The 55399-nt window shown below is 50.5% G+C and carries 52 protein-coding genes, 1 tRNA gene and 2 rRNA genes (2 of these 55 only partly in view); 40 read left to right on the plus strand and 15 right to left on the minus strand.

Features of this window, described 5'->3' with window-relative positions; genetic code table 11:
• Together DESTI_RS13550 and DESTI_RS13555 are read left to right on the plus strand one after the other, a co-directional pair.
• On the plus strand, positions 1–1493 hold the 3' portion of the coding sequence (locus tag DESTI_RS13550; protein ID WP_014810542.1) for a hypothetical protein. 205 nt of this gene lie to the left of the window's left edge; 1493 of the gene's 1698 nt are visible here — the last part of the coding sequence; the start codon falls outside the window, past its left edge; its stop codon occupies positions 1491–1493.
• Positions 1494–1644: 151 nt separating this feature from the next.
• On the plus strand, positions 1645–2904 hold the full coding sequence (locus tag DESTI_RS13555; protein ID WP_014810543.1) for a glycosyltransferase family 2 protein: 1260 nt from the start codon (positions 1645–1647) through the stop codon (positions 2902–2904).
• A gap of 102 nt (positions 2905–3006) precedes the next feature.
• Here DESTI_RS13555 and DESTI_RS13560 read toward each other — a convergent pair whose 3' ends face one another.
• The 3 genes from DESTI_RS13560 to DESTI_RS13570 form a co-directional block, all read right to left on the minus strand.
• On the minus strand, positions 3007–3495 hold the full coding sequence (locus DESTI_RS13560) for a gamma-glutamylcyclotransferase family protein (protein ID WP_014810544.1): 489 nt from the start codon (positions 3493–3495) through the stop codon (positions 3007–3009).
• A 300-nt stretch (positions 3496–3795) separates the two neighbouring features.
• The gene (locus tag DESTI_RS13565; RefSeq protein WP_014810545.1) at positions 3796–4461 is read right to left on the minus strand and encodes a phenylalanine--tRNA ligase beta subunit-related protein; all 666 of its coding nucleotides are present in this window, start codon (positions 4459–4461) and stop codon (positions 3796–3798) included.
• 324 nt (positions 4462–4785) lie between these two features.
• Positions 4786–5082 carry a hypothetical protein gene (locus tag DESTI_RS13570; RefSeq protein ID WP_041286203.1) on the minus strand — a complete coding sequence of 99 codons (297 nt, stop codon included), beginning with the start codon at positions 5080–5082 and terminating at the stop codon, positions 4786–4788.
• Positions 5083–5412: 330 nt separating this feature from the next.
• On the opposite strand from DESTI_RS13570, the gene tatA reads away from it, so the two are divergent.
• Positions 5413–5610, plus strand: a complete 198-nt coding sequence (gene tatA, locus DESTI_RS13575) for a twin-arginine translocase TatA/TatE family subunit (protein WP_014810547.1) — start codon at positions 5413–5415, stop codon at positions 5608–5610.
• Positions 5611–5758: 148 nt separating this feature from the next.
• Entirely contained in the window at positions 5759–7129 is a 1371-nt protein-coding gene (gene holA / locus DESTI_RS13580; RefSeq protein ID WP_157212164.1) for a DNA polymerase III subunit delta, read from the plus strand.
• 350 nt (positions 7130–7479) lie between these two features.
• On the opposite strand, the gene DESTI_RS13585 is transcribed toward holA, so the two are convergent.
• Positions 7480–8202 carry a hypothetical protein gene (locus tag DESTI_RS13585; protein ID WP_014810549.1) on the minus strand — a complete coding sequence of 241 codons (723 nt, stop codon included), beginning with the start codon at positions 8200–8202 and terminating at the stop codon, positions 7480–7482.
• Between the two features lie 159 nt (positions 8203–8361).
• The gene (locus tag DESTI_RS13590; protein WP_014810550.1) at positions 8362–8931 is read right to left on the minus strand and encodes a hypothetical protein; all 570 of its coding nucleotides are present in this window, start codon (positions 8929–8931) and stop codon (positions 8362–8364) included.
• 401 nt (positions 8932–9332) lie between these two features.
• Here DESTI_RS13590 and DESTI_RS13595 point away from each other — a divergent pair, with 401 nt between their 5' ends.
• Positions 9333–10772: an IS1182 family transposase gene (locus DESTI_RS13595; RefSeq protein WP_014808019.1), complete on the plus strand. Its 1440-nt coding sequence runs from the start codon at positions 9333–9335 to the stop codon at positions 10770–10772.
• 401 nt (positions 10773–11173) lie between these two features.
• Here DESTI_RS13595 and DESTI_RS13600 read toward each other — a convergent pair whose 3' ends face one another.
• The gene (locus DESTI_RS13600; protein WP_014810551.1) at positions 11174–11746 is read right to left on the minus strand and encodes a thioredoxin fold domain-containing protein; all 573 of its coding nucleotides are present in this window, start codon (positions 11744–11746) and stop codon (positions 11174–11176) included.
• 205 nt (positions 11747–11951) lie between these two features.
• Here DESTI_RS13600 and cobS point away from each other — a divergent pair, with 205 nt between their 5' ends.
• From cobS to DESTI_RS13615, 3 genes are all read left to right on the plus strand, one after another.
• Positions 11952–12701: an adenosylcobinamide-GDP ribazoletransferase gene (gene cobS, locus DESTI_RS28895; RefSeq protein ID WP_014810552.1), complete on the plus strand. Its 750-nt coding sequence runs from the start codon at positions 11952–11954 to the stop codon at positions 12699–12701.
• A gap of 5 nt (positions 12702–12706) precedes the next feature.
• Entirely contained in the window at positions 12707–13498 is a 792-nt protein-coding gene (gene cbiR, locus DESTI_RS13610; protein WP_014810553.1) for a cobamide remodeling phosphodiesterase CbiR, read from the plus strand.
• Positions 13499–13535: 37 nt separating this feature from the next.
• Positions 13536–13622: transfer RNA gene (locus DESTI_RS13615), tRNA-Leu, on the plus strand.
• A 246-nt stretch (positions 13623–13868) separates the two neighbouring features.
• Here the strand turns inward: DESTI_RS13615 and DESTI_RS13620 are convergent.
• Both DESTI_RS13620 and galE read right to left on the minus strand, forming a co-directional pair.
• The gene (locus DESTI_RS13620; RefSeq protein ID WP_014810554.1) at positions 13869–14867 is read right to left on the minus strand and encodes an NAD-dependent epimerase/dehydratase family protein; all 999 of its coding nucleotides are present in this window, start codon (positions 14865–14867) and stop codon (positions 13869–13871) included.
• Positions 14868–14884: 17 nt separating this feature from the next.
• Complete coding sequence (gene galE, locus DESTI_RS13625; RefSeq protein WP_014810555.1) at positions 14885–15877, minus strand: UDP-glucose 4-epimerase GalE; 993 nt, start codon at positions 15875–15877, stop codon at positions 14885–14887.
• Positions 15878–16092: 215 nt separating this feature from the next.
• Here galE and eno point away from each other — a divergent pair, with 215 nt between their 5' ends.
• From eno to DESTI_RS13740, 23 genes are all read left to right on the plus strand, one after another.
• Complete coding sequence (gene eno / locus DESTI_RS13630; protein WP_014810556.1) at positions 16093–17364, plus strand: phosphopyruvate hydratase; 1272 nt, start codon at positions 16093–16095, stop codon at positions 17362–17364.
• Positions 17365–17478: 114 nt separating this feature from the next.
• Entirely contained in the window at positions 17479–17850 is a 372-nt protein-coding gene (locus tag DESTI_RS13635; RefSeq protein WP_014810557.1) for a DRTGG domain-containing protein, read from the plus strand.
• A 65-nt stretch (positions 17851–17915) separates the two neighbouring features.
• Positions 17916–18800 (plus strand): CBS domain-containing protein, encoded by an 885-nt coding sequence (locus DESTI_RS13640; protein WP_014810558.1) that lies wholly within the window; start codon positions 17916–17918, stop codon positions 18798–18800.
• 153 nt (positions 18801–18953) lie between these two features.
• On the plus strand, positions 18954–19310 hold the full coding sequence (locus DESTI_RS13645; RefSeq protein WP_014810559.1) for an NADH-quinone oxidoreductase subunit A: 357 nt from the start codon (positions 18954–18956) through the stop codon (positions 19308–19310).
• Positions 19301–19810 carry an NADH-quinone oxidoreductase subunit B gene (locus tag DESTI_RS13650; protein ID WP_014810560.1) on the plus strand — a complete coding sequence of 170 codons (510 nt, stop codon included), beginning with the start codon at positions 19301–19303 and terminating at the stop codon, positions 19808–19810. The genes DESTI_RS13645 and DESTI_RS13650 overlap by 10 nt, the downstream gene beginning before the upstream one ends.
• Positions 19807–20307 carry an NADH-quinone oxidoreductase subunit C gene (locus DESTI_RS13655; RefSeq protein ID WP_014810561.1) on the plus strand — a complete coding sequence of 167 codons (501 nt, stop codon included), beginning with the start codon at positions 19807–19809 and terminating at the stop codon, positions 20305–20307. The genes DESTI_RS13650 and DESTI_RS13655 overlap by 4 nt, the downstream gene beginning before the upstream one ends.
• 23 nt (positions 20308–20330) lie before the next feature.
• The gene (gene nuoD, locus DESTI_RS13660; RefSeq protein WP_014810562.1) at positions 20331–21533 is read left to right on the plus strand and encodes an NADH dehydrogenase (quinone) subunit D; all 1203 of its coding nucleotides are present in this window, start codon (positions 20331–20333) and stop codon (positions 21531–21533) included.
• Positions 21534–21648: 115 nt separating this feature from the next.
• Positions 21649–21996, plus strand: coding sequence for a DRTGG domain-containing protein (locus DESTI_RS13665; protein ID WP_014810563.1), 348 nt, complete (start codon positions 21649–21651; stop codon positions 21994–21996).
• A 154-nt stretch (positions 21997–22150) separates the two neighbouring features.
• Entirely contained in the window at positions 22151–22885 is a 735-nt protein-coding gene (locus tag DESTI_RS13670) for a PHP-associated domain-containing protein (protein ID WP_041286205.1), read from the plus strand.
• 10 nt (positions 22886–22895) lie between these two features.
• A complete protein-coding gene (locus tag DESTI_RS13675) occupies positions 22896–23465 on the plus strand; it encodes an ATP-binding protein (protein ID WP_014810565.1) in 570 nt (189 codons plus the stop codon).
• A gap of 5 nt (positions 23466–23470) precedes the next feature.
• Positions 23471–23986, plus strand: coding sequence for an NADH-quinone oxidoreductase subunit NuoE (gene nuoE / locus DESTI_RS13680; protein WP_014810566.1), 516 nt, complete (start codon positions 23471–23473; stop codon positions 23984–23986).
• Between the two features lie 144 nt (positions 23987–24130).
• Positions 24131–24517 carry a (2Fe-2S) ferredoxin domain-containing protein gene (locus DESTI_RS13685; protein ID WP_014810567.1) on the plus strand — a complete coding sequence of 129 codons (387 nt, stop codon included), beginning with the start codon at positions 24131–24133 and terminating at the stop codon, positions 24515–24517.
• Between the two features lie 66 nt (positions 24518–24583).
• On the plus strand, positions 24584–26380 hold the full coding sequence (locus DESTI_RS13690; RefSeq protein WP_014810568.1) for an NADH-quinone oxidoreductase subunit NuoF: 1797 nt from the start codon (positions 24584–24586) through the stop codon (positions 26378–26380).
• A gap of 68 nt (positions 26381–26448) precedes the next feature.
• Positions 26449–29085 (plus strand): molybdopterin-dependent oxidoreductase, encoded by a 2637-nt coding sequence (locus DESTI_RS13695; protein ID WP_014810569.1) that lies wholly within the window; start codon positions 26449–26451, stop codon positions 29083–29085.
• 22 nt (positions 29086–29107) lie between these two features.
• Positions 29108–30142, plus strand: coding sequence for an NADH-quinone oxidoreductase subunit NuoH (gene nuoH / locus DESTI_RS13700; RefSeq protein WP_014810570.1), 1035 nt, complete (start codon positions 29108–29110; stop codon positions 30140–30142).
• A gap of 38 nt (positions 30143–30180) precedes the next feature.
• Positions 30181–30615, plus strand: coding sequence for an NADH-quinone oxidoreductase subunit NuoI (nuoI, locus tag DESTI_RS13705; protein WP_014810571.1), 435 nt, complete (start codon positions 30181–30183; stop codon positions 30613–30615).
• A 264-nt stretch (positions 30616–30879) separates the two neighbouring features.
• A complete protein-coding gene (locus tag DESTI_RS13710) occupies positions 30880–31389 on the plus strand; it encodes an NADH-quinone oxidoreductase subunit J family protein (RefSeq protein ID WP_083846742.1) in 510 nt (169 codons plus the stop codon).
• A gap of 59 nt (positions 31390–31448) precedes the next feature.
• Entirely contained in the window at positions 31449–31751 is a 303-nt protein-coding gene (gene nuoK / locus DESTI_RS13715; RefSeq protein ID WP_014810573.1) for an NADH-quinone oxidoreductase subunit NuoK, read from the plus strand.
• Between the two features lie 71 nt (positions 31752–31822).
• Positions 31823–33742: an NADH-quinone oxidoreductase subunit L gene (nuoL, locus tag DESTI_RS13720; RefSeq protein WP_014810574.1), complete on the plus strand. Its 1920-nt coding sequence runs from the start codon at positions 31823–31825 to the stop codon at positions 33740–33742.
• A gap of 20 nt (positions 33743–33762) precedes the next feature.
• On the plus strand, positions 33763–35355 hold the full coding sequence (locus tag DESTI_RS13725; protein WP_014810575.1) for an NADH-quinone oxidoreductase subunit M: 1593 nt from the start codon (positions 33763–33765) through the stop codon (positions 35353–35355).
• A 21-nt stretch (positions 35356–35376) separates the two neighbouring features.
• Complete coding sequence (locus DESTI_RS13730; RefSeq protein ID WP_014810576.1) at positions 35377–36822, plus strand: NADH-quinone oxidoreductase subunit N; 1446 nt, start codon at positions 35377–35379, stop codon at positions 36820–36822.
• A 98-nt stretch (positions 36823–36920) separates the two neighbouring features.
• On the plus strand, positions 36921–37730 hold the full coding sequence (locus DESTI_RS13735; RefSeq protein ID WP_014810577.1) for a phosphoribosylformylglycinamidine synthase subunit PurQ: 810 nt from the start codon (positions 36921–36923) through the stop codon (positions 37728–37730).
• Between the two features lie 174 nt (positions 37731–37904).
• Positions 37905–39668 carry a formate--tetrahydrofolate ligase gene (locus tag DESTI_RS13740; protein ID WP_014810578.1) on the plus strand — a complete coding sequence of 588 codons (1764 nt, stop codon included), beginning with the start codon at positions 37905–37907 and terminating at the stop codon, positions 39666–39668.
• Positions 39669–40327: 659 nt separating this feature from the next.
• On the opposite strand, the gene DESTI_RS13745 is transcribed toward DESTI_RS13740, so the two are convergent.
• On the minus strand, positions 40328–40672 hold the full coding sequence (locus DESTI_RS13745) for a hypothetical protein (protein WP_014810579.1): 345 nt from the start codon (positions 40670–40672) through the stop codon (positions 40328–40330).
• A gap of 187 nt (positions 40673–40859) precedes the next feature.
• Positions 40860–41633, minus strand: coding sequence for a type III pantothenate kinase (locus tag DESTI_RS13750; RefSeq protein WP_014810580.1), 774 nt, complete (start codon positions 41631–41633; stop codon positions 40860–40862).
• A gap of 233 nt (positions 41634–41866) precedes the next feature.
• Here DESTI_RS13750 and DESTI_RS13755 point away from each other — a divergent pair, with 233 nt between their 5' ends.
• From DESTI_RS13755 to DESTI_RS13775, 5 genes are all read left to right on the plus strand, one after another.
• Positions 41867–42931, plus strand: coding sequence for a histone deacetylase family protein (locus tag DESTI_RS13755; RefSeq protein ID WP_014810581.1), 1065 nt, complete (start codon positions 41867–41869; stop codon positions 42929–42931).
• A 94-nt stretch (positions 42932–43025) separates the two neighbouring features.
• Entirely contained in the window at positions 43026–44003 is a 978-nt protein-coding gene (gene truB / locus DESTI_RS13760) for a tRNA pseudouridine(55) synthase TruB (RefSeq protein WP_014810582.1), read from the plus strand.
• A 151-nt stretch (positions 44004–44154) separates the two neighbouring features.
• A complete protein-coding gene (locus DESTI_RS28900; protein WP_014810583.1) occupies positions 44155–45030 on the plus strand; it encodes a type 1 glutamine amidotransferase in 876 nt (291 codons plus the stop codon).
• Positions 45031–45047: 17 nt separating this feature from the next.
• A complete protein-coding gene (locus DESTI_RS13770) occupies positions 45048–45476 on the plus strand; it encodes a PaaI family thioesterase (protein ID WP_014810584.1) in 429 nt (142 codons plus the stop codon).
• Between the two features lie 9 nt (positions 45477–45485).
• The gene (locus DESTI_RS13775; RefSeq protein WP_014810585.1) at positions 45486–46937 is read left to right on the plus strand and encodes a sigma-54-dependent transcriptional regulator; all 1452 of its coding nucleotides are present in this window, start codon (positions 45486–45488) and stop codon (positions 46935–46937) included.
• A 251-nt stretch (positions 46938–47188) separates the two neighbouring features.
• On the opposite strand, the gene DESTI_RS13780 is transcribed toward DESTI_RS13775, so the two are convergent.
• Together DESTI_RS13780 and DESTI_RS13785 are read right to left on the minus strand one after the other, a co-directional pair.
• A complete protein-coding gene (locus DESTI_RS13780; RefSeq protein WP_014810586.1) occupies positions 47189–47704 on the minus strand; it encodes a GNAT family N-acetyltransferase in 516 nt (171 codons plus the stop codon).
• 10 nt (positions 47705–47714) lie between these two features.
• Positions 47715–48404, minus strand: coding sequence for a lipid-binding SYLF domain-containing protein (locus DESTI_RS13785; RefSeq protein ID WP_014810587.1), 690 nt, complete (start codon positions 48402–48404; stop codon positions 47715–47717).
• Positions 48405–48825: 421 nt separating this feature from the next.
• On the opposite strand from DESTI_RS13785, the gene DESTI_RS13795 reads away from it, so the two are divergent.
• The 4 genes from DESTI_RS13795 (at position 48826) to DESTI_RS13810 (ending at position 54275) form a co-directional block, all read left to right on the plus strand.
• The gene (locus tag DESTI_RS13795; RefSeq protein WP_014810588.1) at positions 48826–49809 is read left to right on the plus strand and encodes a TAXI family TRAP transporter solute-binding subunit; all 984 of its coding nucleotides are present in this window, start codon (positions 48826–48828) and stop codon (positions 49807–49809) included.
• A gap of 227 nt (positions 49810–50036) precedes the next feature.
• Complete coding sequence (locus DESTI_RS13800) at positions 50037–51998, plus strand: TRAP transporter permease (protein WP_014810589.1); 1962 nt, start codon at positions 50037–50039, stop codon at positions 51996–51998.
• Between the two features lie 216 nt (positions 51999–52214).
• Complete coding sequence (locus DESTI_RS13805; protein ID WP_014810590.1) at positions 52215–52703, plus strand: response regulator; 489 nt, start codon at positions 52215–52217, stop codon at positions 52701–52703.
• Between the two features lie 63 nt (positions 52704–52766).
• Positions 52767–54275: an AAA family ATPase gene (locus tag DESTI_RS13810; protein WP_014810591.1), complete on the plus strand. Its 1509-nt coding sequence runs from the start codon at positions 52767–52769 to the stop codon at positions 54273–54275.
• A gap of 12 nt (positions 54276–54287) precedes the next feature.
• Here the strand turns inward: DESTI_RS13810 and DESTI_RS13815 are convergent, their stop codons facing one another.
• From DESTI_RS13815 to DESTI_RS13825, 3 genes are all read right to left on the minus strand, one after another.
• Positions 54288–54755 carry a hypothetical protein gene (locus tag DESTI_RS13815; RefSeq protein ID WP_014810592.1) on the minus strand — a complete coding sequence of 156 codons (468 nt, stop codon included), beginning with the start codon at positions 54753–54755 and terminating at the stop codon, positions 54288–54290.
• Between the two features lie 211 nt (positions 54756–54966).
• Positions 54967–55083: ribosomal RNA gene (rrf, locus tag DESTI_RS13820) — 5S ribosomal RNA — on the minus strand.
• Between the two features lie 97 nt (positions 55084–55180).
• Positions 55181–55399 (minus strand): 23S ribosomal RNA (locus tag DESTI_RS13825) (it continues 2779 nt past the right edge of the window).

A 55399-nucleotide genomic window follows, 5' to 3' on the forward strand; every position in this document is an offset into this window, starting at 1 on the left:
CGTGGGTCGGTGGCCAGGGGAGCCCTGACATATTGGTTGCAGGTTCAGATGCATCATGGCAGTTCATGTACATGATCAATAACATGGACTTGCGCATCAATCCCGCCATACGCGTCAGGGGCCTGTACTACATCGGAGCATGGGAACCTGTAGATCTCGCTCGAGGTATTACGGCAGCATCCTGGTACTACAACTATAACATGCCTGGTGTTCAAAGATCATTCTCTCCGGGCTACTGGAACACATTATGGCTGACCGCGCAGCTCCCTTGGGGCACGCTCGCTCTCGGGAAACGCCCCTCCATTTTCGGCACCGGTTTGGCCTGGAACGGAGCTGAAAACCGATCGTCTGAATCGGTCAGCTTGGTTGCCGACTATGGTCCTCTCAGAATCGGTATCGGTTTCTATCCGGCTCGAGAAGGAAACGAAAGCTACTATAACCGTTTTGCCGACAAGAACAACCTGCGCGTGTACGATTTCTCCATGCCCACGATCACGTACAGGAATGGTCCGGTTGACATCGGAGTGCTTTTGAATTACGTCCGCAGGCACAGAGGCCCTGATCGTTTTATCCGGACTGCCGCAGTGAAAGCCAACGAAGAAACCAGGGATAGAGAAGATTTCTACGGCGGCATCTATATGAAGTACAATAACGGCCGTTTCTTCCTCAATTCGGAATTCGATTGGTATGATCGTCTGGATCGCCGTAGAGACGCGAATGCATTCCCTGGAGGAGCTATCACGGATTACGTTCAGGATTACAGAATCTTGACAGAACTCGGCGTCATGGCCGGCCCGACCAAGATATCCCTCCTCGGTGCATGGCTTTCCGGAAATGACCGCCGGGCTGGCTACACAGCGAATATTAACCAGGGGACCATCGTCAACGCCATTCAGACTGCAACGTCTAACACTAGCAACTTCAGATATCAGTCTGCCACGACTTCGAATACCGGCGTTTTCCGCCCCTACAGTTATCTGATGGTGTACGCATACGGCTTGGGCGCGTACATGAACTCGGATACTGTCAACGGTTATGTTGCAGACGCAATGACCTATGGCGCCCGAATGGACTATGCTGTTGCAGCAAACTTGAACGTATACGGCAGTTTCTTCTGGGCTGACCGGGTCGGCAACGGATATGGTTGGGGTTATCTCCTTCCCGATCCGAATATCAACGGCACCGGCGCAGTTGGCGGTGCATATCGCGGAACTTTCGCGGCAGGCGTACCCACCGCAGTTGCTCCGACTATTCCTGACAACAATCTCGGATGGGAAGTGGATGCAGGATTTGACTGGAAACTGCTCGAAGGCTTGCTCGTGAACTGCACATTCGGATATTGGCAGCCTGGACAGTGGTTCAATTATGCTGCCATCAGCAAAGCGAACCCCGGATGGAATACCCCCAATGCAGGCAACAATTGGGGCACTATTCCCGGTCGAAATATCGATCCGATTTTCGGTATGGAACTCAAAGTGGTTGGCGAATTCTAAGGTCTGAACCTTAAGATTCGGGACTTTGAACGGAACGGAGGACGAGAGTCCTCCGTTTTTTTTCGTAAATCCGTACAAATAAGCGTGAAACCAACCCGTTTTTCTGATAGATTCAAGTCTCTACAAAAACCCCAGAAACCAGGAAAATCTTTTGATTGAAATCGTTTTCATAGTGTCGGCCGCTGTTCTTCTGTTTCAAATCTACTTCTGGATCAATCGGGCTCGTGAACTGGTTGAAGCCTCTCTGGGCGGAATTCCGGAAATAGACCCTCGCAAAATTGCGGAGCTTCCCGAATCTCCGCCTTTGATATCCGTGATAGTTCCTGCACATAATGAAGAGATGACAATAAGAGACTGTCTCAGTTCAGTACTGGAGCAGGACTATCCGAATTATGAGCTTATTCTCGTTGACGATCGCTCGGAAGATAGGACTGCAGCCATTGCCGAAGAGTTGGCTCGGAGCAAAAGGCCTTTTAAGATCGTGCGAGTTGCCGAACTGCCTGCTGGTTGGACAGGAAAATGTCACGCGCTCGACAGAGGAATCGTTCATGCAAACGGCGAATGGTTGGCTTTTCTCGATGCAGATAGTTGTCTTCATAAGAGCGCATTACGTCAGTGCTATATAGAAGCAGTGAAAGCTCGAGTGAATATGATCACCCTCACCCCGAAATTCATCCTGAAGACTTTCTGGGAAAAAGCTCTGCAGCCCACGTTTGCCTCAATGTCGTGCATATTGTTCCCCATTACTCAGATTAATGTCCAGTCCAGTCCTGTAGCGTCCGCCAATGGCATGTTCTATCTCATCAGTAGAAGAGCGTACGATGCGATAGACGGCCACAGAGACGTCAGGAATCTTGCAGTTGAAGATATAGGGATTGGAAAGAGGGTAAAAGCATCCGGTTTGGGGCTTCTGTTTGCCAACGGACGCCGGGTGCTACGAACCAGGATGTACACAAATTTCCATGAAATCATAAATGGTTGGGCGCGCATCCTGAGCGCTTCCATGAATTACCGGGTATCCACAGCTCTCAAATATCTCGTGCTCCACGTGCTTATGAGCTTTCCTCTGCTTGTATTCGCTCTGTACTTCTATATACCTACAGCTCAGTGGCTTTGGCCCAACACCTGGTTTGTACCACTTTTCGTATTGAGTACTCTTGCAATCATTGTATCAGGCTTGTACTGCAAGCAAATCGGCGCTTCGGTATCCCTGTTTCGTTGGGTGTTCTTGGGTAACCTCCTGTTAATTTGGGTTTTTCTCGTCATCGTCAAACGAATCCTCATGAAGGATGCGCTTCAGTGGCGTGGAACGACGTACCAGACAAGCAAGTACCAGCCGACATGCCTTAATCCTGTAAATTCAAGAATCTATACAGGTACTCCAAGATCGGTTCTAGAGGAGATCAACTGAAGGCTGCAGAAAACGATTTGCAGTGGATTCTTTCAAGACAGCCACAGTGTCGCAATTTTTCTCGAGTTCTGTGTCGGATCGATTCTGCCGGAGATACGGGATTTAGGAAGTCGGCCAGGACGTTATTTTTTCAATGTACTCCGGAGGAAACTTCCAGTACGTGGCGGCGGAAAGGATGATTCTCCTGTAATCTCGGGTGGGTCTGACTTCTCGCCGACCGCCCTTGTTCCCCCGAGCTACGTAGACCCATGCGAACACGGTCTTGCCGTTGTCCAGCCTTATTACCGGCAGCCGTGCATCGCCGCGTGAGTAAAAGTACGGATTGCCCTTTTTCCGGTCGAAGGCCTTAAGAAGGGGTTCCTCGATTTCTACAAGTATACCCCAAATAGTTGAGTTCTCTTTGTGCTCCAGATTGACCGTTCCGCCTCCCCTTCCCTGGGAGTAAAAATTCCACACGAAATCATATCCCTCCAGTTGTGCTGGAGCCATGGAAAGAATCATTGAAGAGTCATAACCATCAGCTTCCACCCAGGAACGGAGTTCGGATCGATCCATATTTGAACCGTATACAAAAACAAAATCAGCACACATGATTGCTCCACTGCAAGGTCTGCTTGCCGGTGTCTTTGCCTCTAAAAGAAAACGACACTTTATTCCAGACGTCTGGCACTCTTCCGCACAGGTGATAACAGGTCTTTTTTCCTGGATTCTCTGGTACAATCCGGAGAGTACTATACCCTAAAACACTATTCCGGGCCACTCGTAATAAGAGCTGTATGCACACAATCGATGTCGTATGGACTGCGCAGAAAGAGGTCATGAGACTGCAGTCCGGGCTGCGGGACATTTCTACTTGGATGTGGTACGTTTTTCGCCTCGATTCAAAGAACCTTATTCCGCTGCGTACACTTTCATTACCTGTGTTTTCACGTCGCTGGCTATAAGCTTGACGTTGGCTTCTATGCCCTGAAGATGTCTTTCCATTGCCGATGGCGAGATTCCCGGTACACCATAAACCGTGAACAACACATTCCTTGTATCTCGGTGTATCCTCGTTCGCTGGTCAGGGCCGTACACGATACTCGAGATAATGCCCTCTTTATCACGTATTACCATATCCCCAGGCTTGAGAACCTGTTCAGCTCCATTAATCCGGACGTAATTGTCTCCATCTCGAGAAACGTCAATCTGCAAGGGTTCCCGAATACAGTCCAGGTCATAACCGGCAGTGAGCAACATACTCCTTAGTTCTGCCATAAACATGGCTTCCACGAGAGAAGCTCCAGATGGAGCGGCCTTTCCTTTGATAACGGATTCAACCTGATGAAGCACATGGTACGTCTTCTTAAATTTCTTGTAGTACTTCTGATAAGCCTGCATAATTTCATGTTCTCTGACGCCTGTTTCCGCGAACAGCATGCGGAGATCCTCTTCAACCCGTTTTCTTTCGTGTTCGAGAGCCTCACTGGACAGGGGATTGGACACATTGCACATTGCGAGAATCCCCACTTGAGTTCCCGGGAATGCTGTCTTCCAAGCATCTGACATTTCAAGCATAAATATCTCCTTGAAACATTTTGCGGTTCTCGAAGGCCGTTTCCGTAGCCTATCATGAACGCACAATTTTCAGCAAAGTCCATTAGATCTATGGCGAATTTTTCAGGCGAGCGAAAAAAGGGAGCGCGCCAAAAAAGAAAGCCGGAAGATATCCTTTTTATCTTCCGGCCTTGGCGTGTTTTCTTCGGCGAAAAAAGAATGAGTTTTTTCGCCTACCTTCTCTCCATGTCAAAGTCCCACTTTCCCGAGGTGGTTTGGATGTGGTCTCAAAAAGCTTCCCGATTAGCCTCTATATACTGACGGGATTTGGAACTGCGCGGGTGGTTAGGCTTGACCCACGACAGTTGTGTTCGGCTGAGGACCGCTGCTTTCCAGCTTTATTTCTTCAATAATCGAAGCTATTTCCGCATGAAGGATTTCTAGCTGCCAATTAAAGTAGATGTCCTCTCCAAAATCCCGAAGTAGCTGTTTTTGAGCAGTGATATAATCTTTAGGGGAGACAGCCCCCGAAAAAACGTGAATGGGATTAATCAAGGTAGCTATCACTTGTTCCTGTCGATCATTGTTTATTTCGAGATTATCGTTATTCTGGCTCATGCTGCCCCTCTTTTTGTTTGTCATGACCCTCCATTATGCAACTGCGATGCCAACTTGATAGATATCACAACAGACTCCCTGAATAAGCTCGTTTTCAGCAACTGACCCTTCATGCTGCCAGGACATACTGTCCAATATCCGACATATTCTCGGCGTGGACGATGGGAAAACCACATACTCACAGCGCTCGCACGAACAATGTCCAATTTCGGACCCCTCTGTCCGGTTATCGCGCGGTCTTCCCAACCCACTGGAACATTTGACGCCTTGATTGATCTTTCTTATAATGACTCTCGGTCGATTCAAAAGGTCCAAGAAAATCAAAATTTCACGTAATTTTAGGAGTAATATTATATGCCCGGTCCATGGGAACTCATTCTCATCTTCCTCATCATTATGCTTATCTTCGGCGCGAAGAGAATTCCGGAAATCATGGGCGGAATAGGCAAAGGGATACGAACCTTTAAGAAAGGGCTCGAGACGGACGATGCCCCTCCGAAGCCCCAGGTGGAGCCCGGTAGTCCGCCCGTGGAAAGAATCGAACCCAAGTAGTCGGCATCCCCTTTTCCGGCGTCATCATCGTATCTGAAGGTGCTCTCTTAGCGCGATCGTTGACCTGAGAACACCGGTGGCCCCGGACCAACGTAAGCCATTCCGATATTCAGGCGCGTCTCCAATTCAACTATTTGGTGCCATTCTCATGAGAAAAGCGTCTCAGAAGCCCCCCCCGGAACCTGAATCACACCTGTATTTGCTGTTCGGAGATGAATTTCTCGTAAAAGAGCGAGTATCCACCCTCGTGGACACCTTCCTCGGCCCCGAACTACGCGCCACAAATCTGGTCGTTCTTGACGGAGCTCATTTAGACGCCTCGGCGCTCAGCAATCAGGTGTTCACACCATCGCTTTTTGGGGGTCCACGGGTAATCGTGGTGGATCAGACCGCGATTTTCGCGGGTAAATCAAATCAATCCAGCATCGCGGGTAAAGCAATTCAATCATGGAAATCCGGGGATCGAAAAGCTGCTATGAGGACTTTCGCGCAGTTGATGACATCTGCGGATTTGATCCAGACGGACCTGGAGCAGGGATCGGAATGGACGCAGCAGCTCGGTGAAGCAGTAGAGAGCGGCGACAGAGACGTGCTCGTACTCATTGCCCAGGCCTACTTGGAGCAAGGTCAGACCAGGTCATCGGTTTCCAGTGAATCCGTGCTTGACGAAATCATTGCATCGCGATTTCCGGAAGGTACGGTGCTGATCTTTACCGCGCCTGCAGTTGATACTCGAAAAAAGCTCTATAAGGCTGTCGAAAAACATGGTCGTGTGCTGGCATGTGCCGTAAAAGAGCAAAAGTACGGCGCCGCCATGGACAGGGCTTTTTTCGATGACAGAGTGCTTTCTACGCTGGAAAAAGCCGGAAAGAATATAGGGAGTGCCGCACTGGAGAAAATGTACTCCCGTTCGGGCAAAGAGCTTCGGAAATTGCAGAGCGAATTGCAGAAACTCATCGCGTATGTTGGCGAAAGACGTGAGATTACCTCAAAGGATGTTGAGGAGATTTTTGCCGATTTTCATGAAGCATTCTTCTTTGATCTCATCAACGCGGTCCGCAGCGGCGATGCAGTAAAAAGCCTGCAAATGCTCCATGACACGCTCAGGGATTCGTCGCACCCGCTGGCGATACTCGGAGCTATCGCTTCCGAATTCAGGAAGCTTATTGTAGCGAGAGAAACGCTTTTCACCGTACTCAGACCTTACTGGAAATCACGGATGAACTATCAGGCTTTTGTGAAAGTCATGCAGGAGGTGCGAAGCTCTCAGCCGCCCAAGAAAGGCAAGAGCAAACTCGATTTGCTGGCCATGAAGGATTATCCACTGTATTTGCTGCTCAAGGATGCAGAAAAGATCCCCCTGGAAAAGCTTGTAGCAATCATGGAAGCAATTCTGGAAGTCGATATTATGATGAAATCCTCACGACTTGGATCGCAAGCTCCCGAAGCATTACTCCAGGAACTTATCTTGAAGATCTGCGAACCAACAGGGCGGCATCCGCGCGCTACCGGCCGATAGCAGTTCACATAACCCTGCTATGAAGAAACCGTCTCAAAATTCATGAATGGACAAAACATCGTGCCACGATTCGCCATCCGAGTAGGGGCAGACCAATGCGTCTGCCCTTATTTGGGCGGACGCTCTGGTCCGCCCCTACAGTCAGGCCGGAAAGCTGATGAGAACATCGTGCCACGATCTGGGATGAATTTCGATTTTTGAGACAGTCTCTGAATCGCCGGGCTATTTTCTTTCGTCCCTACTGGACAAAGAGATTGGAAAGCAAAGTTAACGCCTATGAGGTCCGTGCTTCCGAGCAGTAAGTTCTATCTTGACTGCAAGTCCGTATCACTTGCTTCCAAAGGTAATTGTCAGTGCAGAACTTTTGAATCCGATGACGTGTGCGAATCGGGCCTTTGTTTCCGGTGCATGGCATCATTCTCGTGACGTGCCGCGACGATCATACGTTCCGTTTCATCCATGACCTTCTTCAATTCCGGTCCGACAAAAATATAGCGGTCTGTCGGCTCGCAGAGCACAGGTTCGTCGGACTTAACCCGATCTGCGGGAATCTCGGGAAGTTCCACTTCCACAGGGACGGCGGTTTCTTCAGCAGGTTCAGGAGAATTGTTCCTTCTCCAAAAAAGCCAACTACAGGCGGGAATCGCAAGCAATATGATTCCGAGCAACAATGCCAGAACGTACGGGTTCAAGGAATGCCCCCAGATCAAGCCACTTTTATCTTGGAAGAAACTCGTGAATTGTTGCGCAATATTCTCCATGCGACTGCTTGCCTGGAGAACATCACGCCCCACATCACCCACATGCTGATCCATTTTGGCAACGCTTTCTTTCAGGCCGAGTGCTTCCTTCTTGATCTCCGTGGCTGTCTGGGAAACGAGAGCCAGTTCGCTCTGAATAGAAGGAAAAATATCGCTCAACATGACCGACGTTCGATCTAGAAGCGCGCCATCTCTCTTTTGTCTGTCCCCTTCGAATCGCAACGTCAATCCGATCGCGATTGCCTGAAGAATAACTACCAGAGCCATAAGACCATAGAGCGCGCGTATATTCGTGGATCGGTTCCTTCGCATGCCGTGGACCTTCCGCTGATTACCCGTATAGATTCTTAACTTCACAAGAATTTAGCAAATTCCATGGCAAACGTGAATGGTAAAAATGAGAATTGAACAAGGAAAACTCTCATGTTTGTCCAGTTTTTGTTCGTTACTTTTCTTTCGGAAACCTCACGTTTAAGAAAGGATAAGGAGACGGATTGCATAGATCCCGACAATCAGCGGGAGGATAAAGTCAAAAACTGCCCTTACGGACGACACTATCAAAGATGGCAAATAATAAGATTGGCGCTTCTCCTTAGCTGCTTGCACAATCTTATAACGTTCCACATCTCTTTTGTGTAGGTCAAAATCTATTTGACTCATCCAATTCTTGGAACGTTCCTGTCGGTTCTTGCGTTCTTCCTCACTCTCCCATTGTTTACGTTGCTCCAACTCGCGTCTGAAATCTTCAGTCTCTTTTTCGCTGCGCGCATCTGCAACTGCGAATCCCCATGCAACCAAATCTGAAACAGCATAGATAAGGAATGCCGCAAAAAAATAGACCACAGCACACCCCAGGATGGAGAGAAGCCGATCATCGGAAATTCCTTGAAAAGTGAGTCCAAAAATTGAGATTGTTGATAGCTTCACTTTTGCCCAAGCTATTATTATGCCAATAGACGCCGATCCCAGCAGGTTACGTCGTTCTTTTCTGGTCACCTCTCGCAGTGCGTCCTGGAGTAAGTACTGTGGTTCTTTTTCCATTTCCCTCCAATGTAGAGAGCTTCGTGGACATCTAATTCGTTCTTTTTCCCTATGGTTCTCAGTTAGGCTGTCAAGAAAATTGTCTTCTTTTTTGTATTCGTTTAATTACGAGCGGGCACTAGGGATTCTGCGCCCTGGAAGGGCGACCCAATGGTAGCCACGGGTGTCAGCCGTGGACAGCGCGCCATGTACATAAGCATGGTTCAACGACCCTGAAAGGGTCGACCAACAGGCAATAATCCCCAAATGTCATTGGTGGACCCTTCTAGGGTCATGAAGACAAAGGATTTGCCGTATCGCTTCCGTGGGTTTGCGAAACTGTCTCAAAACTCCATTTTGGGCTCGCGATTTGCCAAGAGATGTACTAGAAAGGAGAGGAATTCAACAACCACGAGGCTGTCATGGGCAAACAGATCCGGGCCGATTACGAACAGATCTTGATGTTTCCGCCGTCAGTGGAAGACTGGGTGGCTAAGGATCACCCGGCGCGCTTTATCCGAGATTTCGTGGATTCCTTGGATCTGTCCGAGTTGGGAATCGAGGTTCCCGACAGCGATACAGGACGTCCTCCGTATGCGCCAGATCTTCTGTTGAAGGTGTGGCTTTTCGGATACTTCAATCGGATCAGGAGTACCCGTAAGCTTGAAAAGGGTTGCCTTGAGAATATGGGGCTGATTTGGCTGACGGGGATGAATGCTCCGGATCATAATTCCTTATGGCGATTCTTCAAGGCGAACAAGAAATCATTGAGGCATCTGTTCAGACAGTCGATTCGTGTTGCTCTGAAGGCCGATCTGATCGGTCTAGCTCTTCATGCCGTGGACGGGACCAAGATCCAAGCCGTCTCATCCAACGACAAGGCTCGGGGTCGTGAGCACCTGGAGAGGTTTCTGGAAAGTGTTTCGGAGAGATTGGACCGCACGATTGCCGATGCGATGACTGAGATAGAGAGAGCCGAGCGGGAAGAGACCGGTGAGTATCGCCTTCCGCAGTCCATGCAAGACGGATTGAAACGGAAACAGCGGATACAAGAGGCTCTGAAGGAGTTGGATGAATCGGACAAGAAGTCAGTTCACCCTTCGGAACCGGAAGCTCGCTTTATGAAGAATCGCCGGACCAAAGACTTGTCGTACAACGCTCAGGCGGTTGCCGACCAAAAGAGCGGCCTTATCGTGGCCGCAGATGTGGTCACGGATGGGGCCGACAACGGGCAATTGGTCCCCATGCTCGACAAGGTGAAAGAGAATCTGGGCGCTGTGGCAGAGGAAAATGTGGCGGACGGGGGATATTTTTCCTCAGGGCAGATAGGTCTGGCCCATGAGCGAGAATACGGCATTCTTATCGGGAAATCGTCAGGGGAAATTGTTTCCGAGAGAGGTGCGGATGAGGATCTCTATCACCGATCCCGGTTCGTCTTTGATCAGGAGCGTGATTGCTTCATATGCCCTGAAGGGCGCTTGTTGCCTTTTCATCAGCGGAAAATTAACGGCAAGAACCACAATGAGGTTCGCAGGTATCACTGCAAGGATTTTCTAACGTGTCCCAATCGCTGGAAATGCTCCAAGAGCAAGAACGGACGCCTCATAGACCTCAGCGTTTACGAGGCGGCCCTAGAACGACACCGCAGCAAGAGGGAAAAACCAGAGAACAAAGAGCGCCTGAAGACTCGAAAGAAGATTATCGAGCCACCGTTTGCCTGGATCAAGAGCGCATTAAGCTTTCGGCGATGGACCGTGGCCGGAATCGACAACGTAAAGGCCCAGTGGGACCTTATTTGCACGACCATAAATCTCAGGAAGCTCTACCACCATTGGGTATCCGGCGAGGTGGCATTCACGTAAGCAGCCGGAGGGAGACCATGACCTTATAACGGACAGTACACTCGGATCGAACCTCGCCTGATCTTCACTTGACGGGACTGCTTTTTTCCCAGAAGCAGGTCCTCCCGTCCGGCTTGCGTGATTCGCCGCAGTGCGCAGGTTTTGAGACGCTTTCTTGCACCCACGGCTACTGTTGGGTAGCCCCCTTCGGGGCTGAAGAAACCTCTCACAGGCGTAACTGAACGGTTACTCTTTTTTGTTACGTGTCAGGATTCTCAGTGAGAATCAAGAACCTGATTTAATGTAAAATTATCAATGTAGACTGAGATCAAGTAGGTTTTGGCCAAAGGTGAGCTAGCTGAGAAACGCGAACGGAAGGGCATTCGCCGCCCTTCCGCTTCAGTTCATTCGTCAGTTGTAGGTCATTGAATCAATCGATATGGATAGGCTCGCTTTGCCCATTCACTATCCGGGTAATCGTGCGAAAGTCTTTCGTACGCCCCTCTTAACGGCTTTGGATCGTGTGTGCTTTTGTAACGCGCTACACCAAGCAGATAGATTGCCTCAGCCGCATAAGAACTCCTGGGATATGAACCCGTAAGCTCATCAAAGGTGGAGATAGCCTTGTCGAAGGCTCCATTTTCAAAGTGAGTCTTCCCGATACCAAGCAATTGGGACGCTATGAAATCCTCGGGTGAGAGGAATCCTACCGTCCTGTGATGCTCCTGTCCGTCGGAATCCAGGGTAATGAGCGTTGGAGTCCATTTCACATTGAATTGCTTGGAAAGCTGCTCGTGATCGTACGAGACTCTGACGGGAATAAGGTTTTCCGCTATAAATCGAGCTACCCGCTGATCCGGATACGTGACCGCATCCATTTGCTGACACCCGATTCAGCCAGGGTTGAAAAAATCGAGCAAAACCGGTTTTCCTTCAGTACCGGCTCTTCTCAAAGCCTTTTCGTAATCGTTTTCCCATTGAATTGTGCTCGCCATGGAATACCTCCTAGGTTGTCAAGTTGTGCATTCCTTTTGTTATTTTAGACATCCCAAGTACAGGAGGCCAAGTTTCGCAAAAATGCTCTAACGTGGACTCGAATACTTAAAAGTTGTAATGCTTATGACAATCGTCAACACAAAGTGATATATCCGAATGAGAGAGAGGACACCGCCTGCGCAGGGATAGAGAACGGAGCTATCTATGAAGTCTCCCGATATATTTGCCGAGGGATTGCGATCGGTTCGCATAGGATTGAATTTTCTTACTATTTTCAAGATCAAGATCGACCCCATTCCTGAGTTGAAAGAAGTGGGCCAGTCCAGTTGGGCGTTCCCCCTGGTCGGGGCCATAATCGGCGTACTGCTCTGCCTTGCGTTCAGGACGATCGATTCCTTTTTCACCCCTTTTCTGTCTGCGGTCCTTGTAGTCGGACTCTGGGCGTTTCTCACCGGGGGATTGCATCTGGACGGCTGGACCGATTGTTGGGACGCGTTGGCTGCATCCGTGTCCCAGGAGCGAAGGATGGAGATACTCAAGGACTCACGCATGGGAACATTCGGCGCCCTGGGTCTCATGTTTCTGCTGGCGGTGAAAGTGGGGTCTCTTGCAGTTTCAGACGTGTCTTTGGCTGCGGTTTTTGCGGCGCCCGTGGTCGGACGCGGGTTTCTGGTCTTCTCTACCCATGGCTCCAGACACAGGGGTGAAGGCATGGCAGCCATGTTCCTCGCGGGAGTCGACGAGCGTGCCGCCCGTCTGGCCATTATTATTGCCTTGGTTGCGGCTGTACTTGCCGGTCTTGCCGGATTATTGGCTGCAGCGATAGCGTACGCAGCGGCCTTCTGGTTCAGGCGATTCGCCGAAAACCGCCTTCCCTCCATAAACGGCGATGTCATGGGAGGAATCTGTGAACTGAGCGAAACAGTATTCCTCTTGATTTGCAGTATGAGGTGAATCCGGTGCGTATTGGAACAACATCGTACATCTATCCCGCAGACGTCATCACGAATATTCGGAAACTCGCAGGCAAAGTGCGTGATATCGAAATTGTGCTGTTCGAATCCGATTCAATCGGAGACGCTCTGACAAACGATGAAATATCGGAACTGCGCCAGATAGCACTGGACCACGAAATGACGTATACCGTGCATTTACCTCTAGACTGCTATCTTGCAGACACCAACCCGAAGATGAAAAGCGCATTTCATGCTATATCTCTCGCCCAATCGCTTGAGCCCCACGGGTATGTGGTTCATCTGGATGCGCGTGATGGCAACAACGCCACTGCTTTCCTCCTGGACAATGCACTCCGATCGTTGGAGACTCTTATTCGCCAGACGGGACTCACTGAGCTCATCTGTGTTGAAAACTTGGAAAATCATCGACCTGAGCTCATTGATGCCGTCCTGGAGAGAATTCCCGTATCATGTTGCGCGGATGTCGGGCACATATGGAAATTGGGAGAAGATCCCGTTCCGCTCCTCAAAACATGGCTCCAGAGGATCAGGATTGTCCACTTGCACGGATTTCTGGAACACGATCACCGGCGTTTGTCGCTTATGCCGCCGTCCGTGCTGGACCCGGTAGTCAGACAGCTTCAGCACGCCAATTTTGGGGGAGTACTGACCCTGGAAATCTTCAGCGAACGCAATCTCCACGAGTCGCTTCAGGCCCTGCAAGATGCGATGGACAGGATAGCAACGGAAGACTCCGCGGTAGAAAAATCGGCTGAAAATCCGATTACTCCTTGACAGCGTCCTCCGATAATGACAAATACTTAAAGGATAGGCCGAAGTGGCGGAAGTGGTAGACGCGCCAGGTTCAGGGTCTGGTGGGCGCAAGCCTGTAGGAGTTCGAGTCTCCTCTTCGGCACCAATTCACGATTATAACCCGGTTCTCAAGACCGGGTTTTCGCTTTTCTGGCGATTCAAAAAGTAATAGCGAATTATGAAGAGCGATTCGTCTAAAATTGTAGCCACCGGCCTCCGTGCCGGTGGCTACAATATGCAAATAAATCAATTGGTTTCCGCCGGCAGGGACGCCGGGCGCTACTAATATCTTCTTTGTAGGTATGGATGACTTAAAGACTTTTCAGAAACACTGTACGCAGATGAATTAGCGTTATTTGTTCTGTCTGCGAAATTCTCGAACCTTCCGAACAAGATCCCTGTTCTCGAGGTACCACGAAACAAAACGTTCCAGCCCCTCTTTGAGAGCAGTCCGAGGCTGAAAATCGAGCTTGGATTGAGCGCGGGTTATATCCGCATACGTAGCCACAACGTCGCCGGGTTGGGGCGGAACCATCTCCTTGATAGCTTTCTTGCCTGCGAACGATTCCAGGAGTTCGATAAACTCCATTAATTCCACAGGTGTATTGTTCCCGAGATTGATGATTTCGTACGGTTCCAGACGGTCGGATCTTAACGCTGCGATGACTCCGGATACGATCTCGTCAATATACGTGAAATCACGTCTATTCTTCCCGAAATTGAACACTTTGATAGGTTCATCGTGAAGAATTGCTTCCAGGAAAGACCAATACGCCATGTCCGGTCTGCCCCACGGGCCGTACACCGTGAAGAATCGCAACCCGATGGTCTGCAGGTTCCACAAATGGGTGTACGTGTAAGCTATCAGTTCGTTGGCGCGCTTCGTTGCCGCGTATAAGCTCACTGGAGTATTTACCGGATCGTCTTCCGCGTATGGCATCTTGGTGTTACCGCCGTATACGCTGGAACTGGATGCGTACACGAAGCGTTTGATGCCAGTCTGTTTCGCCTCTTCGATCAGGTTAATGAAACCCTCGAGGTTCGATTGCTGATACGCGTGGGGATTTTTCAAAGAATGACGCACCCCCGCCTGAGCCGCAGAGTGAAATACTATTTCAGGTGAATATTTTGCAAAACAGCTTTTAACGGCGTCCCGTTCCACGAGATCCATCTCGAGAGGAACAAAATTCGTGTAATTTCTGAGAATGTCTGTCCGTGCCCGCTTCAGTTCCGGGGTATAATAGGAGTTGAAATTGTCGATTCCTATGACGGTCTCTCCGGATTCCAACAGCGACGAAGCCACAAAAAAGCCGATGAATCCTGCACTTCCGGTTATTAACACAGTACCCATAGATGATCCGTTCTACATTAGTCGGGATAGCCGTTCGGCTGCTCGGAAAACCACGTCCACACTTCCGAGATGATTGCATCGAGATCGGACCGTACCGGCCGCCATTCGAGAATTCGCCACGCTTCAGAAGGATCCGCGACCAACTCTGCCGGATCGCCCGGACGTCTCGGACCGATTTCCGGATTCAGGTCGGTTCCTGATATGCGGCTTACCGCGTCCACTATCTGAAAATTGGAGAAACCCGACCCCGTTCCCAGATTCAATCTGATCAACGCCTGGTCTTCCAATGCGTCGAGAGCCCGAAGATGCGCATTGGCCAGATCCGTGACATGAATGTAATCTCTGATGCAACTTCCGTCGAATGTGGGATAGTCGTTTCCGAAGATCACCAGTTTGTCGTCCAGGCCCAGTGCAAACCGCACGACATTTGGGATCAAATGAGATTCCGGACGATGGTCTTCCCCAAGTCCGGCTGAAGGTTCGCATCCGGCGGCATTGAAGTATCGCAAGCATGCGGACCGGATGCCGTACGCTCGAGAATAATCCTCGAGCATCCATTCTATAGCAAGTTTTGTTTTGCCGTAGGGCGATATGGGATCTTTGAGATGATCCTCGCGAAGCGGCAACGTGCGCGGCATTCCATAAACCGCACAGGTTGAAGAGAATACTATTCTATCGTGGTGGCTAGCTCGCATGGCTTCGAGCATGTTGTATGCAGCCACGATATTGTTTCGATAGTACTGGGCAGGATCCGCCATGGATTCGCCCACAAGGCAGCTTGCCGCGAAATGGAAAATCGCTTCATAATGATTATCTGAGAAGTGATCCGCCAGAGCCGAAAAATCATTCAGATCCGCGTTGAAGAAGTCGGCTCCACGAATCGCCGAGCGGTGGCCTTTGGAAAGATTGTCCATGACCGTGATGTCAAAACCGGCCTTCCGTGCATAATGTGCGAAATGCGACCCAATGTATCCTGCGCCACCGATGACCAGTATTCGTTTCGATCCCACATGCTCCTCCACAGATGTGCGATAACGCCACTGTTCAGCGAAAGACAATCAGCATACCACAAAGTTCAGAGTTTCTTTGTTGTTTTCTCTTCAAAAGAAAACGGTTTCCGATTAAGGTTGATATTAGTTGATAGAATAATTCACAAGGGGGAGGTATCTGCGTTGCCGAGATAATCGCGAGAACTCTTCCAGTCCCAACTTTTTGGAGGTGATCTATGAGATTTGACATTGTGGACGTAGCGGCCCGAGAAATCCTGGACTCCAGGGGAAACCCCACCATCGAAGTCGATGTTGTCCTGGAAGGTTTTGGCATGGGTCGCGCGGCCGTGCCCTCGGGTGCATCGACCGGCGAGAACGAGGCTGTTGAACTGCGGGACGGCGATTCGAGCCGTTATTTGGGCAAAGGAGTCCTGAAGGCGGTTGATAATGTTATGCATGAGATACGTCCGGCGGTACTCGGCATGGATGCATTTGACCAACAATCCTTGGATCGAAGGCTGATCGACCTTGATGGAACTCCCAATAAGGGCAATCTCGGAGCCAACGCTATACTCGGTGTCAGCCTGGCTGCCGCAAAGGCCTGCGCAAACGAATTGGAAATTCCCCTGTATCGCTATATCGGCGGTGTAGGAGCGCGGCGTTTACCCGTTCCCATGATGAATATTCTCAATGGCGGGGCCCATGCAGATAACAATGTAGACATTCAGGAATTTATGGTTATGCCCATCGGCGCCCCCAATTTTAGAGAAGCGCTGAGGATGGGTGCCGAAATCTTCCACACCCTGAAAAAGGTGCTTAAGTCCAAAGGGCTCAATACTGCAGTGGGCGATGAAGGTGGCTTCGCTCCGAACCTTCAGTCAAATGAAGAGGCGTTGCAGGTTATCATGCAAGCCATAGATCAGGCCGGATATGCTGCCGGCGAGGATGTTGCCATAGCACTGGATGCTGCGGCCAGCTCTTTCTACAAGAATGGCTTGTATCGACTCGGAGCCGACCAATCTGAAAAGACCGCAGCCCAGATGGTGGACTTCTACAGGGATCTGGTGGATCGCTATCCGATAATATCTCTGGAAGACGGCCTGGACGAAAACGATTGGGACGGCTGGCGGCTGCTTACCGAAGCTCTCTCGGACCGGATTCAGATTGTCGGAGACGACATTTTCGTCACCAATATACAGCTCCTCCAAAAGGGAATCGAGCTTGCCGTAGCCAATTCTATACTCATCAAACTCAACCAAATCGGCACATTGACTGAGACCATGGAAGCTGTCACCTTGGCGAAGACTGCCTGCTATACTTCGGTGGTTTCCCATAGAAGCGGAGAGACGGAAGACACGACCATATCCGACCTCGTTGTCGGATTGGGAACCGGTCAGATCAAGACGGGTTCTGCATCGAGAACGGATCGCATAGCCAAATACAATCAACTCCTTCGTATTGAAATGGAATTGGGAGATTCCGCCTGGTACGGCGCCCCGGAACTGTAACCAAAATGGGGGCTCGATCGAGCCCCCTTCCCTTTGCTGCCATTTGCTTGACACACGAGCCGCAGAATGCTGAAATGATCCACTTTCATTACTCTGTACATGCCTGGAGTTTTTATGAAAATCCGTGAGATAGTTCAAATACTGTCCGGGCGGATTATTCTGGAGAATCACGAACTGGCGGAAGACATTCCTCGAGGCGGGGCTGCGGATCTGATGAGTGATGTATTGGCCTTCGGCTGCGAAGGTATGGTTCTTATGACGGGTCTCACCAATCCGCAGGTCGTCCGAACGGCCGAAATGGCAGGAATCAGTCTCATTGTTTTTGTCCGCGATAAAACACCCCCCATGGAAACTATAGATCTGGCACGAGACTCAGGAATGACCCTCATTTCAACCGGCTATACAATGTACGAGGCGTGCGGGAGACTGTACCAGGCGGGATTGCCCGGCCTGGGGAGAGTCAAAATTCAGGACAACTCCTGGTAACGACGGTGTCTCAGGAAATCACAAAAGTCCAGGAACTGATCTACACAACGCGCGTGGAATCGGTCATGTCGTCCGATGTAATCGTTCTGCGCCCGGATATGCCCATGCTCGAAGCGAAAGAGGAGATGCGAACGAAGCGGATCACCGGCGCGCCCGTAATGGATGGAGACCGCATTGTCGGAATCATCAGCATGTCGGACCTGATCGATGCCATGGAAAACGGTCGCATGGATACGCGCGTTATCGACAATATGACCCGCATCGTTAAGACCGTGCTGAAAGATGCCCCTGTCACGGAAGCTATAAATCAGCTAGGCCGCAAAGGACACAGTCGCCTCCCCGTAACGGATCAGGACGGCAAACTTGTCGGAATTGTTACAACAGGAACCATTATCCGAGCGCTTCTCCATGAAATGGACGTCAGTTTTCAGAAGAAAGAAGCCGAAAGACTCCACACATATCGCGCCAGTCATATTTTCGAGGACATTGTGTCGGACGATACAAGCCTGGTGCTCCGGTACGTCGTCGACGACAAGGACTTCTCGAATGCAGGGAAAGCTTCAAGTATGATCAAGCGATCCCTCCAGAGACTCGGAGTTGATCCCGCGCTCGTGCGCAGAGTGGCCGTAGCTGTGTACGAGGCTGAGATGAACTTGGTAATTCATACGGACGTCGGTGGAGAAATTGTCGCCGAAATTCGAAAAGATAGGCTGTTGATATCTGCAGTAGACCACGGCCCTGGAATAGAAGACCTCACCCGTGTGCTTCAGCCTGGATACTCCACCGCGCCGGAATGGATTCGGGACATGGGTTTCGGAGCCGGAATGGGGCTCGCAAACATCAAGAGATGCTCGGACATGATGAAGCTGATGTCCGAGCCGGGTGGGGGTACGAGACTTGACATTCATTTCGTTTTCGGCAAGAATGACAAAAGTTTACAGGGTGGGTAGGGAAAAAGGTCTTGACATCTCCTCACTCGAAACGATAAAAATCATATTCCAGTGAAAAGTTCCCGGATGCCCCATTCGCATCTATAATTTATCGTCACAACAATCGTAGAGCCCCACTCCCTCTTTAGGGAGTACTATGACCGGAGAAGAGGCATGTTAAACAGTTATCTTCCCGTCCTAGTGATTCTTCTGGTCTCAGCCTTCATCGGTTTGGCTATTATAGTTCTCTCCACGGTATTGGCCCGAAGAACCCCTACTCGCATCAAGCTCATGCCGTATGAATGCGGAATGGACCCCATTGGGAGTGCGCGACGCCGCTTCTCTGTGCGGTTCTTCATCATGGGCATGCTTTTTATCGTGTTCGACATCGAGTTGATCTTCATGTTTCCGTGGGCAGCCCTTTACGACAAGCTGATGTTTTTCGGCTTTGTTGAAATGCTCGTTTTTGTGCTGGTTCTCATGGTAGGTCTCGTGTACGTGTGGAAAAAAGGTGCTTTGGAATGGGAATAGAAAGTCATTTGAACGATACGGTTCATGTTACTAACCTTGAATGGTTCGTGAATTGGGCTCGCAAATCATCAATGTGGCCGCTGGGCTTCGGATTGGCCTGTTGTGCTCTGGAGATGATAGCCGCATTCGTCAGCAGGTACGATCTTGCACGTTTCGGCATGGAAGTGGCCCGGCCTTCACCACGTCATGCGGATTTAATGATCGTTTCGGGCACATGTTCGAAGAAAATGCTGCCGGCAGTTTTGCGTATTTACGAGCAAATGGCCGATCCCAAATGGGTCGTGGCAATGGGCGCGTGTGCGTGCACCGGTGGAATTTATAAGAACTACTCGGTAGTACAAGGAATCGACCGCTACTTGCCCGTGGATGTGTACATTCCCGGATGTCCGCCGAGGCCTGAATCCCTGTTGGACGGCATACTGCAGCTCCATGCAAAAGTCATGAAGGAACAGTCGCTCAACAATCCCAGGGAATTCAAGATCAAGGCGGTTCGATCATGATGACACAGGAATTTGTCCAGGAAAAAATAGTCGAGCGATTCGGTCCTGAAACCATTTTGAATGCAGTCGATTTTCGAGACCAGCTTACGTTGACTGTGCCTCCGGAAAAGATTTACGAAATCTGCGCATTTCTCAAAGAGAGCCCAGAGCTACAATTCAATCTCCTCTCATTTGTAGGCGGCGTCGACCGTCTTCCTTTGGAACCGAGATTTGAGATTGTGTATCAACTTTGTTCAGTACGCCACAACTGTAGGTTTCGTATAAAAACGCAGGTAGCCGAACCCGCAGAAGGCCTACCGGTAGTGGACTCCGTAGTCTCCATATGGCCTACGGCCGATTGGCACGAGCGAGAGACTGCAGAAATGTACGGAATTATATTCGGGAACCACCCCGACCCGAGAAAGCTGCTCTTACCGGAGCATTGGAAAGTTCATCCCCTGAGAAAGGACTTTCCTGTGGAAGGTTCTCCTGAAGAAACACCTGACCTGCCCGCTTGACGGCAATTGAGGTAACAGAGCTTATGCGGCAAGAATTGAGCCGAGAATCGGACGAAAGAAGAAGCGAGCCCCTGGAACTCAACCTCGGACCACACCATCCGAGTACCCATGGTGTTTTCCGGGCGATTGTGGAACTTGACGGTGAAATAGTAACGGACATTGTCCCGCATCTCGGATATCTCCATAGAGGTTACGAGAAGGCCTGCGAAAACAAACAGTACCATCAGATCATACCTCTGGCGGAACGTTGCGATTACATGGGCGCGTCCAGTAATTCGCTGGTCTATTGCATGACTGTCGAAAAGCTCCTGGACGTGGAAGTGCCTGAACGCGCTCAGGTTGTCCGCGTAATGATGGCCGAACTGTCGAGGATTTTCAGCCATCTATTCTGGCTGGGAACTCACGGGCATGACGTAGGAGCCATGACGCCGCTTTTTTACATGCTGAGGGAACGGGAAGAGATAATGAATCTCTTCGAGTTAACGGCAGGTGGCAGGCTCATGCCCAACTACTTGCGGATCGGCGGTCTCATTCGCGATCTGGAAGATGGTTTTGTTGATAAACTCCGGGCATTTACCGAGCACTTCGATGAAAGAGTGGACGAATACGAGACTCTTCTGACCAAGAATCCCATCTATGTCGATCGTACCAAAGGAATCGGAGTTCTCTCTCTCGAAGATGCTCTTGCATACGGAGTCACCGGCCCCATGTTGCGAGCTTCGGGTTTGGCCTGGGATATGCGGAAGCGGCAGCCGTATTCAGGATATGAGAACTATGATTTCGATGTGCCCGTTGAAACCGGTTGCGACATATACGCGCGATATCTCGTACGTGTACAAGAAATGCGAGAAAGCAACCGGATCCTGAAGCAAACGCTGGATCGTCTGCCAGATGGCCCGATCAGGGCCACCAAACCCGGTTTTATCTTTCCGCCTCAGGACGATATCAAGATAAAGATGGAAGCCTTGATCCATCATTTCATGCTCGTGGTCGAAGGAGTCAAACCTCCCGCAGGTGAGGTGTACCAGGTAATAGAATCGCCTAGAGGCGAACTCGGTTGTTATATCGTAAGTGATGGGACTTCAAAACCGCTCCGGCTCAAATGGCGTGCTCCGGCCTTTGTAAACCTCGAGGCACTTGCCAAAATGAGCAAGGGGTACTTTTTTGCGGATTTAATCGCTATTCTCTCCAGCATTGACATCGTACTCGCTGAAGTGGATCGATAGACCCGAAGCAATTGTAAGTTCAATGGTGGATTGGTAAGCCGCACGCAGGTGGTGCAAAAAGCCCTTCGGGCATGCGATTTACGAATGCACAGGGAAAGAGGAGTCCACAAACCGTATGACTCTCGGCAGCATAGCGGAAGCGCTCAATCTGAGTACGAAAACCTGTCGCTCCGAGCTGAATCGCGAAGTGGAAGGTGGTTATGTCAGCGATCTTCTGAGCGATGTCATAGCCGGTGCTCGAGAAGGCGATCTTTGGATAACATTGCAGCTCCATCAAAACATTGTTGCAGTTGCTTCATTAAATAACTTGGCTGGGATAGTGATTGTAGGCGGTCGGGAGCCCGACTCGGACACTTTGAAAAAAGCTGAAGAACAAAGTATTCCGCTTCTTGTGACGAACATGACCGCTTATGAACTGGCTGGCAGGCTCTATGAAATGGGAATCCGCAGGCAAGCATCCTGAGTTTGTACTGTATTTGTTCACAGGCTGCCTGCAACTCGGAAAAGAAATTCCGATCTCGCTCCAAGGGTGATTCGCAATACGGGGCACGAAAGAACGATCAGCGGGACAGCAAGAAGGCGATTCACAGGTAAGGCTTTACAACCTTGACCTCCATATTCACACGGTCTTGTCCCCGTGCACCGAGATTGCTGAGATGACCCCCGTGGCCATAGTGAAGGCCGCCCGTGAAGCGAATCTGGACGTCATTGCAATCTGCGATCATAACTCGGCACGGAATACCGCTGCAACGCGGAGAGCAGCGAAAGAAAGTGGCCTCAGCGTGATTCCGGGGCTTGAAATAACATCGTCGGAAGAAGTGCACATTCTGGGATTGTTTCCTTCCGACGAACTCGCTGCAGCCGTCCAGGACGAAGTCTATGCCCGGCTGTTCGGTGAAAACCAGGAAGAGGTCTTTGGATATCAGGTAGTAGTCGATGAATTCGATCAAGTAGACGATATGGACCAGAGATTGCTCATTGGCGCTACCACGTTGAACACCGAAAGGATTGTGGACCTCATTCACGAATTCGAAGGATTGGCAATAGCATCCCATGTAGACAGGCAAGGATTCGGTATCTTCAATCAACTGGGTTTTATACCTCCCGGCCTGAAGTTGGATGCTCTGGAAATCTCGAAAAAATCCGATCTGGACACTATGCGAACACGATACCGTCAATGCAATGATTTCCCTCTCGTCACCGCTTCCGACGCTCACTATTTGGAAGACATCGGATCTGCTGTGACTGTGGCACGGATGGCCGGACCGACGTTTGACGAGTTGGTCAAAGCGATAAAAGGCCTGGATGGCAGGTCAATCGTGGACCTGAAATCCTGTTATAGCGCAACGTGAACCGCTGAAGATGCAGGATTTGTCACTCCATATTCTGGATGTGGCTGAAAACGGAGTGTCAGCGGGAGCAAATCTCATACAGATTACCGTGGACGAAGAAACAGATCGCGATATGCTGACCATAACGATAAAAGACAACGGCAAGGGAATGGAACCCGAGTTCCTGAAAAAAGTGCTCGATCCGTTTGTCACGACTCGCACAACCCGCAAGGTGGGCCTTGGTCTGTCTCTGTTTCAGCAAGCGTGCCAGGAGGCGGAAGGCAAGCTGAGAGTCGAATCGGTAAAGGGTCAGGGCACGTGTGTCAGCGCTACGATGAAACATAGTCATATCGATCGTAAACCTCTTGGAGATGTTCCTGAATCCATAATCAATCTCGTTCAGGGAAACCCGGAAGTCGATTTCGTGTACACCCACAGAAAAAACGGTCGCGAGTTCACCTTTGATACAAGGGAAATTCGTGCAGACCTCGAGGAACTATCTCTTAGTAATCCTGCGGTCATACATCTCATCGAGGACACGCTGCGTTCATCTCTCGAAGAGATTGCGAGTTCAACTACGGCCGCAAAAGGGACGGAGTGACGATAGTGGAAGAAAGAGACGCACTACTCAAACGAAAAGTGGAACCCTCTGTTGCAGTTCTTCCTGCTGAAGAGTTGGAAAAATTAGATGCAATTATCGACAAGTACGCGGGACAGGCAGGACATCTGATTCCAGCGCTGAAAGAAGCTCAGGACCTGTACGGTTACCTCCCCATGGAAGTGCAGCACCGTCTTGCCTATGGCATGAATATTCCGGCATCCCATATTTACGGCGTGGTCACGTTTTATTCGTTTTTCACCATCACTCCGAGAGGAAGGCATACTATTCGCCTCTGCCTGGGAACCGCGTGTTACGTGAAAGGTTCCAAAGACATCCTCGAAAATATCGTGCGAGAGGTCGGGATCAACGTGGGAGAAACGTCCGAGGACGGTCGTTTCACTCTGGAAGCAGTCCGATGCCTGGGCGCTTGCGGTTTGGCTCCGGTAATGTTGATCGGAGAAGACACCCACGGAAATATTCATCCACCGGACACGATCAAGATTCTGGATGGTTATCAATAGTCCACTCGTCCCTGAAGACTCAGTCCTATGATGATACTGTTACTCTCGTGGAAGGACTGAGAGGCAAACGAGTGCGGACAGGTGCGCAGTGCGCGCAGGACAATAACAGACAGTCATAGTCAATGATCCTCATGGAGGAACACCGTGGCAAAAATCAGTATCGAGGATCTCAAGAGAATCAAAGAAGAGCAACGAGGCAAAATGGTCCTCAGGGACGGCAGCTATAGGGCCAAAATTACGGTCCATATGGGTACGTGCGGAATTGCCGCGGGAGCCCGGGACGTAATGGGCGCATTCAGAGAGTTGATTGCAGAAAAGGACCTGACTGACGTCATCATTACTAATTCTGGCTGTGCTGGACTGTGCTCCAAGGAACCAATGGTCACCGTTGAGCTTTCGGACCAATCTCCGGTCAAATATATCCTCGTGGATAAGGCAAAAGCGGCTCGCATATTCAACGAGCATGTCATGCAGGGAAAAGCGGTGGAAGAATTTGCGTTGGCTCGCGGAAGCGAAACCACAGCCACCTGAGACGTGCAAAATTCGGACATAATCCGTCGGTACATATATTCCGGCAATTTTTTTGGAGAATAGGCAATGTGTGCCAGTCCCTCTTATCGTATGCAGTTCATGCTGTGCGCAGGAACAGGCTGTTTGGCCTCCGGCTCTCTCGATGTGAAAGAAGCGCTCGATAGAGAATTAGCGAAACGAAATCTCCAGGATGAAGTTCAGGTCATCATGACCGGGTGCAACGGCTTCTGCGCCGCAGGTCCCATTATGGTGGCCTACCCTGACGGTATCTTTTACAATCAGGTCAAGCCGGAACACGCTCCGCTCATAGTCGAAGAACACGTACTCAAAGGCCGTGTCGTGGAAAAACTCCTTTTCAAAGAGGAGGCTGCCAAGGATCGCGTGCCTTTGATGAAGGATATCGGTTTTTTCGGGCTTCAAAGACTCATCGTCTTGCGCAACCGGGGTCTCATCGACGCTGAGAATATCGACGATTACATTGCTCGCGACGGTTACGCCGCTCTTTCCAAAGTCCTGGAAGAGATGACTCCAGAGGACGTGATTGAAGAAATCAAGAAGTCAGGCCTGAGGGGCAGAGGCGGCGGCGGATTCCCATGCGGGCTGAAGTGGGAAGAATGCCGTAAATATACGAGCTTTCCCAAGTATACGATCTGTAACGGAGACGAAGGCGACCCGGGCGCGTTCATGGATCGCTCAGTGATGGAAGGAGATCCTCACTCGGTTCTAGAAGGAATGGCCATTTCGGGGTACGCTATCGGTGCAGAGCAAGGATACATCTATGTTCGAGCCGAGTATCCTCTTGCCATTCAGCGCCTTCAGAAAGCCATCGAGGATGCAAGAGCTTACGGACTGCTGGGACAGGATATCCTCGGGAAGGGATTCAACTTCGATATAGCCATTTATCCTGGAGCCGGAGCTTTTGTCTGTGGTGAATCCACGGCCTTGATGTACTCCATCGAGGGCAAGCGCGGCATGCCGAGGATCAAGCCGCCTCGAAGCGCTGAAGCGGGTCTCTGGAACCAGCCCACAAACCTGAATAACGTCGAGACGTACGCAAACATCAACCCCATTATCCTCAATGGAGCTGACTGGTTCGCATCCATCGGAACCGAAGGCAGCAAGGGGACGAAGGTTTTCGCTCTTACCGGGGCTATCGCAAACGTCGGGCTTGTAGAAGTCCCAATGGGGACTAGTCTGAAAAGCCTTATTTTTGACATTGGCGGCGGAATACCGAAGAAGAGAAAGTTCAAAGCCGCTCAAATAGGCGGCCCCTCCGGCGGTTGCATCCCATCGGGCATGGAAGACGTGCAAATCGACTATGAGTCTCTCATTTCGGCAGGCGCCATGATGGGGTCCGGCGGTGTGGTCATCATGGATGAACTCACCTGTATGGTTGACACTGCACGATTTTTTACGGATTTTTCTGTCGAAGAATCCTGCGGAAAATGCGTCCCTTGCAGGGAAGGCCTCAAGGTGATGTACGACAAGCTCACGGACATAGTGGAAGGCCGCGGACAAGAAGGAGACATAGAGTTTCTCATTGAGCTGGGAAACCACATCAATAACACGTCCCACTGCGGTCTGGGCAAGAGCGCCGCAAATCCGGTGCTGTCAACGATCCGCTATTTCCGCCACGAGTATGAAGCTCATATTCGAGACAAGCACTGTCCTGCTCTGGTTTGTCCCGATCTCATCGATTTCGTCGTGATCGAGGACAAATGCAAAATGTGCGGTTTGTGCTACAGGAACTGTCCGTCCGGAGCAGTCATTTGGGAAAAGAAGACTGTGGCGAGAATCGATTTGGATAAGTGCACAAAGTGCCGTACCTGCATCAGCAACTGCAGATTCGGTGCAATCCGATAAACGTGCGGTCTTGCTATGCACCCGGTGCAGCAGTGAGACCGAATTCATAGCAGTGCGAGTAGATTTCTATGGTTACCCTGACCATTGACGGAGTAAAAGTTACTGTCGAGCGCGGTGCTTCCATATTGGAAGCCGCTCAGAAAGCAGGAGTGCGAATTCCGACTCTCTGCAACGACAAACGCCTCATTCCTTTCGGGGCCTGCCGACTCTGTAATGTGGAAGTTACGGCGCGAGGCCGAACCCGCACCATGCCGGCATGCTTCAATCCTGCGAGAGACGGGATGGAGGTGGCTACGCACACGCCGAAGCTCATCGAGAGCAGGCGGATGCAGCTACAATTGCTCTTGAGATCGCATCCTCTGCTCTGTCCTAGCTGCGATGCGGGCGGCAGTTGCGAATTACAGAACCTGGTGCACGAATACCAAATTGATGATTTGCCGTTTGCCCGTGAAAACCGGTTTTTCCACGTGGATAACGATTCTCATTTCATACGGTTCAACATGAATCTCTGTATCCGGTGCGGCATGTGTGTCCGTATCTGTGACGAGATTCAGGGACAGAACGAATTGAGTTTCATCAATCGCGGCATGCATTCGGAAGTCTCTACGGATTTCGGAAGACCTCTGAACTGTGAATTCTGCGGCCAATGCGCTTCTATCTGTCCAGTGGGAGCTATCAGCTCCAAATGGCTGGTGGGTACCGGCCGTAAGTTCGAGCTGGAGAACGTCAACACCACCTGCTCTTTCTGCAGCCTCGGGTGTACCCTTACAGTCCGGAAGAAGGACGACAAGATAGTCTTTGTCACCTCTCCGGCGGATAGTCCCAACGAAGGTAACCTCTGCGTAAAAGGCCGTTACGGCTGGCCTTATGTGTACTCGCAGGACCGTCTCGAAAAACCGATGATCCGCAAAGATGGGGCTCTCAAGGAAGTTGAATGGGATGAAGCCCTCGGTTTCGTTGCGGAAAATCTGAAGCGCATCAAATCGAATTCGGGCGGGAACTCCCTGGCGGCTCTCGGTTCCGAGCGTCTCACCAATGAAGAAGCCTATGTTTTCAACCGCTTTGCGAGAACAGTCCTGGAAACCCCGCACATCGATCATGCAGCCGGATTCGGATACCGGCCGCTGGTGGACGGGTTAGGAAAGTCTCTCGGATATCCTGCGAGCACGAACCCAATCAGGGACATCAGAAACGCAAACGTGATTCTGCTCCTCGGATCTGACCTGACAGAGACGCATCCTATAGCAAAGAACGAAGTCATTCTCGCTTCCGGCCGCCATAGGGCCCAGCTTGTCGTGGTGGATTCGATCCGGACTAAGCTTACCGATCGCCCCGGCCTTCATCTGCCGGTCGCTCCGGGTTCCGAATACCTCATTGCTAATGCGATGCTCAAGTCCATCGTGGATAACGAACTCTTCGACAAAGCTGCTGTGGATATGAAGGCGGAAGGGCTTGGGGAGTTGATTGCTTCTCTTGCAGAGTATACGCCCGAAAAAGTATCCAAGACCACAGGAGTAAGTGTCGATCTGATTCGTGAAGCAGCAAAAGCATATGCGGAAGCTCCTACAGCCACAATCATCCTCACGGCCGGACTGAACAGGCCCGGGAACAATGTTGAGGCTGCGACCGCAGCAGTCAACCTGGCATTGATCACCGGTCGAATCGGAAAGCCGGCCTGCGGTGTTTATGTTTTCGGTGAAAAGGCAAATGCCCAAGGCGCTATAGATATGGGATTGACGCCGGATCTCTTGCCCGGATTTGCTTCGGTGACGGATGAGTCGGCAAGCGCAAAACTCGAAGCACTCTGGAAAGCATCGATTCCCAAAGAACCCGGATTCGGAGCTAATGAGATCTTTTCCAAAGCAAGCCTGGGAGAGATCAAGGGAATCTACATTGCAGGTGAGAATCCAATAGACACCTACCCTGACCGGGTCATGGTGGAAGAAGCTCTGAAGAAGGTTGATTTCTTGGTCGTGCAGGACATGTTTTTGTCAAACACGGCAAGAATGGCTCACGTAGTCCTGCCGGCAGCATCATTTGCCGAAAAAACCGGCACGTATACCAGTGCAGAACGGCTTGTCCAGCCGATCCACCCGGTCGTTGACTCCACCATCGGCAAGACGGATCTGGAGATTCTGACGGCAGTGTCTGCTCTCATGGGAAAACCGATGGATTACGCCGGCCCTGCAGAGGTTATGGCGGAAATATCCCAGGCTGTCGCCGCTTACGGAGGCATTTCTTACGAGAGGCTCGCTGGTGGCGGTCTGCCGTGGCCCTGCGTGGATCCGGACGATCCCGGTAAGGGGATTCTCTACGAAGGGGGTTTTCCCGGCGGGAAAGCCAAATTCATGCCGGCAGCCCCTGTGCGTGAGCTGAATGTCAACCAGTTGCCGATGTACCTGATTCCCGGTGTCGTTAAATTCCACTCGGGCTCATTTTCCACGTGGAGTCCGTCTCTGCTGGAAGTCTGTCCCGAAGCCCAGGCCGAAATGAGTTGGAAAGACATCAGGGCACTCGGCATCAATGAAGGCGATAAGGTCAAAATCAGCGACGCTTCGGGCGCTTCGATTCAGGCAGTGGCGAAATTGTCCCGACGTGCTTTGGATGGCGTGGTAATCGTTCCCTTGCATTTCCCGACCGTCAAGCTGAACATGCTCACACGGTGGGATGATGCGGCGGTGAAAGTAAAAGTGGAAAAGGCTTAACACGGTTTCGAGGTTTTAATACATGGAATCCGCCCTTCCTGTCATACTGGTGTTGGTGAAAGTTTTACTGGTAATTGTAGCAATCCTGACTTTCGTGGCTTATCTGACGCTTTTGGAACGTAAGGTTCTCGGTTGGCTCCAGGTACGCCTCGGCCCGAATCGTGTGGGGCCCTGGGGCTTGCTCCAGCCGCTTGCAGACGGTGCGAAACTGCTGCTGAAAGAAGAGATCACGGTATCCGGAGCGAACCGCATTATCTATCTGGCAGCTCCGCTCATCGTAGTGACGTGCGCTCTGGTTCCCTTTGCGGTCATACCTTTTGCCAAAGGGCTCGGACTTGAAAGCATCTTCGGTCAAGCTGCCGCCAAATTCGATCTGAATACAGGTGTTGTGGCGGACCTGAACGTGGGAATCCTCTTCATCTTCGCCATATCCTCTCTCGGTGTTTACGGAGTTGTCCTGGGCGGCTGGGCTTCGAACAGTAAGTATTCGCTTCTCGGTGCCATTCGTGCCGGCGCACAGATGATCAGCTATGAACTGGGTCTCAGCCTTTCGGTTTTGGGTGTGCTCCTCCTTGCTGGAACACTCAGTCTGGTGGGCATCGTGGAAGCGCAGGATTCCGTATGGAAATGGTATGTCTTCAGGCAGCCGCTTGGGTTCATCCTATTCCTTATCGCCGGCAGTGCGGAAATTGCACGAACTCCCTTCGATTTGATGGAATGCGAAAATGAACTGGTTGCAGGTTATCAGACCGAATACAGTTCCATGAAATTCGGATTGTTTTACCTGGGCGAGTACGCTCACCTACTTTTCCTGAGCGCTCTTATGACCACGCTGTACTTCGGAGGTTGGCAAGGCCCCATTCTCCCGCCAATATTCTGGTTTTTGGCCAAGACATTCTTTTTCGTGTTCGTTTTCGTATGGATCAGAGGCACGTATCCCAGATTGCGGTACGACCGAGTGATGACATTTGGCTGGAAAGTGCTGCTTCCGGTCGGGTTGCTGAACGTCATGGCGACCGCCTTCGTGTACACTTTCTGGCGACAATATATGAGCTGAGACACTTCGATTTTGACAAGGAAATGAGGTCCTGAACGATGATTGCCCCGTTGATACAGGGATTGAAATTGACATTGAGATACTTCTTTTCCAAGAAGATCACTCTCCAGTACCCTGATGAAAAATGGGATGTGGCTCCGAGATGGAGAGGTCGCCACGTATTGACAAAGCACGCTTCCGGAAAGATCAAGTGTGTCGCTTGCATGCTCTGTGCAACAGTGTGTCCCGCGGAGTGCATCAAGATCGAAGGCGCAGCGGAACCTGACAATCGAAAATATCCGGAAAAATATACTATCGATCTTGGAAGGTGTATTTTCTGCGGCTATTGTGTGGAGGTTTGTCCCCGAGATGCCATAGAAATGAGCACTGCATACGAGCTTTCAGAATACAGCAGAGAAGCATTAATCCTGGATAAGGAACAGCTTATGGAGCCTCCTCAGCCAAGATATGTTTCTCAGAAGAAAGCTGGTTGATTGTTTCATTGAGAGACATCGGAACATTTTTCCTCTCTTCATCCAAAACTTTCCCGAACAGAGTACGGAAAATGGGTGGATAAAGTAGGCTGCAGTCGAGGAAAAGAGTGCTCCGGTTATATGTGGGATGTGTTCGTCATTGCATTTGAATAATTCGGACTAGATATTGCCTCCGAATTATTTAAGTCAAAAAAAGTAAGACTAATCAGGTCGCAATTCGAAACCGTGGGAAACGGAGTCGAATTGCTGCCCTGCGTCGGAGGTATGGGTACATCCATGGAAGCTGTGATCTTCTACGCGTTGGCTGCAATCATCCTTATATCGGCTATTTGTGTCGTTTTTCTCCGCAGGCCGATGCACAATGTTCTGTTTATGATCATTGTCATGGTTGGACTGGCGGCCATGTTTATACTGCTGCATGCTGAATTCATAGGAATGGTTCAGCTCGTGGTATATGCAGGCGCAGTTATGGTGCTGTTTCTCTTTGTGATCATGCTCTTGAATCTGGACCAGATTCGACTTCCCAATGACCCCCGACAAGCCAGAACTTGGGTAGGTGTCATCGCTGCGCTGATCCTCCTGTCTTTCTTGTTTCCTGTACTCAGGAGCTTCATCCCTGCAGGGAATGCTCCGAATCCGGTATCTGATGTGTCCAACACCGAAGTGATTGCCCGGGAGCTGTTTACTACGTATCTACTTCCGTTCGAGGTTGCTTCCGTGCTCCTTTTGGCTGCAATCATCGGCACGGTACTTCTGGCACGAAAGCGATCCTGACGTTGTGCATTAATGGCTAATCCTCAGCCGAAAGCTCTTATGGATTCGGGAATATAGAAATGATCACTTTACAGCATTACCTCTTCCTGGCTGCGGCCCTCTTCACTCTTGGGGCCGTGGGCGTAATGTTCCGGAGAAATCTGATCGTAATTCTGATGTCGCTGGAACTGATGCTGAATGCCGTGAACCTTACGTTCATAGCTTTTTCACGGTATTTGGGTTCCATCGAAGGCCAAATATTTGTCCTGTTTATCATGGTCGTGGCGGCGGCCGAAGTGGCAGTAGGTCTTGCAATTGCCGTTGCGGTTTACAGGCAAAGAGGCACGGTGGATATAAACCAAGTCAATCTCATGAAATGGTGAGCGTGTAGACCGTTACGGGTTCAGATCCAAGCTGAACTCGGATCTGTCGCACCGCACCGTGGGAGCCTGGTATGATTGAGCTGGTCTGGTTAATACCTGTTTTTCCCTTTATCGGATTCCTGATCAACGGGCTTTTCGGTAGGAATTTCCCCGAGAAGGTCATCGGATGGATCGGCGCTCTGTCGGTCGGAGCATCGTTCGTGTTGACCGTGGGAATCTTCCTCCAATTGCTCGGAATGCCTCCGGAAGCTCGTACAGTACAAAAAGTGGTGTATACGTGGATGCTTTCCGGTGACTTGAATGTTCCGATTGCATTCCTTGTGGATCCGCTGAGCATCATCATGTTGCTGATCGTGTCCGGAGTGGGCTGTCTGATCCATATCTACTCCATCGGTTACATGCACGGAGAACTCGGTTTCCGAAGGTTTTTCGCATACCTGAATCTCTTCGTGTTCAACATGCTCATTCTCGTGTCAGCGAACAATTTTCTACTCATGTTCGTCGGATGGGAAGGTGTCGGGCTCTGTTCGTACCTGCTCATCGGGTACTACTACGAGAAGCAGTCTGCCGCGGATGCAGGCAAGAAAGCTTTTGTCGTCAACCGGGTTGGCGACTTCGGCTTTTTGATCGGCATGTTCCTCATATTCGTCACTTTCGGATCGCTGAATTATACAGATGTATTTGCAGCAGCTTCCGGCAAGCTCGAGCAAGGCGGTCTTATGGTCACCATGATCACGCTTCTGCTCTTTGTGGGCGCGACTGGAAAATCGGCTCAAATACCGCTCTATACATGGCTGCCGGATGCAATGGAAGGCCCCACTCCGGTCAGTGCATTGATCCATGCCGCCACCATGGTCACCGCTGGTGTTTACATGGTTGCCCGGTGCAGCCTGCTCTACGCGATGGCGCCTGTTTCCATAACCGTGGTGGCTGTCGTAGGCGGAGCTACCGCATTGTTCGCTGCCACTATGGGAATAACGCAGTACGACATCAAACGGGTTCTTGCGTATTCCACCATTTCCCAGCTCGGGTACATGTTCATGGCTTGCGGTGTGGGAGCATTTGCTTCCGGCATCTTCCATCTCATGACACATGCATTCTTTAAGGCTCTGCTCTTTCTCGCAGCCGGAAGCGTAATGCACGCAATGTCCGGAGAGCTGGACATGCGAAAAATGGGAGCGTTGAAGAGCAAGTTGCCGTACACGCACGGGACGTACTTATTCGGCACCCTGGCAATCGCCGGAATCTTTCCTTTTGCAGGATTCTTCAGCAAGGACGAGATTCTCTTCTATTCCTTGCTTCGTCATCCGGGTTTCTGGATACTCGGAGCGGTTGCAGCCATTATGACGTCATTCTACATGTTCAGATCGTTGTACATGACCTTTTACGGCGAATCGCATGTAGACCACGAAACGGCTCATCACGTCCACGAATCACCGCCGCTTATGACCGGACCACTCGTAATTCTTGCTTGTCTCTCACTTGTAGGCGGTCTGGTTGGTATTCCGATCTTTCATGGGTGGCATCATTTCGGTGATTTCGTGGCGCCCGTGTTTGCTTCCGCCAAAAACATACTCGATCACGGGCATGCAGAGCACCACAGTCTCGCTCTGGAGCTGGTGCTCATGGCAGTATCACTTGGTATAGCGTTTTTCGGATTGTTCCTGGCACGCTACATGTACGTCACGAAGCCTTCGGTATCTGAAAAGATGGTTGAGACTTTCGGCCCGGTCCACACGCTTGTTTACAACAAATACTGGATGGACGAGCTTTATGATGTGCTGTTTGTAAACTCAATCGTCAAATTCTCACAACTTCTGTGGAAATACTTTGATGAGGCCATCATCGACGGCATCGTGAACGGAGTGGCTTCTGTCACGCGCAATATCGGCAGCGGTTTGCGTTGGCTTCAGACCGGTCTGGTAAAAGATTATGCCTTTTCCGTATTGCTGGGAGTCCTGGCGATAATCGGCTATTTAGTCCTGAAATAGGACACGGAGGAATACCGTTCATGGAGAATGCTTCCTTCCCTTTGCTCAGTTTGATCACCTTTATCCCGTTGATCGGGGCGATTCTGCTTCTTATCCTGAACCGGGAATCTAAGACACTGCTCCGCTGGGTTGCGTTAATTTTCATGCTTGCCGATTTTGTGGTAAGCATTGCCGCCCTGGGTTGGTTCGATGCTTCCTCCCCAAATATGCAGCTCGTGGAGAATCGGGTCTGGATCGCCGATTGGGGAATTTCCTACAAGCTTGGCATCGACGGGATCAGTTTGTTTCTCGTCCTTCTGACGACCTTGCTCGGCCCCATAGTAGTGCTCGCTTCCTGGGAGGATATCCAGACGAGGGTCAAGGAATTCCTTATTTCGTTGCTCATCCTGCAAGTGGGGATGATTGGCGTATTCGTATCCCTTGACCTGTTTCTCTTTTACGTATTCTGGGAAGTGATGCTGATCCCGATGTACCTGCTTATCGGCGTGTGGGGTAATCCTGCCCGCAGATTATATGCAGCGATCAAGTTCGTTTTGTATACCATAGTCGGTTCTCTGCTGATGCTTGTTGCTATTTTGGCTCTGTACTTCATGGCAGGACAGTCAACCGGCACGTATACGTTCGATCTCCTGAAGCTCTATGATTTTGCAGTTCCGCTCAAGGCGCAGTTCTGGATGTTCCTGGCATTCTTCCTGGCTTTTGCGATCAAAGTCCCCATGTTCCCCTTTCATACATGGTTGCCGGACGCCCATACAGAAGCTCCCACAGTGGGTAGCGTTGTGCTGGCCGCCGTCCTCCTCAAAATGGGGACATACGGGTTCATACGGTTCGCTATACCACTCTTCCCTAATGCCGCTGCTGATGCAACCTGGTGGATCTGCGTTCTCTCGGTCATCGGAGTCATATACGGCGCATGGGTCGCGATGGTACAGGTTGACGTGAAAAGACTCGTTGCGTTCTCCAGTGTGAGCCACCTCGGTTTCGTCATGTTGGGGATGTTTGCCTTCACTTCACAAGGTGTCGAGGGCAGTATTCTTCAGATGATCAATCACGGACTGAGCACGGGGGCCCTCTTTCTTATCGTCGGCATGATTTACGAGCGCCGGCATACCCGACTCATAGCGGAATTCGGCGGGTTGTCCAAAGTCATGCCTCTTTTTGCAGTATTCTTCATGATTTTCACCTTGTCATCTATCGGACTTCCGGGATTAAACGGATTCGTGGGTGAATTTCTCATTCTTCTGGGCACCTTTAAAGTCTATCCGGTGTATGCAGTGTTGGCTGCAAGTGGAGTCATCTTTGCCGCTGTATACATGCTCTGGATGTTTCAGCGTGTCATGTTCGGAAAAGTAACCAACCCGAAGAATCTCGGACTGCCCGATCTTTCCGCAAGGGAAGTCCTGGTGCTCGTGCCGATTTTGGTATTCGTGGTATGGATCGGCGTATATCCGAACACATTCCTGCAGCCCATGGCAGCGCCTGTGAAAAAATTCCTGAGTCATGTTGAAACCAAGAAGACTGCAGTTCTAAATATGGAAAAAGCCAAAAAACAGACAAATGTCGGGCAAGCCGAAGTTGCTATTACTTCGCTTCCCGTTGAAAATCGCCGATAAAAAGGTTTAGGAGCAACCGGGATGATCCAAGTACCCGAGATTAATCTTGGCGGAATTCTGCCGGCTCTCGTTTTGTCATTGGCAGGCATTTTTGTGATGCTGATGTGCCTGTTCATGCGTAAAGGTGCTGTTCCTGCGGCTGCAATCGTCAGTCTTGCGGGGATACTTGTGGCTGGAGCCGCAAATAGCCATCTCAGGTTTTTGAACGAACAGGCCTTTTCAGGGTTGATCAGTCTGGATGCCTATACCTGGTTTTTCAACCTTCTGATTCTGATTGCCGCGGGCATGACGGTTCTGACGTCCGTAAAATACCTGACGGATGACGAGTTGGACCTGAGCGAGTATTTCGTTCTACTGCTCTTTTCGTCTGCCGGCATGATGTTCATGGTGTCCGCAAATCATCTATTGACGATCTTCATTGGGTTGGAAACTCTGTCCATATCGATTTACGTTCTAGCGGGAATTCTGCCTGCCAACCTGAAATCGAAAGAAGCAGCGCTGAAATACCTGCTTCTCGGTGCGTTCTCCAGTGCGATTTTTCTCTATGGCGCAGCCCTCTTGTACGGCTCTGCCGGTTCGCTGGGATTACCCGAGCTTTCCAAGTACTTCCAATCAGGCAAGATCGGCCAGATGGCGTATATCGGAATGGGAATGCTCCTGGTAGGATTCGCTTTTAAGGTTGCGGCCGTTCCCTTTCACATGTGGACTCCCGACGTGTACGAAGGTGCCCCTTCTCCTCTGACTGGATTTATGTCCGTGGGAGTCAAGGCTGCAGCATTTGCAGCGTTCGTCCGAGTCTTCTTCGAGTCTCTGATTTCCATCCAGGTGAACTGGGTTGATATTTTGTGGGTACTCGCTGTCTTGACTATGATTCTCGGCAATCTCGCAGCAATTGTTCAGGACAACATTAAAAGGATGCTTGCCTATTCCAGTATTGCTCACGCCGGATACATTCTTATCGGCATGATTGCCGGACAGGAAGCAGGGACTTCGGGGATTCTGTACTATCTGCTGGCCTATACCTTCACCAATTTGGGAGCTTTCGGCGTGGTGGCTCTGGTAGGAAGAAAAGGCGAAGCAAATGTTTATCTCGATGATTATCGCGGATTAGCCCGGACGAACCCGCTCCTGGCACTGGCGATGTCGATTTTCCTGTTTTCTCTGGCAGGAATTCCTCCTACAGCGGGGTTCGTCGGCAAGTTCACAATATTCAGTGCAGCGATCAAGCAGGGGTATATCTGGCTTGTCGTAATCGGTGTCTTGACGAGCGCTGCATCAGTGTTTTATTACTTCAGAGTAGTGATGAAAATGTATATGGAGTCTCCTGAGGCCGAACCGGCTAAATTGCAGTTCGGACCTGCAATGCTGCTGGCGCTCACAATTGCTGCTTCAGTTGTGCTCTATATCGGAATATTTCCGACCAATTACCTGAACCTTGCGGCTCAATCGGTAAAGCCTTTATTCTAGAGCTTCCGATTTGCCCACAGAAGAGAGCAGAAGCCGTAGCGGACGGGTCGATACGGGCGACTTACGAAAGCTGAAGCCGTCCAGGAGAATATACGTCTATGAATTTGACCGCTCTGGTCCCGACGGGTCACGGAATCAACTGTGAAAACGAAACCCGTCGCGCACTCGAACTAGCAGGGTTCAATACCATTGACCTTGTCCATCTGAATTTTCTTGCCCGCGGGCAGGTAGATCCCGCGGCGTATAACCTCATTGTTTTTCCCGGTGGTTTTCTGGATGGCGACGATCTCGGTGCGGCTCAAGCCTGTGCAAATCGGATTCGCCATTCCCGAATCAACGGTGGCCGCTTGATCGATCGCTTCATGGAGTTCATCTTTCGGGGCGGACTGCTACTGGGGATTTGCAACGGATTTCAACTTATTACAAAGCTCGGATTGTTGCCGGCAATCGGGGGGGCGTACGGTACCAGAGACGTGACACTCACTGCGAACGACAGCGGACGTTTTGAAGACCGATGGGTATATCTCTCTGTCGATTCCGATTCCCCGTGCGTATTCACCCGGGGATTGAAGCGTCTGTATCTGCCTGTACGTCATGGTGAGGGAAAGATTATCAGCAGATCCGAGGCTGTTTCCTCTGACCTGGTAAATCAACACCAGGCCGTTCTCCGATACTGTTCTCAAGACAGCGACGGACCGACGATGCAGTATCCAGAGAATCCCAACGGCTCTGAATTGGCAATAGCCGGTTTGTGCGATACGACAGGAAGAATTTTCGGTCTGATGCCTCATCCTGAATGTTTCGTGCATCGTACCAATCATCCTCGCTGGACACGCGAGGAACTGCCCGAAGAGGGAGACGGGCTGGCGGTATTCAAAAATGCAGCGACTTTCCTCAGGGAAGCCTAAAATTTGAGCCTCTGACTCAGTAGTGGCAGGAACGTTTTTTGTTGCTCCATTCAGAGTCTTGGGCTAAAATTATAAGCTGTTTTCCTGCCCGGGAATTCCTTGAAAATTCAAATCTATTGACCGAATAAAGCAGGGTTTCCTGCACGGTGAATTGATTCTTCACAGGAGGTGTACATGGCTCTCGACCCTACCAAAATGGCTGACTGGCAGATTGCCGAAGAGGCGGAAAAGACAATGAAAACAGTCTATCAGCTCAGAGATGAGCTTGGACTGCAAGAAGAAGAAGTGCTGCCTCACGGTCATTATGTAGCGAAGCTCGACTATCGAAAAATCCTCAATCGTCTCAAAGACAGACCTGACGGCAAGTATATCGACGTCACGGCTATCACCCCCACGCCGCTTGGAGAAGGAAAATCCACAAGCAGCATGGGCTTGGTAGAAGGTCTCGGTAAACGGAAGAAGAACGTGACGGCTGCCATTCGTCAGCCCTCCGGCGGCCCCACCATGAATATCAAGGGCTCGGCCGCTGGTGGTGGTCTTGCACAGTGCATTCCGCTGACCCCCTTCTCTCTCGGCCTGACAGGCGACATCAATGCGATCATGAACGCCCACAACCTGGCTATGGTCGCCCTGTGCGCTCGTATGCAGCATGAGTTCAACTATGACGATGAAGAATGGGCAAAGAGAGGCATGCCCCGCCTGAATATCGATCCCAGAAATGTGGAACTCGGGTGGATTATCGATTTCTGCGCTCAATCCTTGCGTAACATTATCATCGGTCTTGGTGGGAAGATGGACGGCTTCATGATGCGCTCATCTTTCGGCATCGCAGTGTCTTCCGAGATCATGGCTATTCTGGCTGTGTCCAACGACCTGAAAGATATGCGTGAGCGCATGGGCAAGATGGTCGTCGCCTATAACAAGAAAGGTCAGCCGGTTACCACCGCAGATCTGGAAGTTGACGGCGCAATGACAGCATGGATGGTGGAAGCCCTCAATCCCAACCTGCTCCAGAGCATCGAAGGTCAGCCCGTGCTGGTCCATGCAGGTCCGTTTGCGAACATCGCCATCGGTCAGTCCTCAATTATAGCGGATAGAGTTGCTCTGAAGCTTTCCGATTACCATGTAACGGAATCCGGATTCGGTGCCGACATCGGTTTCGAGAAATTCTGGAACCTCAAGTGCCGCTTCTCTGGTCTGAAACCCAATTGCGCAGTCGTCGTAGCCACGATTCGCGCTCTGAAATGCCATGGTGGCGCTCCTGTTCCTCGCCCCGGTCTGCCCATGCCCAAAGAGTATGAAGGCGAAAACGTAGGTTGGGTGGAAGCAGGAACGAAGAACCTCGTTCACCACATTGAGACAGTGAAAAAAGCCGGTATCAATCCGGTTGTTTGCATCAACTCCTTCTATACGGATACCAAAGACGAAATCGCCGCGGTGAGAAGACTTTCCGAAGCCGCAGGCGCCCGCGTAGCAGTATCCCAGCACTGGCTCAAAGGTGGCGACGGCGCCCTGGAATTCGCTGATGCCGTTGTGGACGCATGCGAAGAGCCAAACGAATTCAAACTGCTGTACGACCTGTCGATGCCGCTTCGACAGCGCATTGAACTGATCGCCAAAGAAGTGTACGGAGCCGACGGCGTGAGCTACACTCCGGAAGCGGAAGCCAAAGCGAAAAAGATGGAAGCAGATCCCGATCTGGCCAAACTGGGAACCTGCATGGTCAAGACGCACCTCAGTCTGTCCCATGATCCCAACATAAAGGGTGTACCTAAGGGTTGGACTCTCCCCATTAGAGACATTCTCACCTATAAAGGCGCCGGATTCGTGGTACCTGTTGCGGGAGCCATCTCTCTCATGCCGGGAACCGGTTCGAATCCTGCTTTTAGAAGAGTCGACGTTGACGTGGAGACCGGAAAAGTCAAAGGCGTCTTCTAGTCATACGTTAAATCTGCGTGAAACCTATAATCGAGGGCTGCAATGGCCCTCGATTTTTTTTTTCAACTGAAGATTCCTTCGTGCACACTTTGCCAAAATCAATGTCCGATTGAAGAGTAGGAATATTGGTGGGTGCCGTGCCTCCGTGCCGGCACATCTTCAATATGATCAATGATATCGATAGAATGGACCGGCAGAGTGCCGGTCCCCACTAGTATCTTGTATTGGAATATGGGATAAACGTCAGAGTTTCTTTGCAATCGCTATAAGCTGGATTATTTCGTGATGAAAAAGCAAACCTCCGGGACCCCATCGCATATCCCGGAGGTCCGAGCCCACGCGCACCAGGGAGGAGCTCTTCGGGCTCTGCTTCTAGCTTAGTCATTGCTTCTATGCGTGCAAGACACCTTCGGGATATGATTCGAGCGTGAGGGAAGTCTCTGAAGTTGTCAGCAGTATTTGAGCGAGTACCGGGGACCTCGAGAGGAACACCCTACCCTTTATGAGGAAATGGTAGAGCGCAGCGTCTCTGCCGTGCCGAACTGGGTTGATTTGTTTTGAAAATGTGCCGGCACGGAGGCCGGCACCCACCAATCGCTTTCGAGAAGCGCTTTTCGCAATCAGATAAAAATTCTGACATTTGCTATATTACAGCGAGGTTACCAACCGAATCCGATTCCTCCGTAGGTCCGTCCGCCACGGCCTCCCCAACCGAATCCGCCATAAAGCGAACCCACTCCGACACCGGCACCATAATAGCCCCTGCGACCGTAACCGCCATAGCCGTAACCTCCTGCCGGCCATCCGAAACCGCCGCCATAGCTTACGCCATATGAGCCGGCTCCCCAGTAACACGAGCTGCAACCGCTGCCACCGCCGCCTAGGCCCGGACATCCACCTGGAGTCCAGATTGGGCCAAGGAAAGCGTCAGAATTCATAGGGAATGCCGTCACCATGATCCCCGCAGCAAGGAGGATCGCCGTTGTCATTAATAATTTCTTCATGTCTGCCTCCGATAGAACGTAACATTTTCATGAGCGATCCCGATCTTGTGAAACCGGTCAGATGCGAGTATTCACTATGCGCCACCAATTCCAACCGGAACGGTGATGAAATCTCGGGTACGCTCTTCGCACAATATGACATTCGTTCTTCGGCAAATGTTCATGCAAAGATGGATCTTGCAGGGTTCTATTTTTTTGGCGATACATTTCGGAAGTATAGAATTCGCAGTCCTTCCATGGTCAGATCGTCATCGACCACATCGACGAGCTTGGTTTCTGCGGAGATGACTCGAGCCAGCCCACCGGTGGCAACGACTTTCGGTCGAGACCCCAATTCTTCGAACATACGCATGAGGATACCGTCAACTAGAGCAGCGTACCCGAATATGATGCCGGACTGTATGGCAGATGCAGTATCTTTTGCAATTACTCGCGCCGGCGCCGCCAATTCGACTCTGAAAAGTTTGGATGCTTCATGAAACAGTGCCTCTGCTGCTATTTTGACACCCGGCGCAATTGCTCCGCCTTCATACTCACCGAGTTTATTTATGTAGTCAAAAGTGGTAGCAGTCCCGAAATCGACTGCAATCAACTCACAAGCGAATTTTTCGTAAGCGGCCACAGCGTTTACGATTCTGTCTGCTCCCACTTCCCGCGGATTATCGTAACGAATAGGCATTCCGGTTTTCATTCCCGGTCCTACGAAAAAAGGAGTTATCTTCAGAGATGCGCAAAGCTCTTCGAGAGCAGATATCAATGGCGGCACGACGCAGGAGATTATCGCTCCGTCTATTTTGAGCGGATCCATGCCTTCAAGTTCGGCAAGGTTCCGCAACATGATTCTGTATTCGTCAACTGTCGTATCTTCTACTGTTCTGATTCTCCAAATGCCGAGCTGTTTTTTTCCTTCAAATACTCCGATAACGGTGTTTGTGTTTCCTACATCAATAGCAAGGAGCATTTGCTCTATCCTCTCGCTGGGGAGATTGGTATTCAACAATCCACACGCCTATGACGGGATTGCGCGCAGTCACAAAGATACTCGACATAGAAAATGATGAAAAGTAATTTCTCTATTTGCGCATGTTAGCGCTGGAACAGATAGTTAAGTATCGTCAAAATAATTGACTAGAACTGGCCGAAATGGTAAATTTTTTTATACTCGCTATGAATTCTCACAAGAAGGCAACTTACATGAAGCCTACCGGAATTGTCAGAGACGGGGTTTACCTTTTGCATGATATGGGTGAGTACCATCCGGAATGCCCTGAAAGACTGGAAGTCATCTACAATATGATCGACCAACTTGAATCCGAGTTGAATTTTGTCGAGATTCCCAACCGAGAGGCTTCTTTGGAAGAGATTGCGACCAATCACGATCCGCGTTATGTCAATCAGATTGTTACCACAGCGGGGCGGTCGAATACTTTCCTGGATCCCGATACCTGTACGTGTGCACATTCCTGGGAAGCCGCATCAAAAGCGGTTGGCGGACTCTTCAACCTTGTTGATGCAGTGATAGAAGGTCGCGTGAGAAACGGCTTTGCCTTCATACGGCCCCCGGGACATCATGCAGAGCGACGTAGAGCTATGGGATTCTGTCTGTTCAACAACATCGCTCTGGCGGCTCGATACGCGATTTCCAGGCATAAGTTGAGCAGAGTTGCAATTATTGACTGGGACCTGCATCACGGCAACGGAACCCAGAATGCCTTCTATGAAGAAGAAGAGGTACTATTCATCTCTGTTCATCAATACCCTCATTATCCCGGCACGGGAGGGATTCGAGAAGTAGGACAAGGCCGGGGAGAAGGACATACGATAAACATCCCACTCGCAGCCGGAGCTGGAGATGACGAATATCTGACGGTTTTCCACCTGTTGATCGCCCCTGTATTGGAGATGTACAAACCCGAACTTATCCTGGTCTCTGCAGGATTCGACGCACATGAACGGGACCCTCTCGGTGGTATGGCTGTTACGGAAAAAGGGTATTCGCAGATGCTGCAGATACTCATGCATCTCGCGGAACTCTATAGTTCGGGAAGATTGATTCTGACTCTGGAAGGCGGTTACAATTTGACCGCATTGACGAATTCGGTCAAGGAAATCATGGGTCTCCTGTGCTCGTACAATTGCGATATCGACATGGTGCCTTTTCAGCCTTCTCCGGAAAAGCTGAATGGTACATTCAAAGCTCGACTGAGAGATGTCCTGGCAATGCACAAGAAATACTGGCCCAATCTATCTGAATTGTGAGCCGCTCAATTCTCCTCTTTCTATTCGAGTCTATTCGGTTTACGGTACCTCCCAGGGATAGGGTTGTCCTATCCACGTTTCACCCGGATTTCGGATGTCGGCCCATGTTGACGCTCGGAATCTTCGGCCAAATATCGTTCGCGAGGCTGCACGTTTGCACGGAATATTGTTGGTAGACAAACCTGAAGGAATCACGTCCAACGACGTGGTCAGAGTCATAAAACGTAAGGTCAAACCTGCGAAAGTGGGGCATTCGGGGACACTCGATCCCGCTGCAACAGGACTGCTGGTTATCTTGATCGGGGTCGCGACACGCACCCTGGACCATCTGAATGAAACGCGCAAATGCTACCACATGGTGGTGAAGCTCGGAGAAGAAACGGATTCCGCGGATAAAGACGGTCGGGTCATTCGTACGTCAGATCCATCTCATCTGACTCTAAACGACATTGAGAGGGCCCTGATACCGTACAGGGGAGTCATAGACCAAATTCCACCACATTTCTCCGCGATCAAGAAAGAAGGGGTTCCCATCTACAAGTTAGCGAGAAAAGGGATTTTTCCGCAACTCGCTCCCCGAAAAGTGGAAATAATGTCTCTGGTGGCAGGGACTTGGAATTGCCCGTTTCTCGAACTGGAGCTCACCTGTTCCAAAGGAACCTACGCGCGTTCGCTTGCCAGGGATATAGGAAACGATCTAAAGGTGGGGGCGAGACTGGAACGGCTGAGAAGGACCGAAAGCGGGTCCTTCCATGTGAATCAGGCTGTGACTTTGGATGAAATTTCTGAAGCAGGTCCGGATCTGATTCGAGAGAGACTCATCGGGGTATCTGATTCCCTCTCTCATATTCCTGACATACGTATGCTCCCGGGAGAAATGAACCGCCTCATGAGAGGAGCGCCGATTCTCGTGCAAAAATCGCGATTTGTTCCAGCATCGAACCAACAGAGACTCTTCAAAGTAGTTTCGGCAAGCGGAGGCTTGCTGATATTGGTAAATCCGGAACCGCAGGGTCAGGAAATAGCTTTGAGACCGGTGAGAGTGTTCAACATGTTAGGCACCGATCTTTAATGTTCTACATTTGTTATGTATTTAAGACAAATACTTATCACTAATAGATTATAACTCATTTTGAGTTCATAACTATTGATATTTATAAGATTCTTTTCTATAATTTTAATGTTTTGGGAAAGCATCATTTTTTGTTTGAAAGGCGTTGTTCATGAATCTGAATCGATGTTTTTTCTTTTTCGCGTTAGCCGCGATACTTTCTATTGCTATTACGCCTTGTGAAAGTGCGAAAACAAAACGTTCAGAAAAGCTCAAGCCCAAACTCATATCCACCACCCCGGAGCCCACAACAGGCACATGGATCGTCGTCAATCTCTTCAGCGGAAGAACGTCCAGACAGGCGGAAAAAGTGAGAGACATTCTTGCAGGGCTTGGCGCCGAGGGTACAGGCATCGTGCTCCCGTACAGAGAGATCACAGTCAAGGACATGAAGGCGCGGCGTCCCTCATTCCTTGCCTTGAGCCCCAACGGAGTGCCGTGGTGTAAATACGATCCCACGGAACTCGATAATTTCCTCAAGGCCTTGAAGACTATCGTCGAGGAATTGGAAATACCGGTTATCGGAATCTGTGGCGGGCATCAGGCACTTGCTCTGGCATTCGGAGGCAAAGTCGGCCCGATCAACGGCAGTGAAGACGATTGCATCCCTTACAAGAAGAACCCCACGGAGAAGGGACGTCACAACATTTTCGTTGTGGCCGACGATCCATTATTCCAAGGAATGGGAAAAACGCTCAACCTGGTGCAAAACCATTATGACGAAGTAAAAAAGCTTCCTCCGGGATTCGTTCGACTTGCAGAAAACGATCTCTGCCGTCATCAAATAATTAAGCATCCGACAAAACCGGCCTACGGAGTTCAGGCCCATACGGAGTACTATCTGAAGAATCGTCCTGACGGCGGATTACTCCTCAAAAATTTTTTGAAAATTGCCACGACACACAATAAGATCTCCCGACCGGAACTGGTTACCCCTCAAGACCAGCAGTCAAAGGAACGTGATCACGACCGCCGTTTAGCCCGATAAGTTCCCCAGGTGAAAATATGTCGAAAGATAAGCACCGTAAGCTGAGAAACGAGGACCCTATCGCCTTTGCTCGAGAAGTGGTCGGAGGCGATCCTTTCGCAAAGCTCCTCGGAATTTCCATTGATGAAGTGAGAGATTCTTACGCGCGAGTGAGTCTGACGATTCAAGAGTCTTACTGCAATGCAGAGGATCGCACTCATGGAGCCGTCCTTTTTGCGCTCGCAGATCAGGCCTTTGCTGTGGCGGCTAATGCACGAGGCATTAAATCATTCGCATTGGAGATCAAAATCAACTATTTTCAGGCAACTGTCGTTGGGGATTGTGTGAGTGCCGAGGCCACACCCATTGATATCCGAAACCGGGTAAGTCTTTGGAATGTGGATCTCACCAATCAGAACGGCGATAAAGTTGCATCGGCCCAGGGCATGGCCTATCATTTCGTTTGAGAGCTTTTCATGATTCAGCCTTCCGGCACAGGCCACGTGCTTGTCATTGAAGACGATCCCTTCAACGGGCCGTTTACGCAACAACTGCTCGTTTCCGCCGGTTTTGAGGCGTATCTCGTCGGATCGGCAGAGGAGGGGATAGAGTTCCTCGACCGCTCCGGGGATAACTGCCCTGACATGATACTCCTGGATGTAAACCTTCCTGGAATGGATGGACTTGAAACCGTAACGAAACTCAAAGCACACCCTGAATATCAGTACATACCGGTGATCATCTTCACGGTTCACGATACCCTGGATTACAAGATTCAGGGGTTAAACAGTGGTGGTGACGATTACCTCATTAAGCCGTACGAACCCGATGAGCTTATTGCCCGGGTGAATGCCATGCTCCGCATACGGCGGCTCTATTGCAGTCTGCGGGACGAGCGGCAAACGAATCGTCGTCTCTCCGAGACAATGGACGCGAACCAGCGTCTCAGCCATCTGCTGGGGCATTCGCCGCGCATGAAAAGCATAGCCGAGCTCATTCAGGATATTTCCACCAGCGATTCTCATGTACTCATTCAAGGTGAATCAGGAACAGGTAAGGAAGTTATCGCTCGTGCGATTCACGAAGAAAGTCTCCGAAAAAAAGGGCCCTTTATCGTAATAAACTGCGCTGCATATCCTGAAACATTGCTTCATTCAGAACTTTTCGGGCACGAGAAGGGTTCATTCACCGGCGCTATTCGTCGAAAACAGGGGCGCTTCGAGCAAGCGGACGGAGGTACCATTTTCCTGGACGAAATTGGAGAAGTGAGTCTTCCCACACAGGTAATTCTTCTTCGCGTGATTCAGGAGCGTCAGTTCGAGCGTGTTGGTGGGGAGGAAACCCTCTCTACGAATGCAAGAATCATCGCAGCCACAAACCGGAATCTTAAACAGGCAATGACGGAAGGCATCTTCCGTGAGGACCTGTACTGGCGGCTCAATGTGATTTCCATAGGAGTGCCGCCCCTCAGGGAGAGGAAAGAAGATATTCCGCAACTGGTTACAAACTTCCTGGATCGCTACAACGTCCGGCTGGGAAAAAACGTCAGGAGCTTTTCTCAGGAAGCGATGGACATAGTGTTTCGCCACAACTGGCCGGGAAACGTGCGTGAGCTGGAAAATGTGGTCGAAAGATCAATGGTCCTTGCCAAGACCGATATCATCGTTCCCGGAGATCTCCCTGCCGAATTACGCGGACAGGACAACCCGGCAATCCCTGCCCATGTTCAGGCGGATCTGGATAGCGTAGAACGCGACTATATCAAATCGATTCTCGAAAAGTGCAATTGGAACAAGTACAAGGCCGCCAAGATTATGGGAATCAGTCGCAGCACTTTATACAGCAAGATTCGGAAGCATGATCTTGACCTCGGTGCGTCTGAAACTGGAGACAAGACGCCTGGTTCATTGAGATCGAGCAGAGCATAAAGAATAATAGCGAAAGATTGGGGGTAATTAGCATTGGATTTTGCGTCATGCAGCAGTTGCTGCAAAAAGATTTCCGAAAACGAAGTCTACACCTGGGAAGGTAAGCGTATGTGTGAATATTGTGCTATGCAAGCTGGTTTATATCCTTTGGGGCATACCGGTGCACGCAGAGACAAAATCTCCGAAAAAGGAAGATGTCTCACTGTGCCGAAACCTGATGAGAACTAATTGCCCATACTTGAGGAGCCTCATTACAGCTTATCTCGAAAATTCAGCTCGAACTTCTGTTCGGTAATGTGCGATCCCCACTGGTCCACTTCGGATTCTTCCGTCAATCGAAATCCGGCTTCTTCGTAAAGCTTTCGAGCTGCCTCGAGTCCTCGGAACGTCCATAGAAATACCTTCTCGTATCCAGCGTTTCTGCAGAATTGGATTGCAGCACCTATGAGTTCCCGACCGATCCCTCTCCCCTGGAATTCGGGTTCGATGATGAACCATCGCAAACGAGCCCCTTCCGTGCTGCCAAGAGAACCGTCAATTGCAATGGAACCGGCGAAACTTCCTTGGCAAAAAGCGGTCCAGAATCCGTCTCTGTCAGGAACAAAATCGGTCAAGAATAGCGAAAGCTCGCGTCCCACCTGGGTCTCGAAGGTAATATCGAATCCCCAGTGTTCGTGGTAATACACCGCGTGAAGCTCGGTAATTTTGCCGATTGCTCCCGGGAAATAGCCGTTCAACTGTAATTGTCGTGTTGTCTGAGGTTGCATAATAGCCTCGCTATGAAGCGTTCTTGTTCAAGAAACGGATGAGCTCCGACGCAGCAGGAGAAACCGTGCCCTTGCCTCTGAAGAAAATATCTATTACAGAAACATCCGATCCATAATACGCTTCATTGGATTCCCAATCCGACTCTATCACGCTCCCCTTGATGGATACTCCGGCGAAAAGGCCTTTTGCCCTCGAATAGGACAGTATCCCGGCAGAAAAGTCCACGTCGGTACCGGCTGACGCATCTCTGCCAACCGGTCCTGCCGCAATGGAAGCGTCTGCTCCTATGGTGATCTTATCCTTGAAGAGACTTTTGAGACTGATATCATTCATGATGAGCAGGATCAAATCCGTCGATTGCACTCCGATCTGCCAGCCGAAGCTTCCTCCGATCAACCTGATGAATGCAGGAGGTCCCCATTTTCCTGTACTTGGATCTTTCCGGAGAACTACCCCTCTTCCGTAATGCCCGCCAATTCCCAGGCCGGCTTTAATGAGCGAAGGGAACACGATTATGCCACGGCTTCGTTTCAGTAAGTCAACAGGAATGCCTGCATCAGGAGCAGTTACGGTCTCTTTGAGGACTTGTGTTGCACTGGACAGACGTTCTTCCAATTCCATGGGAGGCAGACACAAAGCCAGGTTCGGAAACAAACTCACCGCTCCCAGGAGAATGACCGCCAACGCGCTCTTTCGCATAATTAACCTCCGGCCGATCCGGCAAAATGAGTTATACATTCGATATTCGTGTACGGCAAGCCGGAGTGCTCATAAGCTCTATGACAAGAGCCGGAAAATCTAACTCGGAGCGGATTCCGAACAGCATTCTTGAGCCGAATTGTCGAGTTAGCTTCAAGCCTTATCGTCCTTACAGATCATTTACAGTTACGCTGAGATTGTCTGTCGGAGCTACCTTATTGGTAATTCGTCTTTGAAAAGATAAGGAATTCTTTTCTCTTGCGAGAAGAATTCTGGTAAATTGACGCCAAAAGCCGCGAGCGATGCCGGGAGTCAGGAACTGCTTGGCGGCTCTTGCAACAAAGGGCCTCACTAGAACAGCTATGTTTTTCGGATAATGCGGGGGAGGCAATCAGGATCACAACAGTCAGAGGAGGTTTTCATGAGAAAAGGATTCCTGGGATTTACTTTGGCCGTGCTTTCCGTGGTGCTCGTTTGTTCCGTGGGATTTGCTCAATCTAAGGCAGACTGGCCGAAATCCGTGACCGTTGGAGCGGCACCCGTTGGAGGCACGTACTTCATCTGGGCCGGAGGATTCACAAAACTGCTCAATGACAAAATGGGAATTCCCGGCAATGTGGAATCAACCGGCGGACCGGTGCACAATGTGCAATTGATTGAAGGTAAGAAGCTCGACTTCGGAATGGTCACCAATGGTCCCGCTGCAGAAGGATGGAGTGGTGAAGGATGGGCCAAAGGTAAGAAATATCAGAATCAGCGCGCTATTTTTCCCATGTATACCACCTACTTCCAGATGTATTCGCTCGCTAATACCGGTATCAAGAGTATCATGGATCTGAACGGCAAGAGTGTCGGTGTCGGTCCCGTAGGAGGAACCCCTGCAACATACTGGCCGAAAATTCTTGAAACGGCCGGAGTGAAGGCGAAACGCATCGTCAATGCAAGCTCCGCGGATCTCAATGCACAGCTCAAGGACGGAATGCTCGACTCCAACGGTCAATCCGTCGGTCTTCCCTGGGCAACTATCACTGAAGTTGAAACTCTGCATGAAGCAAACGTTTATGGTGTCCCTAAAGATGTCGCCGACAAGTTCATTGCCAAACATCCCTATTTTGCCATAGGAGCTATGCCGAAAGGCACTTACAAGAGTAATAAGGACCATGATATTGACACGTTAACCCTGTGGAATTTTATGGTTGTTCACAAAGATGCTCCCGATGATTTTGTCTATGAGGTAGTCAAGAAAACCTTTGAGAATGTAGATATACTGGTCGCAGCCCATAAATCTGCAACGGAAGTGAAGCCGGAAAACGTCATTTATAGCCCCGTTCCTCTTCACCCCGGAGCTGTGAGGTATTACCAGGAGAAAGGTATCAAAATACCCGAAAACCTGCTTCCCAAATAAGGAATAGGGATTGAGTCGGCGTTTCATTGTTCGACACTGGTTTCACCGTAAAGCGAAGCAACTCGGATTTCGCTAACATTTTTCGCCGATCGACACGTGCCCAGCGGTGAAAGGACCGAGCTTGGTAACGGACCGCACTTCGCCGGCCTGGGCACGTTTTCGTTTCAACAACGTCCGATGCGCCTCCAAAAGGACGTGGGATACGAGAACAGAGAAGGGATTTGTACATGGCTGAGCAGTTTGCCCCGGTCGACATCAAAGACGTCGAGAAGAAGCTAGAGGAGATGCGCATCCAGGACTTGGAAGTGTCCGGCGGACGACCGCTGAAAAGACCTTTCGCCATTGCAGTGGCCATTATCGGACTATTCACAAGCCTTTTTCACATCTATGTCCTGACGATTCATCCAATTGATCCTTGGTATTTTAGGACACTTCACGTTGTTCTGGGTGGAATTCTTCTTTTTTCGGTTGTTCCGGCAGTTCGCGGATGGGGCAAAGATCAACCGCACCTGGTTGATTACATTTGTATGCTGATGCTTATTGCTCCCGCGGTTTACATTTTCAGCGTCTTTGACGAATGGATTTACCGCGTCGGGGTCGTTCCGACGGAATGGGACTTCTTCTTCTCTGTTCTGTTCGTCATTGCCGTATGGGAAATGGCCAGAAGAACTGCCGGGTTGCCGCTCGCCATACTGACTATCCTTTTCATTCTTTACGGCCACTTTGGCAACTACTTGCCCGGCCTGTTCTACCATAAAGGTTATGACTGGGACCGCGAGATGACGTATCTGTTCAGTCTGGACGGCATTCTCAGTTTGCCCATTCAGGCTTCTGCACATTACATATTTCTCTTCGTTCTTTTTGGAGCTTTTGTAGACGCATCCGGAGCCGGAAGATTCTTTGTGGATTTTGCCAGATGTATAGCCGGGCGTGCGCGAGGAGGTCCCGCAAAAGTATCTATTGTCTCCAGCGCCTTGATCGGAACAGCCTCCGGGTCATCAGTGGCGAATGTTGTGGTCGACGGTGTCTTCAATATTCCTCTCATGAAAGCTTCCGGATTTCGGGGTACCGTTGCCGGAGCTATCGAAGCAATGAACTCCAGTGGTGGCCAGATCGTTCCACCAGTCATGGGAGCCGGCGCTTTCCTTATGGCGGAAATCCTTCACATGCCCTATTCGGAAATCTGCTTGGCCGCCCTGATTCCTGCAATGCTGTACTACACATCTGCCTATTGGATGATAGACTTTTATGCCGCGCGAGCCGGATTGCGAGGCATGAACCGGGATGAAATGCCTGTATTTCGCCAGATCATGATGGACAAGGGCTATTTACTCATTCCTCTAATTGTGCTTTTGGTTAGCCTCATGGGATTCGGCTGGTCGCCCTATCGTGCTGCTTTGCTTGGCATTATTACCCTGATCGTCGCGAGTTGGGTTCGTAAAGAGACTCGCATGGGATTTGCTTCCATTATCAAGACCCTCTCCGATGGCGCTAGGGGAGCCATAGAAATCATTGCCACTTGCGCCGCCGCCGGTATTATTGTCGGTGTTTTGACGCAAACCGGATTGGGTCAGAAATTTGCGATGATTATTTTCAGCTATTCCCAAGGGAGTTTGCTGATCGCATTGCTCTTTACTGCGCTCGTTGCGGCGATACTGGGCATGGGAATGCCAACCACTGCAGCATATGCGATTGCGGCATCGGTTCTGGCACCGGCCCTGACTAAAGACTTTGGCATTACTCCCATTGCAGCGCATTTGTTCATCTTCTACTTTGCTTGCCTCTCGGCTTTGACGCCTCCTGTGGCTCTCGCAGCCTTCGCGGCAGCCGCGATTGCCAATGCACGCCCGTGGGACGTGGGCTGGCAGGCTATGCGCTTTGCCATTGCCGGATTCATCATCCCCTTTATGTTCATTTACGGTCCCGCAATGGTGTTAATAGGTTCAACTTTCGACATCGCAACTGCTGTAGTGACGGGTCTACTGGGTACCACCGCTTTGGCCTCGGCTATTCAGGGATGGATGTTGACACGGGTGGAGGGCATCCAAAGAGTTGTGCTCCTTGTGGCGGCTTTAGCCCTGATCAAACCGGGATGGATAACGGATCTCGTTGGTTTCGGTCTATTGCTTATCATTTTCGTCTATCAGATGATATCGGTCAGGAAAGAACGGACTGTTACCGCAAACTAGGCAACAGGAGAGTGATTGGCAGAGACAGGACTGAACCGCTCTTAGGGATGATATGTCAGTTCCGCGGTATTCAAGAATTTCGTCAGAGAGCAAACTGACGCCCCCAGGGGAATCTTCTTTGAACACGGCCGATATTGCAGACTGAAAACAGAGTATGATAGTTTTTTCACTTCTCTTTTGTGCGTTGATATGGCACTCGGAATATGGAGACAGTAGATGGAAGACACGAAGATACTCGAAGGTAAGAATATTCTTGCCGTCGATGACGAACCTGACGTATTGGAAGTTATCGAAGAAGCACTCTTCGACAGCAATTTAACCACAGCCTTGGACTTTGAAAGCGCAAGAAAGCTGATCGAGAAAGAATCTTACGATCTGGTCATACTTGACATCATGGGAGTGAACGGATTTCAATTACTCGAGTTGTGCTCGGAACGCGGATTGTCTGCAGCAATGCTTACCGCACGGGCAACGGATATTCGCAGCCTGAATCGCTCCTTGAAACTCGGCGCGGTATCATTTCTTCCCAAGGAGGAAATGGGTTCTCTCCGTGAGCTCACGGCCGAGATTCTGCATGAACTCGAACAGGGCAGATCCCATTGGCAGAAGCTGTTCCATCGTCTCGGACCGTTGTTTAAGGAGAAATTCGGCATCGTGTGGGAAGATCTCGAAAAACCGCCACGGCCGAGAATTCCCTGGGACTGAGCTTGGGCTTGCGTTCACGATCGAAAGCTAGAAAGAATTTGATTCTACGTTCAGAGGAGAACAATGGCTGAGAAAGAAAACCATGGTCTGAAGTCAATCCTCAAAGGAATGGTGGTTGCCAAGACCTCTCTTCTCTATCTCGTAACGGATGAGGATCGGCGGGTCGAAGGAGAGATCAAGGCTCTCGCGTCGGCGTTCAAACCTCCCTTGCGAACGTATGTGTGGTCCTGTACCACAGGAATTACGCTGGATGATGAAAGCGTGCTCCCCAGTCCAGCGCTCATGGACGCTCTTGACTGGTTCATGGATATCAATGAGACAGCGTTTCTGGTACTCAATGACATCCACGTGTTCCTTAAGGATAATCCACCAGTAATAAGAAAGCTGAAGGATGTCGCAAAGAGAATCGAAAACACGTACAAGACTGTTTTTCTCATCTCCTCGGCGCTCGACATTCCCCCAGAAATCCAGAGCGACATTGTATTGGTTGATGTTCCCCTTCCCGCTCCGGAAGAAATCGAGAAAATACTGCACGGTATCATCGCAAGAGAAAAGCACCGGGACAATCTCAAAGAGGCAGTCACGGACGACATTCGGGATCTGTTCGTAAAAGCCGGAGCCGGTCTTACAAGCCAGCAGGTCCAGCAGGCATTCCGTAAGGTTCTTACCGGAAAGCGCGCCATAAACTCACAGGATATGGACCTCCTCTTTGAGGAGAAGCGACAGATCGTTCGGAAAAGCGGACTTCTGGAACTTTTTACCCAGCCTATGGAATTCGACCATCTCGGTGGTTTCGGCAATCTGAAGCGATGGCTCATCATGCGCCAGGACATCTTCTCCAAACGCGCCAGAGAGTATGGCCTCCACTTTCCCAAAGGCGTACTCATGATGGGCATCAGCGGTTGTGGCAAGAGTCTCTGTGTGAAGGCAATTGCCGCGTTCTGGAAATTGCCGCTCCTGAGACTGGATATGGGCAGAGTTTACGACGGCATTCAGGGTAGCCCTGAAGAATGCTTGAGAAAAGTCATCAAGACTGCTGAGGCATCAGCTCCCTGCGTATTGTGGATAGATGAAATCGAAGCGGGAATTGCCAATGCGAGCCAAAAGAGTCTCGGTGGATCTGCATCCCGCGTTTTGGCTACCTTTCTCACGTGGATGCAGGAGAAACTGTCACCAGTATTCATCGGGGCCACCGCCAACAATATTGAGCTATTGCCGCCTGAAATACTGCGAAAAGGCCGATTCGACGAGTTATTTTACGTAGAATTGCCCGGAGATAACGAGCGGATGGAGATCATCCGCATTCATCTAGCGAAAAGAAATGTGCCGCTCAATCTTTTTGATTTCACTCCTCTAGTAAAAGTAACGGAAGGCTTCAACGGAGCTGAAATCGAACAAGGAGTGGTTGGGGCACTTTTCAGGGCATTCAGCGACAACAGAACCATCAACCAAAACGATCTCTATATCGCTTTGGAAAGCATCGTTCCCCTTTCCACCACCATGAAAGAAGAGATCAAGAAGCTGGAACGCTGGGCGTTCAATCGCGCGCTGAGAGCAGGAGACTCAAAGTAAGACTTATCTGAATCAGGCTGAGCTTTTCTTATTGCACACGAGCACCTTGCGGCCGTCCTTGAAGATGACCTGCATCCGTTCTGCACCCACGATATCCACAACTCTTCCAATCCCGAATACCGGATGTTCGATGAATTCTCCGGGAGCGAACGATTCGGTAACGCGATACGTTCTGGGAGCACGGTCAGGAGACATCTCTCGCATGATTGTCTGCCATTCACCGGCTGCTCTGGCGGCCGACGTACGGACAGATGCGGCAGCTTTGTCAACACTTCGCGCGATCTTTACATGGCCGCGCTCCGTTTTTTCCGGTTTAGTGCCTTTCGGCGGATAATATTTGTGGTCCCCGCCACATGTCAGACAATGCACTCTTTGTATGTTGCTCCCCACCACAGCGATAACTCTGTGATTGAGATTCATCCTGCATCTGGTGCACCATGCCTCAACGTCATCGCCGGGACCGATAGAACCGCGGCCCATGTATCCTCCACCTATTTTTGCTTTGCTTACTGTCATTTCTGAAAGTTGGTCCGAACTTGCTTGTCGAAGGCGCGCACATAAACGTACGCTCGTTCCCTGAGGGACGTCCTAGATTACCAATCGGTCCTGGTATGTCAAGTTGAACGGCTTCTTTTGTGAACCGAGGTACAATGAAAAACCCCGCCCTGCTAAGGACGGGGTCTGTATGATATCCCGGCGACGACCTACTCTCCCACGCGGTCACCCACGCAGTACCATCAGCGCTGGAGGGCTTAACTGCTGTGTTCGGAATGGGAACAGGTGTTTCCCCTCCGCCATAGCCACCGGGAAGCTGATAACATATGTAAAAGTGCGTGAAGGGCGATAGACCCTTCGTCTAAGACAATCAAATAGGATGATCGAGGAAAAGCGCATATATTTTGGTGGTAATCAAGCCGCACGACCTATTAGTATCGGTAAGCTCCATGCATTACTGCACTTCCACATCCGACCTATCAACCTCGTAATCTTCGAGGGGTCTTTAGGGGCCGAAGCCCGGGATATCTAATCTTGAGGTCGACTTCCCGCTTAGATGCTTTCAGCGGTTATCCGATCCGGACGTAGCTACCCGGCTATGCCGCTGGCGCGACAACCGGAACACCAGG

Source organism: Desulfomonile tiedjei DSM 6799, assembly GCF_000266945.1.
GTDB classification, from domain to species: domain Bacteria; phylum Desulfobacterota; class Desulfomonilia; order Desulfomonilales; family Desulfomonilaceae; genus Desulfomonile; species Desulfomonile tiedjei.

Bases quoted from the DNA above. Each gene is read 5' to 3' on its own strand.
- DESTI_RS13560 (WP_014810544.1), bottom strand. From the start codon at position 3,495: ATGTGTGCTGATTTTGTTTTTGTATACGGTTCAAATATGGATCGATCC.
- DESTI_RS13565 (WP_014810545.1), bottom strand. From the start codon at position 4,461: ATGCTTGAAATGTCAGATGCTTGGAAGACAGCATTCCCGGGAACTCAA.
- DESTI_RS13570 (WP_041286203.1), bottom strand. From the start codon at position 5,082: ATGACAAACAAAAAGAGGGGCAGCATGAGCCAGAATAACGATAATCTC.
- tatA (WP_014810547.1), top strand. From the start codon at position 5,413: ATGCCCGGTCCATGGGAACTCATTCTCATCTTCCTCATCATTATGCTT.
- holA (WP_157212164.1), top strand. From the start codon at position 5,759: ATGAGAAAAGCGTCTCAGAAGCCCCCCCCGGAACCTGAATCACACCTG.
- DESTI_RS13585 (WP_014810549.1), bottom strand. From the start codon at position 8,202: ATGCGAAGGAACCGATCCACGAATATACGCGCGCTCTATGGTCTTATG.
- DESTI_RS13590 (WP_014810550.1), bottom strand. From the start codon at position 8,931: ATGGAAAAAGAACCACAGTACTTACTCCAGGACGCACTGCGAGAGGTG.
- DESTI_RS13595 (WP_014808019.1), top strand. From the start codon at position 9,333: ATGGGCAAACAGATCCGGGCCGATTACGAACAGATCTTGATGTTTCCG.
- cobS (WP_014810552.1), top strand. From the start codon at position 11,952: ATGAAGTCTCCCGATATATTTGCCGAGGGATTGCGATCGGTTCGCATA.
- DESTI_RS13620 (WP_014810554.1), bottom strand. From the start codon at position 14,867: ATGGGTACTGTGTTAATAACCGGAAGTGCAGGATTCATCGGCTTTTTT.
- eno (WP_014810556.1), top strand. From the start codon at position 16,093: ATGAGATTTGACATTGTGGACGTAGCGGCCCGAGAAATCCTGGACTCC.
- DESTI_RS13635 (WP_014810557.1), top strand. From the start codon at position 17,479: ATGAAAATCCGTGAGATAGTTCAAATACTGTCCGGGCGGATTATTCTG.
- DESTI_RS13640 (WP_014810558.1), top strand. From the start codon at position 17,916: ATGTCGTCCGATGTAATCGTTCTGCGCCCGGATATGCCCATGCTCGAA.
- DESTI_RS13645 (WP_014810559.1), top strand. From the start codon at position 18,954: ATGTTAAACAGTTATCTTCCCGTCCTAGTGATTCTTCTGGTCTCAGCC.
- DESTI_RS13650 (WP_014810560.1), top strand. From the start codon at position 19,301: ATGGGAATAGAAAGTCATTTGAACGATACGGTTCATGTTACTAACCTT.
- DESTI_RS13655 (WP_014810561.1), top strand. From the start codon at position 19,807: ATGATGACACAGGAATTTGTCCAGGAAAAAATAGTCGAGCGATTCGGT.
- nuoD (WP_014810562.1), top strand. From the start codon at position 20,331: ATGCGGCAAGAATTGAGCCGAGAATCGGACGAAAGAAGAAGCGAGCCC.
- DESTI_RS13665 (WP_014810563.1), top strand. From the start codon at position 21,649: ATGACTCTCGGCAGCATAGCGGAAGCGCTCAATCTGAGTACGAAAACC.
- DESTI_RS13675 (WP_014810565.1), top strand. From the start codon at position 22,896: ATGCAGGATTTGTCACTCCATATTCTGGATGTGGCTGAAAACGGAGTG.
- DESTI_RS13690 (WP_014810568.1), top strand. From the start codon at position 24,584: ATGTGTGCCAGTCCCTCTTATCGTATGCAGTTCATGCTGTGCGCAGGA.
- DESTI_RS13695 (WP_014810569.1), top strand. From the start codon at position 26,449: ATGGTTACCCTGACCATTGACGGAGTAAAAGTTACTGTCGAGCGCGGT.
- nuoH (WP_014810570.1), top strand. From the start codon at position 29,108: ATGGAATCCGCCCTTCCTGTCATACTGGTGTTGGTGAAAGTTTTACTG.
- nuoI (WP_014810571.1), top strand. From the start codon at position 30,181: ATGATTGCCCCGTTGATACAGGGATTGAAATTGACATTGAGATACTTC.
- DESTI_RS13710 (WP_083846742.1), top strand. From the start codon at position 30,880: ATGGGTACATCCATGGAAGCTGTGATCTTCTACGCGTTGGCTGCAATC.
- nuoK (WP_014810573.1), top strand. From the start codon at position 31,449: ATGATCACTTTACAGCATTACCTCTTCCTGGCTGCGGCCCTCTTCACT.
- nuoL (WP_014810574.1), top strand. From the start codon at position 31,823: ATGATTGAGCTGGTCTGGTTAATACCTGTTTTTCCCTTTATCGGATTC.
- DESTI_RS13725 (WP_014810575.1), top strand. From the start codon at position 33,763: ATGGAGAATGCTTCCTTCCCTTTGCTCAGTTTGATCACCTTTATCCCG.
- DESTI_RS13730 (WP_014810576.1), top strand. From the start codon at position 35,377: ATGATCCAAGTACCCGAGATTAATCTTGGCGGAATTCTGCCGGCTCTC.
- DESTI_RS13735 (WP_014810577.1), top strand. From the start codon at position 36,921: ATGAATTTGACCGCTCTGGTCCCGACGGGTCACGGAATCAACTGTGAA.
- DESTI_RS13740 (WP_014810578.1), top strand. From the start codon at position 37,905: ATGGCTCTCGACCCTACCAAAATGGCTGACTGGCAGATTGCCGAAGAG.
- DESTI_RS13745 (WP_014810579.1), bottom strand. From the start codon at position 40,672: ATGAAGAAATTATTAATGACAACGGCGATCCTCCTTGCTGCGGGGATC.
- DESTI_RS13750 (WP_014810580.1), bottom strand. From the start codon at position 41,633: ATGCTCCTTGCTATTGATGTAGGAAACACAAACACCGTTATCGGAGTA.
- DESTI_RS13755 (WP_014810581.1), top strand. From the start codon at position 41,867: ATGAAGCCTACCGGAATTGTCAGAGACGGGGTTTACCTTTTGCATGAT.
- truB (WP_014810582.1), top strand. From the start codon at position 43,026: ATGTCGGCCCATGTTGACGCTCGGAATCTTCGGCCAAATATCGTTCGC.
- DESTI_RS28900 (WP_014810583.1), top strand. From the start codon at position 44,155: ATGAATCTGAATCGATGTTTTTTCTTTTTCGCGTTAGCCGCGATACTT.
- DESTI_RS13770 (WP_014810584.1), top strand. From the start codon at position 45,048: ATGTCGAAAGATAAGCACCGTAAGCTGAGAAACGAGGACCCTATCGCC.
- DESTI_RS13775 (WP_014810585.1), top strand. From the start codon at position 45,486: ATGATTCAGCCTTCCGGCACAGGCCACGTGCTTGTCATTGAAGACGAT.
- DESTI_RS13780 (WP_014810586.1), bottom strand. From the start codon at position 47,704: ATGCAACCTCAGACAACACGACAATTACAGTTGAACGGCTATTTCCCG.
- DESTI_RS13785 (WP_014810587.1), bottom strand. From the start codon at position 48,404: ATGCGAAAGAGCGCGTTGGCGGTCATTCTCCTGGGAGCGGTGAGTTTG.
- DESTI_RS13795 (WP_014810588.1), top strand. From the start codon at position 48,826: ATGAGAAAAGGATTCCTGGGATTTACTTTGGCCGTGCTTTCCGTGGTG.
- DESTI_RS13800 (WP_014810589.1), top strand. From the start codon at position 50,037: ATGGCTGAGCAGTTTGCCCCGGTCGACATCAAAGACGTCGAGAAGAAG.
- DESTI_RS13805 (WP_014810590.1), top strand. From the start codon at position 52,215: ATGGAAGACACGAAGATACTCGAAGGTAAGAATATTCTTGCCGTCGAT.
- DESTI_RS13810 (WP_014810591.1), top strand. From the start codon at position 52,767: ATGGCTGAGAAAGAAAACCATGGTCTGAAGTCAATCCTCAAAGGAATG.
- DESTI_RS13815 (WP_014810592.1), bottom strand. From the start codon at position 54,755: ATGGGCCGCGGTTCTATCGGTCCCGGCGATGACGTTGAGGCATGGTGC.